The organism is Runella sp. (assembly GCF_027484545.1).
GTDB lineage: Bacteria > Bacteroidota > Bacteroidia > Cytophagales > Spirosomataceae > Runella.
The window spans coordinates 1-44,264 of the sequence record NZ_JAIXST010000136.1 but is presented as its reverse complement, the minus strand read 5'-3'; the positions used below and the strand labels follow the sequence as shown (position 1 = coordinate 44,264).

General features: G+C 39.1%; 26 protein-coding genes, 1 tRNA gene and 1 pseudogene. 18 read left to right on the top strand and 10 right to left on the bottom strand.

The features are described 5' to 3' along the window. A pseudogene (locus Q0081_RS12845) lies at positions 1-242 on the top strand (hypothetical protein); the annotation flags it as partial. Between the two features lie 39 nt (positions 243-281). Here the strand turns inward: Q0081_RS12845 and Q0081_RS12840 are convergent. The 3 genes from Q0081_RS12840 to Q0081_RS12830 all read right to left on the bottom strand — a co-directional run bounded on the left by Q0081_RS12840 (position 282) and on the right by Q0081_RS12830 (position 3,188). After that, a tRNA-Val gene (locus Q0081_RS12840) sits at positions 282-356 on the bottom strand. A 27-nt stretch (positions 357-383) separates the two neighbouring features. Further along, on the bottom strand, positions 384-1,688 hold the full coding sequence (locus Q0081_RS12835) for an MFS transporter (protein WP_298353809.1): 1,305 nt from the start codon (positions 1,686-1,688) through the stop codon (positions 384-386). A 42-nt stretch (positions 1,689-1,730) separates the two neighbouring features. Further along, positions 1,731-3,188 carry an APC family permease gene (locus Q0081_RS12830; protein ID WP_298353808.1) on the bottom strand — a complete coding sequence of 486 codons (1,458 nt, stop codon included), beginning with the start codon at positions 3,186-3,188 and terminating at the stop codon, positions 1,731-1,733. Positions 3,189-3,383: 195 nt separating this feature from the next. Between Q0081_RS12830 and Q0081_RS12825 the strand changes: the two genes are divergently transcribed. After that, positions 3,384-4,910 carry a hypothetical protein gene (locus Q0081_RS12825; protein ID WP_298353807.1) on the top strand — a complete coding sequence of 509 codons (1,527 nt, stop codon included), beginning with the start codon at positions 3,384-3,386 and terminating at the stop codon, positions 4,908-4,910. A 708-nt stretch (positions 4,911-5,618) separates the two neighbouring features. Here the strand turns inward: Q0081_RS12825 and Q0081_RS12820 are convergent. Together Q0081_RS12820 and Q0081_RS12815 are read right to left on the bottom strand one after the other, a co-directional pair. Beyond that, positions 5,619-6,707 carry a T9SS type A sorting domain-containing protein gene (locus tag Q0081_RS12820; RefSeq protein ID WP_298353805.1) on the bottom strand — a complete coding sequence of 363 codons (1,089 nt, stop codon included), beginning with the start codon at positions 6,705-6,707 and terminating at the stop codon, positions 5,619-5,621. An 84-nt stretch (positions 6,708-6,791) separates the two neighbouring features. Next, positions 6,792-7,907: a glycosyltransferase family 4 protein gene (locus Q0081_RS12815; RefSeq protein WP_298353802.1), complete on the bottom strand. Its 1,116-nt coding sequence runs from the start codon at positions 7,905-7,907 to the stop codon at positions 6,792-6,794. 449 nt (positions 7,908-8,356) lie between these two features. Between Q0081_RS12815 and Q0081_RS12810 the strand changes: the two genes are divergently transcribed. From Q0081_RS12810 to Q0081_RS12735, 16 genes are all read left to right on the top strand, one after another. Beyond that, complete coding sequence (locus Q0081_RS12810; RefSeq protein WP_298353800.1) at positions 8,357-10,732, top strand: SLBB domain-containing protein; 2,376 nt, start codon at positions 8,357-8,359, stop codon at positions 10,730-10,732. Positions 10,733-10,767: 35 nt separating this feature from the next. Then, on the top strand, positions 10,768-11,841 hold the full coding sequence (locus Q0081_RS12805; protein WP_298353798.1) for a GNVR domain-containing protein: 1,074 nt from the start codon (positions 10,768-10,770) through the stop codon (positions 11,839-11,841). Between the two features lie 12 nt (positions 11,842-11,853). After that, positions 11,854-13,344, top strand: a complete 1,491-nt coding sequence (locus Q0081_RS12800) for an oligosaccharide flippase family protein (RefSeq protein WP_298353796.1) — start codon at positions 11,854-11,856, stop codon at positions 13,342-13,344. Between the two features lie 27 nt (positions 13,345-13,371). Further along, entirely contained in the window at positions 13,372-14,124 is a 753-nt protein-coding gene (locus tag Q0081_RS12795) for an FkbM family methyltransferase (RefSeq protein WP_298353794.1), read from the top strand. 139 nt (positions 14,125-14,263) lie between these two features. Further along, a complete protein-coding gene (locus Q0081_RS12790; protein WP_298353792.1) occupies positions 14,264-15,076 on the top strand; it encodes a glycosyltransferase family 2 protein in 813 nt (270 codons plus the stop codon). Positions 15,077-15,090: 14 nt separating this feature from the next. Further along, positions 15,091-16,368, top strand: a complete 1,278-nt coding sequence (locus Q0081_RS12785) for an O-antigen ligase (RefSeq protein ID WP_298353791.1) — start codon at positions 15,091-15,093, stop codon at positions 16,366-16,368. Further along, entirely contained in the window at positions 16,368-17,447 is a 1,080-nt protein-coding gene (locus Q0081_RS12780) for a glycosyltransferase family 4 protein (RefSeq protein WP_298353789.1), read from the top strand. Before Q0081_RS12785 ends, Q0081_RS12780 begins: the two co-directional genes overlap by 1 nt. Positions 17,448-17,509: 62 nt before the next feature. Next, complete coding sequence (locus Q0081_RS12775; RefSeq protein WP_298353787.1) at positions 17,510-18,457, top strand: NAD(P)-dependent oxidoreductase; 948 nt, start codon at positions 17,510-17,512, stop codon at positions 18,455-18,457. Positions 18,458-18,469: 12 nt separating this feature from the next. Further along, on the top strand, positions 18,470-19,621 hold the full coding sequence (locus Q0081_RS12770; RefSeq protein ID WP_298353784.1) for a glycosyltransferase family 1 protein: 1,152 nt from the start codon (positions 18,470-18,472) through the stop codon (positions 19,619-19,621). A 1,448-nt stretch (positions 19,622-21,069) separates the two neighbouring features. After that, a complete protein-coding gene (locus Q0081_RS12765) occupies positions 21,070-22,470 on the top strand; it encodes a hypothetical protein (RefSeq protein ID WP_298353780.1) in 1,401 nt (466 codons plus the stop codon). Further along, on the top strand, positions 22,446-23,849 hold the full coding sequence (locus Q0081_RS12760; RefSeq protein ID WP_298353776.1) for a bifunctional class I SAM-dependent methyltransferase/glycosyltransferase family 2 protein: 1,404 nt from the start codon (positions 22,446-22,448) through the stop codon (positions 23,847-23,849). Before Q0081_RS12765 ends, Q0081_RS12760 begins: the two co-directional genes overlap by 25 nt. A 14-nt stretch (positions 23,850-23,863) precedes the next feature. Further along, positions 23,864-24,703: a class I SAM-dependent methyltransferase gene (locus Q0081_RS12755; protein WP_298353773.1), complete on the top strand. Its 840-nt coding sequence runs from the start codon at positions 23,864-23,866 to the stop codon at positions 24,701-24,703. A gap of 64 nt (positions 24,704-24,767) precedes the next feature. Beyond that, positions 24,768-26,597 carry a hypothetical protein gene (locus tag Q0081_RS12750; RefSeq protein ID WP_298353770.1) on the top strand — a complete coding sequence of 610 codons (1,830 nt, stop codon included), beginning with the start codon at positions 24,768-24,770 and terminating at the stop codon, positions 26,595-26,597. A gap of 105 nt (positions 26,598-26,702) precedes the next feature. Then, positions 26,703-27,476 (top strand): glycosyltransferase family 2 protein, encoded by a 774-nt coding sequence (locus tag Q0081_RS12745; RefSeq protein ID WP_298353767.1) that lies wholly within the window; start codon positions 26,703-26,705, stop codon positions 27,474-27,476. 8 nt (positions 27,477-27,484) lie between these two features. Continuing rightward, a complete protein-coding gene (locus Q0081_RS12740) occupies positions 27,485-28,867 on the top strand; it encodes a hypothetical protein (RefSeq protein WP_298353764.1) in 1,383 nt (460 codons plus the stop codon). A gap of 3 nt (positions 28,868-28,870) precedes the next feature. Then, positions 28,871-29,641 carry a glycosyltransferase family 2 protein gene (locus Q0081_RS12735; protein ID WP_298353762.1) on the top strand — a complete coding sequence of 257 codons (771 nt, stop codon included), beginning with the start codon at positions 28,871-28,873 and terminating at the stop codon, positions 29,639-29,641. Positions 29,642-29,718: 77 nt separating this feature from the next. On the opposite strand, the gene Q0081_RS12730 is transcribed toward Q0081_RS12735, so the two are convergent. From Q0081_RS12730 to Q0081_RS12710, 5 genes are all read right to left on the bottom strand, one after another. Next, entirely contained in the window at positions 29,719-29,886 is a 168-nt protein-coding gene (locus Q0081_RS12730; protein ID WP_298353758.1) for a hypothetical protein, read from the bottom strand. Between the two features lies 1 nt (position 29,887). Further along, positions 29,888-30,931, bottom strand: a complete 1,044-nt coding sequence (locus tag Q0081_RS12725) for a Wzz/FepE/Etk N-terminal domain-containing protein (protein WP_298353756.1) — start codon at positions 30,929-30,931, stop codon at positions 29,888-29,890. A 15-nt stretch (positions 30,932-30,946) separates the two neighbouring features. Beyond that, the gene (locus Q0081_RS12720) at positions 30,947-33,244 is read right to left on the bottom strand and encodes an SLBB domain-containing protein (RefSeq protein ID WP_298353755.1); all 2,298 of its coding nucleotides are present in this window, start codon (positions 33,242-33,244) and stop codon (positions 30,947-30,949) included. 212 nt (positions 33,245-33,456) lie between these two features. Beyond that, complete coding sequence (locus Q0081_RS12715; RefSeq protein WP_298353754.1) at positions 33,457-41,718, bottom strand: T9SS type A sorting domain-containing protein; 8,262 nt, start codon at positions 41,716-41,718, stop codon at positions 33,457-33,459. Positions 41,719-42,460: 742 nt separating this feature from the next. Next, complete coding sequence (locus tag Q0081_RS12710; protein WP_298353750.1) at positions 42,461-43,717, bottom strand: thioredoxin family protein; 1,257 nt, start codon at positions 43,715-43,717, stop codon at positions 42,461-42,463. Between the last annotated feature and the right edge of the window lie 547 nt (positions 43,718-44,264).

Sequence of the window (44,264 nt, the reverse complement as noted above, 5' to 3'; positions counted from 1 at the left end):
TGGCTTTTCAGGCTGAATACCGCAAAGGAATCCATCGTTTTATTAAAATAGCGGCGTTTGTGGGCAGCGGGATGGTCAATAAAAACGTTCGTGACTTTTCCACTAAAAACATTCACTATACATACGGGTTAGGCTTGCGAATTTTGGTCAACAAAAAGAAAAACCTCTATTCTCGCATTGATTTTGCTCGGTCCTCAGAAGGGGATAATGCTTTTTACTTTAAACTTATGGATGCTTTTTAAGCAAAAACCCCTCAAATCAGCGAAATTTGAGGGGTTTTGTAGGACCTAACGGGCTCGAACCGATGACCTCTGCCCTGTCAAGGCAGCGCTCTGAACCAACTGAGCTAAGATCCTGTTGGGGTTGCAAATATACTAACTTTACTACGCACTCAAAGGAGTACGATAAATTTTTTGTGAGGGAATTCGACGTAAAATTAACAGCCCAATCACAAAAATCAGTGCTAAAAATAACAAGCTGTTCCGCATACCTGATAGTTGAGTAATCACCCCAAAAATAATTGTCCCCAAAAACGTAGAAAACTTATCACAAGCATCATAGAAGCTAAAATAAGAAGCCGTATCTGGCGTATTTTCGGGTAAAAATTTAGCGTAGGTCGAGCGGGAAAGGGACTGTACCCCTCCCATCACAAAACCGATCCCTGCCGCCAGTCCGTAAAACTGAACCTCGGTATACACAAAATAAGCGGACACACATACGCCAATCCAGATAAACAAAATGGCAGAAATAGTTTTTGTATTCCCCCATTTTCCCGATAGCACCGCCGCGCAATAAGCACCTACAATGGCCAACAATTGCAAAAGTAATATGGTTACAATCAGGGCATTATCGGGCAGTTTTAGCTCATTACTTCCAAAAATAGTCCCGATATACATCACCGTTTGTACACCCATGTTGTAAAAAAAGAAGGCAATCAAAAAGCGCTTTGTTAGGGGTAAATGATTGAGTTCGCTTAGCACTTTTTTCAACTCTCGAAAACCATTCCAAATCCAACCTCCCTGACGGGTTTTGGTAGAAGGAGTTCCGTTTGGCAGATAATAAAACGGTATTTGCGCAAAAGCAACCCACCACACAGCAACCGTCACAAATGAGATTCGACAGGCCGTTCCTGAATCAATCCCCCCATACCATTCAGGCTTGATAAGCATTGTCAAATTAAAAATCAACAACAATACACTACCCAAATAACCCATTGTAAAACCTCGGGCTGAGAGTTTATCAAAGCGATCTTCAGTCGCGATTTCAGGTAAATAAGCATTATAAAACACAATACTTCCCGACCATCCGATGAGTGAAACCGTGAATGCCAACACACCTAATGTCAAATTTTCGCGACTGAAAAAGTAAAGCAACAGACAGGATAGAGCGCCCAAGTAGACAAAAAACTGCATAAATCGCTTCTTCTTTCCGCTAAAATCGGCGATAGCCCCCAATATAGGATTTACAATCGCGATGAATAAAAAGGCAAACGATACCGCAAACGAAAACAAAGCGGAGTTGTTGACCGTCATTCCCAAAAATTCTACATCAGGCCCAGCTTGAGCATTAACGGCCGTATTACTAAAATAGATTGGAAAAATGGCCGAAACAATCACAAGCGAATGTACCGAGTTAGCCCAATCGTACATACACCAAGCGTTCAAAACAGAGGGTTTGTTCTTTTGCATAATCAGTACTAATTGTGATTTGTACTTTGATTAACTTAATGACTACTCACTTACGGCTGCCCGTTTCTTTGTAAAATAATAGACCGGAATCCCCACTGCGGCAATAAGCAATCCCATCCCTGTATCAAAACGAGTTTTTTCGTCAATCAGCAAAATTAGACAGATGCTCAATGTCACTGCTATATATAAGGCAGGAACAACCGGAAACCCAAATGCCTTATAAGGGCGCTCTGCATTGGGTTCTTTTTTGCGTAATACAAAGATTCCGCCAATCGTCACCATATAAAAAATCAACGAGCCGAAGGTACAGTAATTGAGTAACTCTCCATAAGTTCCTGATAAACACAGCAAACTCGCCCATAAACACTGCAACCATAATGCTTTGGCAGGTACGGCATTAGCATTAAGGGTAGAAGCCTGTTTCAAAAACAATCCGTCCTGCGCCATGGCGTAGTATAAACGCGCCCCGGCCAAAATAAGACCATTGTTACATCCGAAAGTAGAAACCATAATCAAAGCAGCCATAATCCCCGCCGCCGCGTCACTAAAAATCACGGACATAGCAGCCGTTGCCACTCGGTCATAATCGGCAAATTGAATCCCCTTTGCAAGAACATCAGCTCCGTCAGGTATGCCTTTTAATGGTAAAATACTTAAATACGCGATGTTAGCCAATAAGTAAATAATGGTTACAATCAGTGTTCCAAAGAAAAGGCTTCGTGGAATATTTTTTCTGGGATTCTTGATTTCTCCCGCAATGAAGGTCACATTGTTCCAGGCATCCGATGAAAATAGGGACCCAATCATCGAAACCCCTAAAGCCATCAGCAATGCAACGCCTCCAAGGGCGGAGACGCCCCCTTGAGAGGTTGTTTTTGAAGCTGACCAGGCATCTTCAAAATTGTGAGAAAGCATTCCGCTTTTAAAACCGTAACCGATTCCTATAGCAATCAGGCCAAACAAAGCAATGAGTTTGGCAATAGTGAAAACGTTTTGAATTATTTTCCCGCTTTGGATACCGAGCGTATTAATATAGGTAAGAAGAATAATACTTGAAATTGCATACAAAGACCCCACCGATATTTTTACACTTCCCAGAGCCAATAAAACATTTTCAGGATTGAGAATGGGAAAAAACACCGCAGAATACTTGGTAAAGGCAACCGCTACTGCCGCAATCGTCCCTGTTTGGATGACCATAAAAACCGTCCAGCCATATACGAAACTCGTGAGAGGACCAAACGCTCTTTGAATATAAATGTATTGCCCTCCTGCCTTGGGCATCATTCCTGCCAATTCACCGTAACTCAATGCAGCGGCAATAGTAACAATGCCCGTGAGGAGCCAAGTAAGTAAGAGCCAACCCGGAGAGCCGACATTACGCGCCATATCGGCACTGACAATAAAAATACCCGAGCCAATCATGGCACCGGATACCAACATGGTTGCATCAAGCAAACCAAGAGATTGTTTGAATTGGGTGGATTTCGATTCAGACATGAAAAAACGAGAAGGTTAGGTTTACAGGCAAATATAAAAATTTATTCTTGATGGCTCATAAGTAATCCATTTATCGAGCAGATATTGTCAAAAAACGACCGTTAGATAATTTTCTTCCAAACGCCTTTTTATTTGTCTATTTAAGTTCTAACTTTAATCTCGAAAAGTACAATATCACCAAAAAATTCAGTAAATATGAAAAAACTTCTTACTCTTGCCTTGGCGTTAAGTTCTATGGCGGCATTGGCACAGCAAACCGGCAATGTCGGTATTGGTACCAAAAATCCAGATCCTTCTGCCCTTCTTGATCTGAGCTCAACTACGAAAGGACTTTTGTTACCTCGTATGACCCAAGCTCAACGCGATGCCATCAAAAATCCCGTAGCAGGACTAATCGTTTACCAAACAGACCAAGGCATTGGTACGTATACCTACGACGGTACAACTTGGCAGCCAAGCAACGCTAAAGTCGGCAGTGCGCTTGTAGCGGGTGCATGGGATAAACAGGGGAATGCCATTGATGGAACGGATTTTTTGGGGAGTACTAATGGAGCTTCTTTGGTCTTTAAAGTGAATAATTTAAGATCCGGTTTAATTGATTTTGGTTTTGGGAATACTCTTTTTGGTTACAGAGCAGGGATAGCATTAACTCCTTCCGGAGGCGATGGAGTTAACAATCTTGCACAAGGTAATCAAGCTTTGCAAGCAACCACAACAGGCTCCTATAACGTTGCTGTAGGTGGTGCAGCATTATACACTAATGTAAGTGGCTCAAACAATACTGCGATTGGTTTCGCATCCTTATTTACAAATAGAGGAGGTGGGAATACAGCTATCGGTGCTTCTACGTTATATTCAAATGATACCGGTGGATCCAATACAACAATGGGACAAGAATCTATGTACAGTAATACTATTGGCAGCTTCAATATGGCTTATGGTACGTTTGCATTAAAAAGTAATACTGTAGGTGACGCAAACGCTGCTTTGGGCTTTGAAGCACTAAAAGGTAATATAGGTGGTCATAGAAACGTTGCTCTTGGTAGCCAAGCATTAGTAGGCAATCAAGGAGGTAGTGAGAATATTGCAATTGGTGGACGTGCAGGTGCAGGTAATGTTTCAGGTAACCGCAATGTATTTATCGGTTTCCGTTCAGGTGAGGCTGAAACAGGCAGTAATATGCTTTATATTGCTAATAACGAAACAGTTAATCCTCTTATCAAGGGTAATTTTCATGCCACTGCTCCTTGGGTAAAATTCAATGTAAAGGTAGCTCCCGGTTCTCCTACTCCTACAACAACGGGTTATTTAGCGATTGGCGACTTTGATACCGCACCGGGTGGTGCAGGTGCAGGTGGTTTAGGTTTACCTGCTTCATTTTCAGGTGGCGCTTATCGCCTATACGTGCAGGATGGTATTATGACCGAGAAATTAAAAGTTGCACTTCGGAATTCAGCTGATTGGGCTGACTATGTATTCGCTCCGGAATATAAATTAAAACCACTAACCGAAGTTGAGACATTTATAAAGGAAAATAAGCATTTGCCCAATGTTCCTTCTGCTGATGAAATGGCTACCAATGGTATAGATGTAACTAAGACATCGGCCAAATTGATGGAAAAAATTGAAGAATTAACTTTATACATGATTGACTTAAATAAACAGGTACAAGCACTTAAAGCAGAAAATGAAACCCTGAAAAGTAAAGTAAATAAGTATTAAATTCAGGTTATCTATATTTATAAGGAAGCCTCACAGGTTTAGTCTGCGAGGCTTCCTTATTTTTTGCAAAAAATACAAGAAATACTATTTTTATATTTATAAACCGAAATCTCTAATATAACTATCCACATTAATATATTTTACTGGCTTTTAAACACTTACAATAAACCAAACATGAAAAAACTCCTTTGATTTGGGCATTTTATATAGCCTTTCAATAAGATATCATGTCATACATCAACAGAAATAATTTTAAAGAAATTGGCATTATGGCATTAATGATCAATATTTCGTATTCTTTAACAAACCTGCTTAACAACTTTATTTACAGACCAATAACAAGAAAGATTAATTCCTTTATATAAAAAAACGCTAGCTCTTTATACAATACTCCGCTACATTTTTAAAATTCATTTAATCCGCCCATTTGCATGAAATGAGGTTTTTAAATTTTAGGAGCTATTTTTATGCGTGTATGGGCAAATCCCCAGGCATTGAAACGGTTCGCCGCTGCGATAAATAAGCCATATATACAAAAGTGCGTTTCCAGCGAATTGACGGACGGTTCGCCGCAGCGATTGTTTTAAACTAAAATTCGTAGCGGACTATTGTTATAAGAACACATAAATTCTTATGAGAAGATTCCTAAGACCACACATAAAAAAAGCGCTTGGAAAAGCGCTTTTTTAAAATCTACAGAGTACTATTTTAGGGGTTAATTGATATTTTTTGGTTAAAGATCTGATTCTTATCAGCTCTTATAACCCGTAAAATATAGCTCCCACTGTTCATTTCTTTATTTAAATCATATTTTGTTTTCAAATCTTTAACTTGGCCATTTTGCTTAGTAAAGGATTTTCCATTCAAGTCCACAATGTCAAATTCAACCTTTTCTTCGGGTAAAAAGCCTTTCAAACGAACTTCAAATGAACCGTTACTTGGATTAGGAAAAATGCTTACATCCGCCTTTTCCAACAATTCGCTCTTTTGAGTACCAATCGTAAAATAAGTCACCCCGCTTAAAACTGCCTCTGATGCTATTGCATTATTTACAGTAGAACTCGGCATTATTCCCCATTGATTATTTCTTAGTTGAAGAATTTGCTGACGGTTATCTTCTGAAGGAACTGATATTTGTATAGATTTGGATTCGTTACTGCCTTTTATTGACCAATAACTTTCCGTTGAAAGTTCAGCAACCTCTAACGAGCGATTTGAAGATAACCGTATAGGGTTTTGATTTACATATCCTACTTTAATTTCATCGTAACTATTTGGTTTAGCGATACGAAAAGCCTGCAATTCACTACCACTTCCGACCGGGAATTGAAAAGCATCATCACCTAATTTACGTACATACCCTTTTACATGTGAACTATTTGAAGCACCCATTACCGTAGCATTGTCGGCTATTTCAAGAGGATTTTGCTCCGTGTTCATTAAAATACCGTCACCTAAAATAAGTTGTTGCTCAATTAACAAAGGGGCTTGCAATACTACCTTCCCCATCTGAGACATGACAAAAACTCCCGTTTTAAGAAGATTGAGACTTTGTATGGTTTGACTTCCTTCTCCATCCATCACCACTTGTCCATTTAATGACATTTGACCTTGATTTGTAAGGCCTTTGCGAAGATGCAGGTCACCCATTGATTGAAAATTACCCGTATTTGACAATTCTCCGTTTACAGTCACAGTTACCCCCGAACTGATAAAAAGGTCGGAAGAAGAAATCAACTGAGCCTCCGCCGAAATAATCGTAAAACAGCCCGCGCAGATTATAAATAGCTTTTTCATAGTATATTAATTTTTAACGAAACAACAAGTAGTCAAAGTTAGAATTTCTTTTTTAGGATGCCTATAGAATGATTGAAAAATTATCTAACGGTCACTTTTGCCCGCTAAATCTTTATACAACTGTATCGTACGTTTTATCATTAAATCAATTGTAAAATACTTTTCAAAGCGCTCTCTCGATTGTTCTCCCATTGCCAGAGCCATTTGTCTATCATAATATAAAGCCGAAATAGCAGAAGTTATGCTCTGTGCATCTTTTCTGGGAACGACAAACCCATTAACTCCATCTAAAACTTCTTCTTTTACGCCCGCCACGTCCGATGCAATAACAGGCAAGCCATAAGACATGGCTTCCAAGATTGAAATAGGTAAGCCCTCCCAGTTGGAAATCAGTAAAAAAACATCGGCTTGTTGAAGATACTCCGGCACGTTATCTACGGCTCCTTCAAAAAATATTTTATCAGACAAACCCAGCTTCTGTACTCTTTCTTTAATAAATGGAACTAATTCCCCATCTCCTAAAAAAAACAAACGCCAATTCAGGTTTTTTAATTGACTTAACGCTTTAACCAATGTTTCATGGTCTTTTTGTGCCTGAAAACGCGCTGCCATTACCATCGTTAAAGGCAAATCGGACTTATAGTTAAATGGTTTAATAACATAAGGAGGTGATTTAATTCCATGATGAATCAATTCCATCTTTTGTTTTTCTAAAACACCTAATTGTAAAGCATATTCTTTATCTGCTTCCGAAATGAGGATTACCTTACATGAAATCAAACCAATTGCTTTTTCAATAAGTTGGTACACTTTTCTTGCAAAAAATGGCCCACCTTCGGCAAATGACCAACCATGTACTGTAAAAGTATTAGGTATTTTTAACCACCACGCCGCTACCCTTACCAGAATACCTGCCTTACTAGAATGAGATGCTACTATATCAGGTTCTAATTTTTTAAGCAATTGAACCAGTTCGATTACTCCAACAAAATCATGAAAGGCATGAATGGAACGCTTGAGGTGTTTCAGTACATGTGTTTCAATTCCCAAAGTACGAGCATATTCATGCATTTTTCCAGAATTACCTAATAGTAAAATCACTTCATGACCTTCTGATTGAAGACTTAGGCAAAGGTCAATAACATGTCTTTGTGCCCCGTAAAGTTCGCTTCCTAATGTGATAACTTGTATTACTTTCATCTTAATTTTGCCAACCAAAGCATTTGAGAAATATTTCTTATGATTGCCTTAATGGAGTACAATACATCATACATCTTGAGCTTTGTAACAGATTTTTCAGCTATGAAAAATAACTGTCAAAGAGCATATAAAGCTTTGGTTCTTAATTTTGCCAAATAAAAACAATTTGATACAAAAGCCCTAATATTTCCCCGGTTGTTTGCGAAATACTTGTTAAACTGAAGATGCTTAAAATACAGGAATATATCTATTTTGAGAAGAAAAAGCAATTAGTTATAGTGTAGTCAGTAAAAAAAAAGGATTGGTTACTCTCATATTTGGTTAGTAAGACAATTAATAGACACCCGAAATAATTAAGCGATGTTTTGGCAATACAGCAATACTTGCCTAATTTTGAGCCTTTGAAGAACAAAATGGGTCTTCATCAGTATGATATAAATTGTAGCAGCATGCACCTATCGAAAGTGGTTGGGAGATTTTATTTATTCTCTTTTATTCTTCTTGTTATCGGTTTATACGCTCAAGCCCAAAGTCAAAAATCTACCCCAAATAGTGTTAATCAGTTATCTGATGAGCAGGTAATGGATTTTTTCAAACGGGCCCAAGCGAGCGGCATGTCTGAGATGCAAATAGAACAGGCCGCTTTGGCCCGAGGATATACGCTTTCTGATATCGCCCGGATGCGTCAGCGAATCTCTGAAGTGCAGAACAAGAAAAACTCCAATTCAACGGATAAGAATAATCAATCCGATACACTGTCCACCCCAAACGGTCGCAAACAAATTGGTGAACTTTCTAACCGGGAATTACTAAAAAAGAGAAAAGAAGTCGAGGATAGCCTAAAAACAAAAGTAAAGAAATTAGAAATTTATGGCAGCAAGTTATTCCAGAATCATGACCTTACCTTTGAACCTAATTTACGCATTGCAACCCCCAAAAACTACCAATTAGGTCCCGATGATGAACTGGTGATTGATATTTTTGGTAATGCATCTGATAGTTACCGTCTTGAGGTAAGCCCAGAAGGCACGGTAAAACTTCTCAATCTTTCTCCCATTTTTGTGAGTGGGCTTACCATCGAAGAAGCTAAGGACAGGATTGTTTCACGTCTTCGACAGGCATACGCCGGTCTTAATTCCGGGGGAGGCACTTACGCAGTCGTGAATCTGGGAAACATCAGAAGTATCAAAGTAAACATTATTGGGGAAGTGAAAATACCTGGTTCCTACACAGTATCTTCATTAGCCACTGCGTTTAATGCCCTCTACCTGTGTGGCGGCCCTGATAGCAATGGCACTTACCGAAATATCAGAATTTTAAGAAATAATAAACTCGTACGGACTATCGATCTATACCAATTCCTTTTGACCGGCGAACAATCAGACAATATTGTTTTACAAGACCAAGACATCATTCAGGTTCCATTTTATTCCTATCGAATAGAACTCGACGGAGAAGTCAAAAGACGGGCTATTTACGAACTGAAAGACAACGAAACTTTAGAACAGTTGATGCAATTTGCGGGCGGTTTTGCAAGTACTGCTTACAAAGCTTACTTGACAGGGCGGAGGGCCACGGACCGTGAAATTCAGGTTCTCAATATTCCACTTGAGGAACTTAAAATATTTAAACCCCAAAATGGCGACCGATTTGAAGTGGGAAAAATACTAGACCGTTACAGCAATCGCGTTCAAATCCAAGGAGCCGTTTTCCGTCCGGGAGATTATGCTTTGACGGCCGACACCCGAACATTTTTACAGGTCTTGAAAAAAGCCGACGGTTTGAAAGAAAATGCCTTCCGAAATCGAGGCATTATCTATCGGGAAAAAGAAAACGGTGAGCCTGAAATTGTCTCCATTGATATAAATAAAATACTAAAAGGAGAAAGTGCCGATATTGAATTACAACGGCAGGACAGTATTGTTGTAAAAACAATTAAAGAACTAAGAGAAGAAGCTTTTGTCACCCTGATTGGAGAAGTCAACAGCGAAGGTGACGCGCCATACGCCGAAAATATGACTGTGTCCGACCTAATTCTTATCGGTGGTGGATTTACTGAAGGAGCCATTGGGTCAAGAATTGAAATTGCGCGTCGGGTAAAGGAGTTAAATGCTGACAAAGATTATAAAGTAGAAATTATTAAGTTGGATATTGATCCTAAGCTTAATTTGTCTCCTGCCGATTCCAAATTCAAACTTCAGCCATTCGACATCGTCTACATTAGAAAAGCTCCTAATTATGAAATACAACGCAATGTTTATGTAATAGGGGAAGTAAATTATCCCGGCACTTACGCAATCAGAAACAGTTCGGAACACATTTCAGATCTTTTGGAACGAACAGGAGGAACGAAATTAACCGGCTACTTACCCGGCGCTTTATTTCAGCGCAAAGGGGAACGTATCGGTATTGATATTGCTCAAATCATGAGCAATCCTTCAGTAGAAGGAAATATCACCTTAGAAGATGGGGATACCTTAATAGTCCCGAAGCGTTCTGAAATTGTAAGTATTAATGGTGCCGTACTCAATCCGTCTTCTATCAATTTTACAAACGGTTATAATTTCCAAGCTTATCTTTCACAAGCCGGAGGATATAACGAACGGGCGCAAAAAGGGCGAGCTTTTATTACGTACGCCAACGGGTTTACCCAACGAACACGGAGATTTTTATTTTTTAAATTTTACCCTAGAGTTGAACCGGGTTCAACTATTTACGTGCCCTTTAAACCAATTGATGATAAAAAGTCAAACATTACAGGTTCGGTAATCTTGTCTTTCACCAGCACGTTGATTATTGCTCTTGCTACTATTTTACGAAATTAACAGACAGGCTATTACCTCCTTTTTGAATACAATAGATGAGCAAAAACGAACTTTCCTCCACAAAATCATCCGGCGATATTGAAATAAGTATCGTAGACATATTTCTCTTTCTTAAAACTAACCTAAAAAGTATCTTAGTTTGGGGGATACTTTCAGGCATAATCGGAGTTGTATTTGCTTTTACAGCTCAAAAAGAATTTGAATCAAAAACTCAGTTAATGCCGGAACTGCAATCAAGCAGCAGTTTAGGCAAAATGGGTGGGTTAAGTGCATTGGCAGGCTTAGCAGGTATTGATTTGAATCAAATGGGCGGAACAGATGCAGTACGTCCTGACTTATACCCAAACATTGTTCAAAGTTTACCTTTTTCTCTTTTTTTACTCAAACAACCTGTATACGTATCCGAGTATAAAAAGACAATGACTTTAGAGGAGTACTTTAAACAAAAAGATAACTCATGGCTTTCGTCAATCTTGGGAAATAATGAAAAAAAGGAACAAACTCCATTACTCGACCCTAAAAAATCAAGTAATGCGTATGAGCTCACCAAACCCCAGCAAGATTTAATAAATGAAATACAAAAGCGGGTTGTAACAACTTTTGATCGTAAAACAGGAGTAATTACGATTAATACCAAAATGCCCGACCCCGTAGTAGCAGCTACTACCGCCCAAAAAGCCGTTGAATATTTGAAAGAATACGTCACTACCTATCGCACTGATAAAGCACGTAGCCAAGTTAAGTTTTTGTTTGGTCAGATGTCAGATGCAAAATCGCGTTACCAATCAGCGGAAGCAAGGCTGGCAAGTTACCGGGATGAAAATCGTTTTTTATCACTTCAAACTGCAAAAATAGACGAACAACGTCTACAAGCCGATTACATTTTAGCTCAAAATGTGTATAATAATTTAGCCCAGCAATATGAACAGGCTAAAATAAGAGTCGAAGAAGAAACTCCTGTTTTTAAGACACTTGAACCTGCTATTATCCCCCTCAAAAGAAGTGAACCAAAACGTACACTCATTGTCATTGGTTTTGGATTGATTGGTATAATTATAGGTATAGCAATTAGCATTTTTAAAAAAAATGCTTTAAAGATTTGGGGGTAAACCAAAATACAAATGCAGAACCGGCTTTTTATTAACGCTATTTCAACAATCGGGCAGGTTATCATTTCAGGACTTACTTACTTCTTTCTCTATGGAATTTGGATACGTGAACTGGGAGCCAAACAACTCGGAGTTTGGTCTATTGTTTGGACAACCACTTATTTTGCCGCTATGGCCAATAGCGGCGTACCAGTAGGAATTGTAAAATTTATTGCTGAAGCTCACATACAGGCAGACATGGCGAAAGCAAGGTCAATCATTACCATGTCTATTGGAATTACGGCCCTGCTTAACTTTCTTATTTGTATTGTTCTCTATTTTAATGCTTCCTGGATTTTTCATTTTTTGATTTCGTCCTCAGAATCGGCAGTTGCTTTGCAGATTTTCCCTTATGCATTGGCAGCCTTCTGGCTTCTGAATATTTCTAACGTGTTTATGTTTACTTTGGATGGATTTCAAGCCAATTACCTGCGCTCCATTTTAAACATCACTGCTAGCTTTACTTTATTAATTTCCTCTTATCTTTTTCTACACAAAGGCCTATGGGGTATTGCCATTGCGCATATTATTTATACGCTCTATATTTTGCTGGGAAGCATCGCTCTTCTCATCTATTACCTTAAAACTCCCTTCATTTTAAATTTACAGGCTGACAAACGTCTATTTTCAGATTTTGTCAAGTATTCATTGAAATCGCAGGTAGGCTCCATTACTACGTTGCTGTATGACCCCATCACTAAGTTTTTCTTAGCCAAATATGGTTCCTTAGACGCGGTAGGATTCTATGAAATGGCTAATCGGTTGGTTACTCAAATACGAAGCATCATTGTAACTGCCAATCAAGTGATGGTTCCTAAAATAGTCGAGACCTCCCTGAATGCTACCAGTCATTTCCAGCGCCTTTATGCCATGATGTTTAAAATACTGGCAATCATTAGTACGCCTTTGCTATTTTTCTTTTTCTTCTTTGCGCCCCTTATTTCTTTGGTTTGGATTGGAAAAGTTGAGCCATTCTTTGTATTGAGTATTTATACATTGATTGTAGGTTGGTATATTAATACATTGAGCGTACCCGCATACATCAGTAATATGGGAATTGGACAATTAAGACAAAATATTATTCAACATATAGCTACTGCCAGCTTTAACCTTGCATTTGGAGTAATCGGTGGTTATTTTTTAGCGGGATATGGGGTAGTAAGCGCTTGGTCACTCAGTCTTATTATCAGTTCCGGAATCTTAATTTATCTTTTTCATCAGAAAAATCATCTCAGCCTATCCATTCTTCGATTTGAAGGCGATCGTAACTTTTTTATTTCATTACTTATTTTAATTGTTGCGGCCTGTTTTTCAAATTATTTTTTGGCGGAAAGCTCCACCACCTGGGTTTTGGTATTTGTTTGTTATTCACTCATATATGCCGGTTGGTTAGTATGGATTTTTAAGAATACCCCCCTTCTTTTGGAAATGAGGCTACGTTTTGCCAATTTTCTCTTTAAATAATTTTGACGCTTTTCATGATTTAGCCCTATGTCTCATTTGAATAATAGCTTCCGCAATATTGCAGTAGATGCTGCTCAAACTTTCTTTCGTTTATTCGGTCTGCACATCAGTTATTTTAACCCTTCCAATTCTGAGATAGCTTTAATTGATTTCTTGTTAAGTAAATATAGCATTAAAACCGTTGTGGATGTAGGAGCTAATGAAGGACAGTTTGCTCTTAAATTGATGAACAAAAACCAATACAAAGGCAAAATAATTTCTTTTGAGCCAGTTTCCTCTTCATTTCAACAGTTATTAAAAAACAGTCAACAATCTAATAATTGGGAAGTGGTTCAGAGTGCCGTTGGTGATAGCACAGGACAAGTTCCAATTAATATCTCACAAAATTCGGTGAGTAGCTCTCTCCGCAAAGTAAACGCACATACAATTGAAGCCGAAGCCGGAACAGCCATCGTAAATACTGAAATGGTCTCCATCAATACACTTGATAATTTACTGAAGGCGCATCCGTGGCAAAACGACTTGTGGCTTAAAGTTGATGTCCAAGGTTTTGAAAGAGAAGTGCTGCAAGGAGCCGCCAAAATTTTAAAACAAGCTAGAGTAGTTCAGATTGAACTAGCCGTCATCCCCTCCTATGAGCAAAGCCCCTATCTTGAAGAGATTATTACGACTATGAGAAATTCCGGCTTTATGTTATACTCTATTATGAATGGGTTTAGAAATTATAAAACGGGACAAATGTATGAAATGGAAGGTTTTTTTGTAAGAGACAACTCTTAAGATATAACCTTTCTGATGCTGCAAGATTCAACAAAATCATTGCTAAACTGTCAGAACACTAACATCGTTCTTCAATCTGTTAATTCTACCTGTATTTTAATTGTAGGGTCAACATTTCATTTTCCCACCTTTGTATTCAATGAAATCAGCTCCTCTTATCAGTGTCATAACGGTCTGTTATAATAGTGCAAAGACGATTGAAGAAACCATTTGTTCGGTAATTTCTCAAAACTATGCTTCCATAGAATACATCATTATCGACGGAGGGAGTACCGATGGGACATGTGATATTATAAAAAAATATGAAGCTCATATCAGTTACTGGCATAGCGAACCAGACAAAAATATGTATGACGCTCTCAATAAAGGTCTAAAAAAAGTAAACGGTGATTTATGGATAGCTTTAAATTCGGACGATTTTTTTGTTAATAAAGATGTAATGAAGGTAGTTTCGACTACCTATCTAAAATATAGAAAAAATAGATTTGGAGCCTATTTTGGCAATATTTTAAAGAAAGAAGATGAAACTTTCCGAAATATTTCCTTTTTCTCGGTTAATTATAAATTATTATTAGCATCCGAACATTGTAGTTTTATGCCGCAACCCTCTACTTTTCTTACCAGAGAAGTAATATCGAAAGTTGGTTTTTTTGATATAAGCTATCGATATGCATCAGATTATGATTATTTTTTGAGAGTAACCAAACTCTATAAGGTAAAACACATCCCTAAACCCATTACTGTATTTAGAGATCATAATGAATCCATTACGAATCGTTTAGCAGAAAGAATGAATGAAGAACGGCTCAGAATCATTGATGCTTACAAAAAAAGAGCTCCGATTAATTTTTCGTTTTTTTACAAATATCTTTCCTGGAGCTATTACTTACTTATAAACAAACGCTTTCCGGTAAGGAAAATAGTGAATGCTCTACTTATGAAAAAATCTTAGTCAATCAACGAAGGGTGAAAAAAAATTTACTATATGCCTATATCATTTCCATGCCTTTTACAAGTGCTTTTTGCATTAGTAGCAGTCTTTCATGGCCGTTGCTCTGGGGAAGTATTTCGACTGCTTTTATTTTGTTATACTTATTAACGGGCAAAAAGATTCATAGTCCTAATATAAAGTCTTTGTATTTTATAATACTTTTTTTACTCAATATTGTTTTAAGTTTTTTCATAAATGATATTTTAAACCCTCCTGATTCACTCGTTTTTGGAAAAACTGTTAATCACCTTTTTGCTTATTTTGCTTCATTCATTAATTTCTATGTGACTACTTTTTTACTTTTCAATCTCAACAGTGAAGCAGTCTCTCCTTATCAAATCACCAAAATCATTACTTTGGTATTATTTTTCTCCTGTGTTTTTGCCATCATAGAATTTATTGCCAAAAATATATTTTCAATTGATTTTGACCAAATTGTGCCGCACCCCGCAGTAGAGAAAATGAATGCATTAGCGTTAGGGGATATTTTTAGATCTATCCGGGCCCGTGGTCTTGCTGAAGAACCCGGGCATTTTGCATTTATGATTAATTTATTTTTACCCTTATCCATTTACTACCTTTTTTTCTCTGAGCTGTGTCGTTTCCCCAAATGGGCTAAAACAACAATTGTATCTACTTTTATTATTGCTCTCATTTTAACTTTCAGTACCGCAGCCTTCGTTGTGTTACCAATTTCACTTTTCTTATCATTTATTTTCTTTCGAAAGTATTTAATTAAGCACTTAGTTAAAATTTTAATCGGAGCAAGTTTACTAATACTATTTGCGTTGGTATTGGATACGTATGTACCTATCATTACCCAATTAGCCTTAGATATTGATCAAAAAACCAGTAATAGCGGTTCAATGGATGACAGAACAACCCGTGCTGAACTTTTTCAAACGTACTTTAAGAATGCCCCAATACTAAATAAATTTATTGGTTACGGTCCCTCAGGTTATTTAAAGGCAGGCTTAGAAGCAGACACTGATAGTTTTCTGGTCCTTTATCAAACATTCTTATTTGAAACAGGCATATTTGGTATGCTCATTTATATAGCCTTTCTATTCTTTTTACTATTGCAGATTAAAAAGATTATTTTTCCTCTAAATTTCTTTTTGCTCTTTTCATTCATAATGGGTATTCTTCATTACTTTTTTATAAGCAATTATTGGTATCCATGGTACTGGTTTGTCTGCGCATTTATTGCTCATATAAGTACTTTGTCACAATTTTTATCGGTTAAAGCCTAATGAAGCAACGAGTTATCCATATAATACATAATTTAGAAATAGGAGGCGTAGAGACCGCCGTACTGTCTTCACTTAATGAATTAAACGATAACTTTGATTTTACTCTTATTTGTATTGGATCAATCAATAAAAAGCTATTAGAAACATTAAAACCCCATATTGTATCTAATATAAAGCAGGTTAACAGTTTTCCAAATTTGGCAAAAACAGTTCAATTTTTAAGAAAGTATCCCAATCAAATTATCATATCTTCTCTATGGAAATCTCATATTTTCCACTTTTTTATCAAGATAATATGTCAAATTAAAACCTCAGTCTTATTCTTACACAGTAGCCGTTTTGCCCATTTAATTGACAAATACGGTATACTATTAGGTATTAAAATAGCCGACGAGATTTGGGCAGACTCGCAATCTTCAATTAATTTTATACAGCCATACAATAAATCTAATCTGCCAGCTTATAAAATCAATTTTCTTTTACAGCACTTTAAGCCAAAAGCGGTTAAACGAACTTCAACCGCATTATTCAAATTCATTTTTTTAGGTAGATTAACGCCAGTCAAACGACTGGATTTGATTGTTCAATTTGTTTACGAACTTAAACAAAACGGGATTGCATTAATAATGGACATATACGGTCCCGATGACCATACGTTAAAAGGTATTGAAAACAAAGCGTCTGAGTTGGGGTTGTCCTCCCTCATAACCTATAAAGGAATTTGTAGCATTGAAGATATAGAGACTGTTTTACACCAATATGATTGTTATGTGATGATGAGTGATTATGAAGGTATGTCTATTTCTACTGTTCAGGCAATGGAAAGCGGCCTGATTTGTTTTTTGCGAAAGGTAGGCGAAATACGCAATTATGGGCAAGATATGGTGAATTCGGTCATCTTAAAGTCTATTGATTCAAGAGATTGGAATGAGTTTATTCATAATAGTGTGCAAGTTTTGAAGAATGAAGCCTTACAAGACAAGCTTTTATCCAATTCAACCACTAAATTTGCAAATCAATTAACCTACACTCAGGATATTCGTCAAAATTTAGAGAGATTAATGAGTAGTCAGGTCTAAAAATTGGTATGAGTAGGTAGAGCCCAAGTAAAAAAGCGTATTTAAATTTTTAATTTCTTTTGATGAAGCACACTATTTTGGTTACTGGAGGGGCAGGATTTATAGGAAGTCGGTTAGTGAAGAAATTGTCTGATAATGATTATCAGGTAATTGTAATTGATAACCTGACTAGTAACTTGCCTTTCGTACAGCTACCCAATGTCATTAACTGCAATGTTGATGTGAGAGATTTTGCGGCCTTAGATGAAATAATTAATGAATATACACCCTACTGTATTGTACATTTGGCAGCCATTCACCACGTTCCTACTTGTGAAATTGAACGTAACTATGCACTTGAGGTAAATATCATTGGTACGGAGAATCTTCTCTTATCAATGGAAAAAAATAAGGTAAAAAAACTCGTTTTCGCTTCAACCGGAGCCGTTTATTCACCTGATTACCCTATCCTGAATGAGGATGAAACTCCGGTTGATCCCTTTGATAACTACTCTCTGTCAAAATTTACAAATGAAAAGCAAATTCGTTTTTTTACTCAACGAACTGCTGCGGATGTATGCATTGCCCGCCTTTTCAATACGATAGGAGCCAATGACCCCAACGGGCATTTAATTCCTGATATATTGCGCCAAATAGACCCGGAAGAAGAAACCTCTACGATAAGACTGGGGAACATCCACAGTCGCAGAGATTATATCCACGTAGATGACACGGCCAATCTTCTAATGCTGATGGCAACCTCCAAAAATAATACAGGACTACACACTTATAACGTGTGTTCATCGTCAGAATACAGTGTAGAAGATATTGTACATAAAATTTCAGTTTTACTAAGAAAGCCGATCACTATTGAGATTGACCCTGAAAGAGTAAGAAAGTATGACCGAATCAGTCAGAAAGGAAATAATCAAAAGGCATTGACTGAATTTGATACCAAAATTTTCTTTACGATAGAAGATGCGCTGAAAGACATTCTGAATAAAATGTATGACTTCCAAGTATGGCTATAGAAAAACCTTAGAATGGATTCATCAAACCGAAAATGCATAGGAATTTTATTTACTTACTTTGCCGCAGATTGGCTGGGAGGTCATTATTATCTAATTAACATCATCAATTCATTGAGTAGCTTACCCGAGGGAAAGCAACCTAACATCATTGTCTTTTACGACCATAAGGCCGAAAATTTGCTTCACCACATCACTTACCCGTATACCACTTACGTTCATCACCAAACCCCTACCAATAATTACCTCAATTACCTGCGGTCGTGGTTTACACGTAAAAATCATTTTCTGGGCACTATTATTGAAAAATATCAACTGAACGGCATTTATCCTTTGATGGATTTTCCACTTGGGAAACCCTCGCCTGAATGCAAAGTTATATCTTGGTTTCCTGATTTTCAGCACCGGTTTTATCCTGAATACTTTTCTAAATTTAATATATTTTTCCGAGAACTTCGGGTAAGACGTATGCTTACTCGCACGCACGCTTTAGTGCTGTCAAGCCAAAATGCCTACGACCATTTGCAGCGGTTTTATTCAGTACCTAAAGCGCTTCCCGTACATATCTTACGTTTTGTATCCCAAATCGAAAAACCAGCGGAGCTTGACTATGACACAATAGCTGCTACCTATCAGGTTGATAAGCCGTACTTTATTGTTTCCAACCAATTTTACATTCATAAAAATCATTGGATTGTTCTGAAAGCTATTTTAGAGTTAAAAAAAGAACGCGATGATTTTTTAGTGGTTTTTACGGGAAAAGAAGAAGATTACAAAGTGACCAATTTTGTAGCAGGGCTTAAAGATTTTGTAAGCGAACATCACTTGTCTGACTACATTCGCTTTTTGGGAGTAATTCCCCGCGACCATCAAATCTTATTGATGAGTCACTCATTGGCGGTCATTCAACCGAGTAAATTTGAAGGCTGGAGTACGGTAGTAGAAGATGCCAAAAGTCTTCAGGCACAACTGATTCTCTCCAATATCCCTGTTCATCAGGAACAAATGGAAGACAAAGGTTTTTATTTCTCCCCCGATAATGTGGAAGAGTTAACGGGGTTTATGCGTAAATTTTTAGACTGTACCATTACTCCTAAACCTACATTTGACAATATAGAGCAACGAATATCAACATTTGCTCATAACTTTGTAAAGATTTTTGATTAACTCCTACAGAAGTTTAGAACTTATATAAATTCAATAGTAGCTGAATCCTAAAAGTTTGTAATATAAAATGGACAAGGAATTTTAGGTACAAATAAAATAATAGCCAACATACCACCTCCTCTACTAAATAAATTATAAATTTAGTATGAAAAACATGAGTAAAAATACCAGTAATAAGGGGATTCCACAATACAAGAAGCAATAGAAAAAAGTGAAAAAGCGAATATTTTCGCAAATCTGGTATGTGAACCCAATGTATTAATTGTGGGAATGTAAATACTAAGAAAATAAGTCGATAATCATAGTTATTACCAAGAATAAACGTTCCGACAAAAATAAAACTCCCCATAAGATAGCTGTTAAAAAAAAATGCCTCAGCCTTATATAGTTCTTTATTTTTACTGGTTTTTTTCCTAAATAAGACCAAAAAACTAACAACTATGACTAAAAAAATACTTGCTATTACTTTCAGCGTTTTTAGGTCAAGTAAAGAGGTAGTCTTAAAAATATAAATAGGAAGTGTAAACAAACCATAACTCAAAAAATACATTTTAGGATGAATTTCATAAATAGCGATTAGTTGTTTTTGAATTAGCAACAGATAACATATAAATATCACTACAGTTACGAAAATTATCCAAAATAGTTTTTTCTTAGACTTTACCACTTCCAACAAAGAAATGAATCCAAAAATAGGAAATAACTTCAAAAAGGAACTAAAAAAAAGAAGAAGATAGTAGGCTCTGTGAAAGTTTTTGGACAAAAAAACTAAGCTAATCAGTAGAAATAAAAAGATAATTATATCACAGTTTCCTCTCTCCACAGCCAACATGACTGAGGGAGAAAGCAGCAGTCCACCGTATATTAACGCAACTCTAAAGGTAATTTTTCCAAAAAAAAATAAGATACTCGAAAAAAAAAGAATCAGTAAAAAAATACCAATTTGAATAAAATAGGTAGTACTAAAATAAGGTATATATGCAAAGAGACACCAAAGAAGAGGATAATTGTAGGTACATTTAATCCACATGTATGGATTGTGGCCATCTAAATATTCCTCAATACCACACAAAAGAACCTTGAGATCAATAAATGACCGAACAGAGTTAACTCCAAACAATTTCCATATTTTATCATAGGTGCCAAAAAACAATTCGGCAACAACGAGAACGGAAAAATACATAAAGAGTAGCGTAAGAAGTAACCATCTGCCATCTCGGAATCCACCTTGGTTGTTATAAATCATAAAATTAATAGAACATTGCTTCTATTGGTTACCTTTTATTTAAAGCAAATTAATCATTTTTTGGAAACAAAATTTAAAATAGATGCCTCAATTCACGAAAAATAAGATTCTCTATTGGATTCTCATTGGGCTTCCGTTTATTATTTTACTTGTTTGGTTTTATTTAAAGGTATTCCAGTTTCAATATTTAAACGAAAACTTTGTGGATGCCATCATTGCTTTGCAGCTCAGCCGTGGCTGGTTGGAAGGTAGACCTTTGTTGTTTGATACCTATTATGGTTATCATTGGTTACATCATAATTATTACTTTATATTACTTACAGGCCTTTTTACTAAATTCATGAGTATATATGGCTTGTTTATCGTCTATTTAGGCTTATTAGGCTTGCTTTTAGGGCAATGGATACGCTGGTGGCGCAAACTTCAAAAGAACCGATGGCTTAATGAATGGTACATTATTATCTTCTTTACTATTGGTCCCATTGCATATCATATATTTTTGGATGTTTATGGCTGGCATCCTGAACAGTATTTCATGCCCTTGTTAGGTTTATTTACCTTGAGTATGGCCAAACGCCAGTGGATTTGGAGTGTATTTTGGGGTCTACTTACACTATCCGTGAAAGAAACATCTATTGTGCTAATTTGCGGGACACTACTATTTACTACAATTGTTTCATTAATATTAAAAAGTCCTCACGAAAAATGGACACGTTATTATTTCAATCGTAACACTTTTAGCATTGTGGCTGTCTCCTGCCTAATTTTTGTCGTCGGCCTTTGGTGGCTTTCTCACCTCAACGGCTCTCAACCCAGCAGACTTGACCAAGCTATATCAATCCTTCATAAAAAAGGCACTATTGCTATGCTTTTTTATTACACTATTTTTTTTCTATTTTTCTCAAGTTTTCCACTCATTGCCGCATCTATCTTGCTTGCCCCTTGGCTATTAGCCATTCCTAGACCTTGGGTGATTTATAGTGCTTTTTTGGGAGGTTGTGTTACGTTACTTTGTGTTTTTTACACCGAAGGTCTTTTTTACTTCCCTGAGCCCAATATGGGCATCCGATATCCTGCACGTGTTGGCAGCCTATGGGCATTTATGATGAGTTGCTACATTTTTTTAAGTATTCGGCTTTCAGAAGCTAATTTTAAACCTCATCCCCACCAACGCGAGTGGTTGCTTTGGGGTGGGCTCTTTCAGTTTTTTATTAGCCCTATGGCCGTCACAAATGCTTCTTCTATACACGGTCAGATGTTTAATATCAAAAAAAACTTTATCTTCATTCACGACAACCATTTAGGTATAAAACCTTATTCTGATACTCTATCAAAATCTTTATACCAATTATCCCAACGTCTTCCCGCTGGTAGCGAAGTGGTTTGCCCCAGCGAATACGTTAGCGTCTTTCAAAATGTATATACCAATGAATGGAGCGATGATTTGCGCATCTTAATGAGGCCACATCTGTACATTTACGACAAGAAACTAATCAAAACAAATAAGAACTATATTTTCCCTAAAGGTGGGTATAAAACCATCCCCAATTCTCAATTATTGATTTTAGCAGATTCTGTATGGTACAATCAAGTTTCCAATTAGGTGGCGAAGAACGTGAAAAGTGGATTCGTCGAAATCGCTACTACTATAAGTGCCTTACTCAGTATTTAAAGTTCATTGTCCCTCAAGGTTCTTCTGTCTTGGAAATAGGCTGCGGTACAGGTTTTCTCCTGGAACAGCTTAAGCCAAGTCGTGGTTTAGGGATTGACACTTCTGTTTCTTTAGTTGACTATGCACGACAGTACCGAGGTCAGTTTGACTACATTGTGATGGACGCTGAACATATTTCATTAACCGAAACCTTCGATTTTGTCATCATTAGCGACACCATTGGCTATTTTAACGACGTACAGAAGGTATTTTTAGAGGTTCAAAAAGTATGTTCTCCTCAAACGAGAATTGTCATCAGTTACACTAATTTCTTGTGGCTGCCTTTGCTTCACCTTGCCGAAAAAATTGGCTTGAAAATGCCTCAAAAGCGTCAAAACTGGCTTGACATCAGTGACATAGCTAACCTGCTTACCTTAGCGGATTTTGATGTGGTACGGAAAGCTAAAAAAATAATAGTACCCCGATACATCCCTGTCCTTTCTTGGCTCTTAAATAAATACGTTGGCAACCTCCCCATTTTTAATTATTTCGGACTTCTGACGTTTTTGGTTGCCAGAAGTACTCGTCAAACTCTCAAACCCGCCGAAGAAATGACGGTGAGTGTGGTGATTCCCGCACGAAATGAAAAAGGAAACATTGAGTCGTTGGTGCTTCGGACTCCGCAAATGGGTAAGAAAACGGAAATAATTTTTGTGGAAGGTAACTCTGTAGATGATACGTGGCTTGAAATAAAACGGGTTTATGAATTGTACAAAGACCAAGTCTCGATTAAGTGTATTCAACAGGAAGGAAAAGGGAAAGGGGATGCCGTACGGAAAGGGTATAGCATAGCTACGGGCGACATCTTAATGATTTTAGATGCGGATATGACCGTTTCCCCCCAAGATTTACCTAAGTTTTTTGAGGCCATTGCATCTGGAAAGGGGGAATATATAAACGGTACGCGTTTGGTCTATCCCATGGAAAAAGAAGCGATGCGTACGCTTAATCTGTTTGGTAATAAATTCTTCAGTGTTGTTTTTTCCTGGTTGTTGGGCCAACGTCTAAAAGATACGTTATGCGGTACCAAAGTTATGACTCGCGAAAATTACCTGAAATTGGCTGCCAATCGCAGTTATTTTGGAGACTTTGACCCCTTTGGCGATTTTGACCTCATATTTGGCTCTGCAAAACTTAATTTAAAATTTATCGAAGTCCCAATTCGTTACCGGGCACGTACCTACGGAGAAACCAACATTTCCCGATTTAAACATGGGTGGTTGCTATTGAAAATGACCTTTTTTGCCCTCAATAAAATCAAGTTTATGTAAAAAAAATCTCCGAAATGACTTGGCACGAAACCATCGAATACATTCAAAGTACTCCTTCATTCGCTGAAATTGTAGAAAATACCTACATTTTACCCAATTTACAGGCCAATGTGGAGCGTTTTCGAAAAAGTGCTGAATTTCGGGAAACGTTACGGCTAATAAAATTCTATTGTCCTTCTCCACAGCCTTTATTGTTAGATATAGGGGCAGGTAATGGAATTGCCAGTCTTGCGTTTGCATTGGAAGGGTTTCGAGTGGTTTCATTGGAGCCCGACCCCAGCCCCATGGTGGGAAGCGGAGCTATTCGTCAATTAATGAAAACCTATACCATTTCTTCCATTGAAATCATTGAGGCCTTTGGAGAGAATTTACCTTTTGAGGCCAATCATTTTGACATTGTTTACGGACGTCAAGTGATGCATCACGCCCACAACTTACCCCAATTTGTAGCGGAAGCGGCAAGAGTTCTCAAAAAAGGAGGGATTCTTTTTACCACCCGAGACCATGTCATAAAGGATGAAAACGATAAACAGATTTTTTTGCAAAGACACTCCTTGCATAAATTCTATTGCGGAGAAAATGCTTTTCGATTAGCGGAATATCGGTTGGCTTTTCAAAATGCTTCTCTAAAAATTGTCTCTGAATTAAGCCCTTCGGCTTCCGTTATAAATTATGACCCTTGGACTAAAGAACGTTTATCTCAGGTTATTTCCCGTAAATTCGGCTCTATCTTGGGCAATCAACATTGGGTGGTAGATTTAGCCTGGCAATTACTGATGTTTCGGCAGGAACATTTACCAGGAAAATTGTATAGCTTTATTACCCTTAAAATAAGTGTAGAGGAGAAAGTGTAGCGTGTAAAGTGAAAAAATTATGTACAAATGGCAAAAATAGATTGCCGGCAAAGACTACATAGATATGATTTCTTTTCAAGCCTTAGACCATTTTTCATTTTTTACCAATTTTTTAGTTGGCTTGCTTTTCTTTATGGCGGTTTTCAGCGTCGGAGATTTAATTATTCGGAGTTTACGTATCCAACTTCTCTCTCCTCTTCGACAAATCTCAAAAACAATTCTGGGTTTTTTGCTACTGAGTTTGATCATTCAGCTTCTATCCTTTGGATTTTGGATAAATACGTATAGCTTGTTGGGTATAAATATACTGTTAGTTTTTTCCTTACTATTCTACCTTTACCGTTATCTGTCGCTCCCTGCTCCTACTCTACCAGAAGCCATTAAAAAACTGTGGAAAGAAGATAAAATCAGTGTTGTCGGCGTTGGTATTTCATTTTTCCCATTGCTTGTATACGCCATTTTACCCTCTACCAAAATAGATGAATTGTTTTATCATCAATTGGTAGCTCAACGAATTGTAATGGATGGTGGGTTGATTTTTTATCGCCAACCTTGGGAAGCAGCTATCCCACCGCATCTGATTTACAATTTCACTCACGCCCCCTTGTTGGCATTGGGATTTCCGGATGCGCCTAACGTAGTAAGCTTAGGTATTTATACCTTGTTTTTAGGCTCTGTTTATGTATTATTAAAGAAAGCACACGTATCGGCTGTATGGATTGCGATAGCCCTCTGCTTGTCTTGCTTAGGGATGTATCGTCTTGTGTTTACAACTGCGGGCAGTCATCATTTTGGAGATTTAACAGCATTTACAGCTATGTATTGCACACTCCATGTTTTATCCTTAAAAAAAGACAAATCTGCTCAAAGCATCGTAGCAGTTCAGGGTATCATGCTTCCTGCGCTTTTGGGGGCAAAGATATCGTTAGCCCCGTTCGCGGCGTTAATAGGCTTAGTTATGCTCTACGAATTATATCAACGAAAAGAATTAAATTTCAAAACGTTAGTATTCCTTCTTCTTCCAACTTTCATTTTCTATTTACCCATCGTTATTTGGACTTATTCTCAAACTCATTCTCCTTTTGGACTGATTTTATCTCAATACTTCGATACTCAAATTATTGACCGTCATTTATTAGCATCTACATTACAAGCCGAGATTGTAACAGCAACACCTTTTTGGGTACACCTAAAAGCCGCACTTTTGCATTTTCCTTATATGGTATTAGGTTCATTCGCTTTATTTTTTTTCAGTGACCATCCAATTATAGCAAAAATCAAAATATATGGCATTTGTCTTCTGTATCTTTTTATTCTGTATAAATTCCATTTATTATACAATCCTCGTTTCTGGGCAAACATTCCATTGAGTCTTTTCCTATTCAGCCTATTGTCTCCCCCCCCTTCACTTATAAAAACTGGAGCTTTTCTCAATAATAAGGTCTCAATGGCTCTATTTGCAATAGCTACAATTACACCTTACCTGGCAATATCCTATTTCTATTTATACAATCTACAGCCTTTCCCTTACAACGCTGCTACCCGTGAAGCTTACTATAGGAAATACATTCCTCTTTATGAAGATTACTGGGCATTAGACAAATTGTTACCTAAAGACGCCTGTCTATATACCAAAAGCAGAATTAGTTTGGTACATTCGCCCCGTCGAATATTCAGAGACAGCCTTGATATTTGTCGTTGCAGTTCGATTTATACGTTGCAATTTGATAAAGACTTTTTGCCCTCTCCACTGAGAATACAACATTCGAACTATATAATTTCGAAATTAATCTACCAAAACAAGCGTGCTACTTTACAAATTTATCGCACTCCTAACAAATATCCCAAAATGAGTACCCTCTCTGTTTATGAGTTAAGCAAAACAATACCCTAAGCCAATCTTAGATTGGACAGGAAATATGTTTTACTTTTGTACTTTGCCTCAAAAATTATTGGCATCGTTACAAATACTCTTAGTTATTTCTCTTGGCAACGCGTTATGGTAAAAGTTAAATACAATGATGCCGGTACTCTTCCTTTGATTAGCATTATTACGGTCTGTCTTAATGCTGAACTCTTTTTGGAAGCTACCATGCAAAGTGTTTTTTCCCAAACCTATCCCCATATTGAATATATTCTTATTGATGGGGGTTCGAAAGACGGAACGCACTCCATCATTAAAAAGTACCGGACCCAACTTGCCACCTGGGTCAGTGAAAAAGACAATGGAATATATGATGCTATGAATAAAGGAATCGGGATGGCCTCCGGCGAATCAATTCTAATGCTCAATGCCGGGGATTGGCTAGAGCCTGATGCAATTCAAAAAATGGTTGAAAAGGCCAATTATGAAGTGAAAGATAAATTTATTTGCTGTGATTGGGTGGTATTTTATAACAGTTCCAATCGAAAAATCTACCGGCAAGCCACTTTTGATTTTAACAAAAGAAACGGCATTTGCCATCAGGGATCACTGATAGGAAGTACTATTTATCGCACTTTTGGAAATTATGACACTTCACTGCGCTTTGTCAGTGACTTTGATTTTTACATTCGTGTTTGGAAAACATCGCCTTCTGCTTTTTTGCGGGTCCCGGCCTACCTTGCCCATTTTATGTACGAAGGAATCACGACAACAAGAATACGACAAAGCACTATAGAACGTTGGCAAGTACTCAATCGACACTTTTTATGGACAGAATCCATCCATATCCGACTGGTAACCCTTGTAGCTATCACTTATCGAACTACTAAAACCTATTTGCGCAAGTAATATTCATTATGAGAGAACTCATCTTTCAGATAAATTATTTAAAAACACAACTCACCCAATTAGAAAAACTCTTTGTCTGGGCCATTATTGTTGTGTCCATAGATGGATTTCCTTACTTACCTCTCAACAATGAAAATCGCCCGATTTCCATCATTGTTTTGATGATTTATTGGGCAATTCAAAAAGTCAAATCTCGTTCTGTTCCTTTATTTGAAATAAGAATGTGGCTAGGATTAACAGTACTCATTTTCTTTACTTTAATTAAATCTACTTTTGAGTACCATGATTACAGGGGGCTTTTAAAATTTATGATTACAGGTACCCTCTCCGTCATTACCATAGTTACCTGTCGGCATTTCATAAAAGGACTTCTGGAGCGTTTTTCATCTGAAGAGGTCATCAAAATAATTTCTTACAGCCTTATCCTGTCTTCTATCATTCCGCTTTTTATCGGTATACTTCAATTTTTATCTTTACAAGGACTTATACCGACTATCGTTTCCGATATTCCAACCAATTTTTTCAGTTATCGCCCCGTAATCAACAGGCCACAACTCGTATCAAGTGAGGCTGCCCACGCCGCTACCTACATTTTATTTGTTCTTTTTTGGACCTATTCTTTTTACCACGAAAATGCGCGATTCAGAAGGTATTTTTTAGCCTTTCTTTTTCTTATGTTTTTATTCATAAGTTCAGCCATGGCCTATTTTGCGTTTGTTACTACTGTTATTGTCTATTGGATCACCTGCCATATAACTAATTTCAGCCGTATATTCTCCAATCTCTGGATCATTGCATTAGCAATGGGCATTATATATCCCTTACAAGAATTTTTTATTATTGATTATACCCTGTATAGACTTAATATCATCGTTGAACTCCTGAGTAATATCAATATGGAAACAGTCACCTTTTGGCTGCAGGCTGATTATTCATTTTTAGATCGCTTCGGTACTCCTGTTTTAGGTTTTTTATCGTTGAAAGATTCACTATTTTTAGGCGCGGGGGGAGAAAGCTTTTACTACGTAATGCCTCAATTGATTGATAATTATTTTCCAGGAATGCTTGCCAATGACATCTTAGCAGCTCGATTAGTAAAGGGGGATCACCTTACCGTGAAATTTTTGCCCGCAAAAATCGCTTCCGAGTTTGGTCTTTGGGGTTTTTCACTATTTGCATGGTATATCGTGAGTACTTTTCGTAAAATAAACAGTATCCAACTCAAAACAGGAAATACCCTATACAGAGGTTTATGTCTTTGCTTTATCTTCTCTATTATCAGCACTTATATGTGCAGCTACTTTAACTTTAGTGTAATTCTGGTCTTCGTTATTACTACCTATATCTACGATGCCAGTACGGTACAAAACGACAACCCAACCTTAGCTTAACAAATGATTTCAATCATAACAGCAGCCTACAACTGTGAAAAATACATCAGCCAAGCCATTGAATCGGTATTAGCTCAGACATTTGATGATTGGGAGATGATCATTGTTGATGATATTTCCACAGATAAAACCGCTGAAATTGCTGAAGTATATTCTCAAAAAGACGCTCGTATCCAGTTAATTAAGTCAGAAAAGAAATTATATTCGGCAGGTGCGCGCAATTTAGCTACGGATTTGGCCCAAGGGAGATTTATTACCTTTTTGGATGCCGACGACTGTTGGTCACCTTTAAAACTGAGCGTACAATATAATTTTATGTTGAACAATGATTATGCACTCAGCTTTACCTCCTATCAGACTATTGACAATCAAGGCTTTATCCATCCACACATCATTCAAGCCTCTTCTAAAGTAACTTATAAAAACCTTAAGTTCTTTAATCCAATCGGATGTTTGACCGTCATGTACGATCAAACTAAAGTCGGGAAGTTAAAATTCCCTACCGGTTATATTTTCCAGGAAGATTATGTATTGTGGGCAAATACCCTGCGCGACTCACCTTACGTTTTTTATGGTATATCGGCTCCTTTGGCCTTCTATCGACTCCATCCCAACAATCGCTCGGGCAATAAGTGGAAAGTGGCGTTATACCATTGGAAAGTAGTTTACAAAGAGTGTTTTCATTGGAATTTTTTCCAGAAGATCTATTTTTTCTCTTTCTATATTTTTGCAAGTTTAAACAAATACTATAAACTAAGAACACTAAACGACTAACTTAGCGTTCTAAAGCCTTCATGTCTTAATCTTACAAGGCTTTCAGTACCTTTCATTAATTTTGAAGCTGTATTTACTCATAAATACAGCCCGTTAAATTGACGAGTCATATCTATCTCCTTCTGATGCCTAACGGTCCCCCATTTTATAATCTTACTCAACACGGCACGTCCCGAAATATCCACCCAATCCAATTTTACTTCTTGTCCATTATTCAGATTGTCTAATTTTGGAGAATAGTCCAATTTATTTCGTAAAAACCAGTTTATACTGCTTTTTACGTATCAAAGCTATCAATACGCCTAAAAAACCTCCTATCAATCCCGATAAAGCTACAATGACACTCCTTCTAGGCTCGGATTTCCGAGTAGGGGCGGTTGGTGGCTCCAATACTTTAATAACCGGAGTTTCTTGATGTAATTTGATTTTAGCCTCTTCGTACTTAGTGAGCAATGAATTGTAAAAAGTCGATGATGTACTGTATTCGGCCTGGATTCGTTCTCGCTGAATATCAGCTGATTGAAGCCGAATGGTAGGTGCCTGAAATTGATCGTCATACTGTGCTTTTTTTGTTTGGTTGGAGTAATATTTACCCCGGGCCAAATCAAGCCGTTCTTTTAAAAAATCTACTTCACGCTTATTTTTTTGGGTACGATACTCAATCACATACTCCGTCAAATAATCCATTGAAAACTTCGCAATGGTAGCTGCCACTACGGGATCGGGCAATTTTACACTAATCGTAATTACCCCCGCTTTACGATCATACGTACTGAATATCCGAGTTTTAAGATCTTTAATACGGTTTTCGTTGAGGCGATTAAGTACATAAAACCCTTTTCCGTCCACTTTATATTTCTTGATAAGCATCGTATCAACCTCCTCATTTTCTTCAACAACTTGATGGTAGAAATCCGCAAATTTTAATGAATGATTTAGTCTTGTCTTGACGGGTTGCTCCATTAAAGCTAAAAAGTAGGGAGTGCTTTTTAATACTTCCGGGTATAAGTCTGGACGAATTGCCTCGGTGCTGTTTTTCAAGTCAATCCCGCTTATTCCCAGTACTCCTGCCAAGCTACCAAAAGAACCGCCGGCAGTAGGTTGAATTTCAGGTAAAATTTTCCCTTGGGACTCAAATTCTTCTTGAGCTGTAAAAGCATAAAATCCCCCCCCCCCTATTGTTAAAAAAGCAATAAGAATAATAATCCATTTTTCTTTCCAAATTATTCTACTAAGTGCACCAAAATTTATTGACTCAATTTGCGGCTCTTCTTCGTATGTTTCTTCCATTGCCTTTAAATAAATTTACTGAAATGTTCTAATCAGGGTAATTAATAAAACAGAAGCCGAAGTTAAGCCTGTAAACAAAGACAATCGCTCTGCCGAAGTAATTCGATTGCGGAAAGGGCGGGTTGGAACTATCAATCGCATTCCTCGTTGGATAGGCGGATAGAATTTCATTCCAAGAATTTTCTTTGTTCGTGCAGTAAAACCATTGACATAAACAGCGTAAATTTTTGACACGTCTGCACTATCTGTAAATCCCCCCGCTTGATTCACATACTCTTTAAAACTAAATCGTGGGTTAAAAGCAATCACGTTCGGATTAAATACCTGTCCACTCACAACAATCGTCTCCTGAATTTTAGGAACAATCAATTCATCTCCCGCCAATAAAACAAGATTATTTGGATGATTCGGGTTTTGAAGAATCTCAGTTAAATCCATCGCTACTAACCTGCCATTTCTAATGAATTGAATTCCCGGCACATAAGCCTCCGGGCGAAGTCCACCCGCACGTTCTAACAGCTGGCTGATTCGCTCATTCCGATTAGAAATTACGTAAGAACCTGGGTAATTTACCTCTCCTTTCACACTTACCAATTGCTGTGCTTGGTAATTAGGTAAACTACGAACGATAATCTCATCAAATGGCCTAAGAACAATTTTTGAAATTTCATTCAAATCTTTTTGTATATCGTATTTTTTTACCTCAACCGTTTCCGCCTGAGTTTCATCATTATATAGGCGGCGCGACAATTCTATTCCTTTATTGGTAGCCCCATCCGTAAACCCACCTGCCAACAACACAAGATCCTGCAAAGTCATACTTTCTGCATAATCAAAAACACCACCGTTATTGACGGCCCCTTGAATAACTACCGTTTGTAATTGGCGCGTTTCAGCAATGGATTTAATGACCAATACGTCTTCGCGCTTGAGCGGAATATCCTCTGTACCTTTAAACAATTGATCTAAATTAACAGGAATCAATTCCGGATCTAAGTTCTCCCTTTTTCTTTTCAGAAAAGCGCGGTTACGAAAAGCATCTTCTCGTAGCCCATCTGCCTTCTGAATGAGTTGCTTTACGGTTTGCAGTTGAGGACTCAAGGCAAATTCTCCCGGCCTAAAAACAGCACCGATGACCTCTACTTTATTTTCAAACCGGTTCAAAATGGTACCTACAATATAGCGATCTCCATTTTGCATTGAAAAACGTGCCTCTTGAATAGGATCAAATGTTAACAATTGACGCTCTTTCGCCGTATTTCGATATACATTTACCGTAGCCTGGTACGCCTGTTCTGTATAACCGCCCGCATATCTCAACAAATCCTGATAGGTCTCCTCTGGCCCTACTTCAAAAATACCGTTACGTTTTGTCTCTCCTTCAATTTCAATTTTTTTAGGGGCAATCGGAATTAAAATAACATCATTATCCCGCAAGCTAACGTCATCGGTCATGGTACCGTTGAGCATAAAATTATATAAGTCGATGCGTTGCAACAGTTTATTATTTCGCAGTACCTGAATATTTCGCAACGTCCCGTTTCCATTGGGACCTCCGCATATATAAAGCGCATGAAAGGCCGTGGCTAAAGAAGAGATGGTGTAAGTACCCGGATTTGCCGCTTCACCGATAATCGTCACTCGGATACTCCGTACATTTCCTAACGTCACATCAGCACTCAGACCGCCGGTCCGAAGGCCAGCATACAGCATTTTCAGCCGCTCCACTATTTTTGACTTGGCTTGCTCAACAGTCAATCCATTCACATAAATAGGACTCAAGCTCTCCACTTTGACGGTTCCCTCTGGTGACACCCGGGCATCATAGTGCTGGTACGCATAGCCAGTAATATCAATCCGGAGTTCATCATCTACGCCCAAGATATAATCTTTCGGAGTAGGTAATCGTAGATTAGGCTCAAACGTAAGTGTTTTACTTGAAAAAAGCTGACTGCCGAAAACGTCTCTTTTTTTTCCTACTTCCAGCTCATTACTGACCAGAGTCGGCGTTTTTTCGGACACCTGCCCCTGTTGCTGTCGTACTGTACTGCTCAAGTTGATGGGAGTGGCTTTGTCCGTTTTTGTTTTAAGGGTATTGATTCGCACTCTTATCTTTGCAATATCGGCTTCAGTATATCCCTTAGCCACTGCACCAGCCTCTACGTCTGCTTGTGATAACCCTTTACTTTGTGCCACTTTTATAAATTCTTCCAGTTGCGCGTCAGTCACTTCATTGGCCGGGGGGAGTTGTGAAAAGGCAAAATGGAATCCAAAAACCAAAATGATTGAGCAACAATACTTATTAAAATACATGGTAATTTTTTAAAATTATACTTGCTATTTACTAAAATAGCCACAAAGATACGGGATTTTCAGCCAATTAGCCAAAAAATATAACCCCCAATCCCTGTGTCTAACAAAAAAATCCCTCCCTTGCAGGGGAGGGATTGGGATTGGGGGTATTGGGACTAAAAAAAGCCCCGCCGATTGGCGGGGCTTTCTATTCAAAGCTATCGATTTAACGATTAGTCTTGCGACACTTTCAGTACTTTCAAGTTAGCACGTTTTGTAGAAGTGCTGATGTTCATGAAGTACATACCAGTGTTCTGACTTGTCATGTCGATTTCTTCACGGTGAGTATTAGTTTCAGGAGTTACCGTTGAAGTTTTGATGACACGGCCTGCCGCATCTACTAAATTCATTTTCACTTCCTGACCTTTAGCACCGCTGATTGATACAGTAAGAGTACGAGTAACAGGGTTTGGAGCTACGGTTGCAAACTCAACTTCAGAAGTTTCGTTTATACCTTCACGAGCCGCACCTATACCGATACCAGACTGTGATTGAATACGGAACCAGTATTCACCATAAGCCTTTTGACTACCACTTGTGGTACGAACGGCAGGGAATAAACCTGTTCCTTTTTGATCCCAGTAACGAATACTTAACTTGTAAAGACCTTTTGGCAAACCAGATAAGTATTTAGGGTCACTGGTAAATCCGAAAGATCCGTGGTTGTGTGAATACAAGGTTTCGTATCCATTGCTGTTGGCATACATCAAATAAGGAGCATTGTTCTCAACAGTATTGAATGAGTACTGACCGCCCGTTTCTGGTATACACAACATATCGTAAGAAATAGAACCACTCAATGGCAATCCACAAGCTTCAACAGCAATTGTCCAATAACGGTTACCTCCTTTATTTGGCATCTCTGTGAAGTAAATTGAAGGATTAGACTGTGTACTATTTTGGAATGCTGATCCTGCATCAGGGGTTACAAAGTTTGACGACCAATTCAATATACTGGTAGCACCAGGTCTGGTACCTGAAAGTGGCTGACCAATATTGATAATCGTGACATCAAATGTATTGCTCCAAGTAGCCGATACCGAAGTACTAACTGGGCTATCGCAACTTGCACCTTGTGTACATTTTACAGTTACCGACTGTGTTCCAGCACCTGATTGTGTTACTACAAGCGTAGCACCATTTGATCCATTGCTCCACAATGGAGTTGAACCTACTGGACAGTTTTGTGAGAACGTTACTGACGTACCAGCACATACTGTAGCGGTAGCAGAACTAGTAACCGTTGGCTGAGCCAGTACTGGCAATACAGTATAAGATACTGTATTACTTGCGTCGCTTAAACAATCTCCTTGGCCTTTACATTTTGCATAGAAAGAGTAAGTACCCGGAGTTGTTGAGGTTATTGTAGGGAGTGATGCCAACTGATTATTAGCACTAAACCATACTGTTCCGTTGATACCACAAGTTGCATTACTTGTAATCACTTGAGGTACTCCACCTCCACAAAATGTATTAGCAGATTGACCATTAACTAACAATGAAGCTACAGGTACACCAGGGATTGGATTAATTTTAATAATCATTGCTCCTGATTCAGGACTTAGACATGCCGTCGAACCAGAACCTGCCTGACAACGAACACGGTAAGTGTGATTTGAACCATCTACAATTTGAGTCATTGAAGAAGTAGTATAATTACCACCATCTACCGACATCAACAGTGTTTCACCAGCAGCACAAGCAGAAGAGAACGTAATTGCATCACCTGCAATGTTACAAACTTGAGCAGCACTTCCACCTGCAGCTACAACTACTCCATCAACTGTTATTGAAGCATTTGTAGGTGCCCCACCAACTGGATTAACTGTAAATGTTGCAACTGTACGTACAAGACTCTCACAACCGCTTGTTTGGTTACGACATGCTACATAATAAGTAATTGTACTTATTGGTGTAACGTTAGGTGTACTAACTATGTTTCCAGCTGTTGCTTTATCATACCATACAAGCACTTCTCCACTTGCTGCACATTTCAAGCTATTATTCAACACGATTGAGGGACTCAAGGCGCAAATTGAACTTGGGATAAATGGCTCAGTACCAGTAAAGGTTGGAGATTTAGGTGCATCTGTTACAGTCAATACTACTGCCGATGATGCCGTTCCTAAACAAATTCCGTTAAAACATTTTACTGTGTAACTGTTTGTGTTTGATCCAGCAGTTGCTCCAGTTGGAGTGTAGTCAAAGCTCATTGGAGAAGTTTTGACAATCTGTGAAGACACTAAAGTAGATCCATTATATAATTTTAATGTATCCGTAACAGCACATGTATGCGTAGCTGTAAAAGTAGCAACTGTACCTAAACAAAAAGCAGCGGTACCAACAGCTAAAGTTGGAGCGCTAGGAACAGCAACAACTTTATAGGTAACCTTTGTACGTACTGTACTTTCGCAACTGCTTCCTTGATCACAAACTACCCATAGGTCATATGTACCCGCACTAGGAGTAGAAGTCGGCATTAATGTTGTACCTGCTCCAGTGCTTGAAGTGTAATACTTAGCAGTAGTTCCAGCAGGACATGTTGTAGATGCAACAGTGACGCTAGTACCTACACAAACTGTTGACTGTGTGAAAGTAACCGTTCCTGCAGCAACATCTGCTCCTACTGTAAACGTACCTGCCAATACCCGGCCACTTGGACAAACAGCCCCAGCAGATGTACACTGTACATAAAGAGGAGTAGTTACAGTAGGCACTGATGTAATAGACACGGTAGTTGGACCACCCGCCGATGCGGCAGCTATGTTAAGTGCTGTACCACCAGTGGCGACTTTATATACTTCCATTGTTTCGCCTACACCTGAACACGTAGCAGTAACACTCAATGAACCTAAGTTTGAAGGACATGGTGCGCTGCTTTTGCTCAATGACAGACCAAAAGGATCAATCGGAGTAGGATTAACAGTTACCGTAGTTCCAGCAGCTCCTGAACTGATGTTACAGCTTGTTACTACAGTATTCTTACAGAAAGAAAAATAAGAAGTAGTAACCGATGGTGCGGCAAAAGAAGCACCCGCCAAACCTAATTCAGGTACACCACTCGCCGATGTTGAAACAAATGGTACCTCACTTACCGAACAGTTGTGCGCAGTAATGGTAAGCGTCGTTGATGGTACCTGAGCAGCACACACGGCAGTCTTACTCAAAGTGTGAGCTGCTGGTGTAGTTGGAAGTACTCCAACTGTATAACTTACTTTTGTACGAGTAGTGGTTTCGCAACCACCTGCTGCATCACACACAGCATAAACGTCAATTGTACCTGTAGTAGTTGTCGGCAGAGCACTTGTAGCTGTGCCTGTAGGTGCAGAATAGAGTTTCAAAGTTGTCCCTGCTGGACAAGCAGTCGAAACCGCAGTAATTGACGCATTTTGACATACCGTTGTGGCCGACAATATCGGTGCACTTGGTGCAGCAATTTCAGCTCCTACTGTAAACGTACCTGCCACTACCCGGCCACTTGCACAAACAGGTGAAGCAGATGTACACTGTACATAATAAGTAGTAGTTCCAGATGTAGGCACTGATGTAATAGAAACGGTAGTTGGACCACCCGTCGCTGCGGCAGCTATGTTAACTGCTGTACCACCAGTAGCGGCTTTGTATACTTCCATTGTTTCGCCTATACCTGAACAAGTAGCAGTAATACTCAATGTACCTACGTTTGTAGGACATGGTGCACTGTTTTTACTCATTGACAGACCAAAAGGAGCAATCGGGGTAGGATTAACCGTTACCGTAGGTCCAGAAGTGCCTGCACTGTTACAACCTGTTATTGTATTCTTACAGAAAGAACGATAAGTAGTAGTGCCTATTGCCGTTGGTGCGGCAAAAGGAGCACCCGCCAAACCTAATTCAGGTACACCACTCGCAGATGTTGAAACAAATGGTTGCTCACCTACCAAACAGTTATGCGCAGTAATGGTAAGCGTCGTTGATGGTGCCTGAGCAAAACACACGTTAGTCGCACTCAAAGTAAAAGGTGCTGGAGCACTTGGACGTGCTACAACTGTGTAACTTACTTTTGTACGAGTAGAGGTTTCGCAACCGCTTCCTGCATCACACACAGCATAAACGTCAATTGTACCTACAGTAGTTGTCGGCAGAACACTTGTAGCTGTGCCTGTAGGTGCAGAATAGAGTTTCAAAGTTGTCCCTGCTGCACAAGGAGCCGAAACCGGAGATATTGACGCACCTTCACATACCGTTGTGGCCGACAATATCGATACACTTGGTGCAGCAATAGCAGCTCCTACTGTAAACGTACCTGCCGGTACACGGCTACTTGCACAAACAGCCCCAGCAGATGTACACTGTACATAAAGAGGAGTAGTTACAGTAGGCACTGATGTAATAGACAAGGCAGTTGGACCACCCGCCGATGCGGCAGCTATGTTAACTGCTGTACCACCAGTAGCGACTGTGTATACTTCCATTGTTTCGCCTATACCTGAACAAGTAGCAGTAACACTCAATGTACCTAAGTTTGTAGGACATGGTGCGCTGCTTTTACTCAATGACACCCCAAAAGGAGCAATCGGAGTAGGATTAACCGTTAACAGAGTTACAGAAGCACTGTTTGCACTATTACAACCTGTTCCTGTATTCTTACAGAAAGAATAATACTCAGTAGTAACCGTTGGTGCGGCAAAAGAAGCACCCGCCAAACCTAATGCAGGTACACCACTCGCAGATGTTGAAACAAATGGTTGCTCACTTACTGCACAGGCATGGGCAGTAATGGTAAGCGCCGTTGAGGCTACCTGAGCAGCACACACGTTAGTCGCACTCAAAGTAAAAGGACTTGGAGCTACTGGACGTGCTACAACTGTGTAACTTACTTTTGTACGAGTAGAGGTTTCGCAACCGCTTCCTGCATCACACACAGCATAAACGTCAATTGTACCTACAGTATTTGTCGGCAGAGCACTTGTAGCTGTGCCTGTAGGTGCAGAATAGAGTTTCAAAGTTGTCCCTGCTGGACAAGCAGCCGAAACCGGAGATATTGACGCACCTTCACATACCGATGTGGCAGACAAGATCGGTGCACCTGGTGCAGCAATATCAGCTCCTACTGTAAACGTACCTACCAATACACGGCTACTTGGACAAACAGCCCCAGCAGATGTACACTGTACATAATAAGTAGTAGTTACAGAAGGCACTGATGTAATAGACACGGTAGTTGGACCACCCGTCGCTGCGGCAGCTATGTTAACTGCTGTACCACCAGTAGCGGCTTTGTATACTTCCATTGTTTCGCCTACACCTGAACACGTAGCAGTAACACTCAATGTACCTAAGTTTGAAGGACATGGTGCGCTGCTTTTGCTCAATGACACCCCAAAAGGAGCAATCGGGGTAGGATTAACCGTTACCACAGTTCCAGTTGTACCTAAACTGTTGATACAACTTGATGCAATATTCTTACAGAAAGAATAATACTCAGTAGTAACCGTTGGTGCGGCAAAAGAAGCACCCGCCAAACCTAATTCAGGTACACCACTCGCAGATGTTGAAACAAACGGTTGCTCACTTACCGTACAGTTGTGCGCAGTAATGGTAAGCGTCGTTGCTCCTGTCTGAGCAGCACACAAGGCAGTCGCACTCAAAGTATGAGCTGCTGGAGCTACTGGACGTGCTCCAACTGTGTAACTTACTTTTGTACGAGTTGAGGTTTCGCAACCACCTGTTGCAACACACACAGCATAAACGTCAATTGTACCTACAGTAGTTGTCGGCAGAGCACTTGTAGCTGTGCCTGTAGGTGCAGAATAGAGTTTCAAAGTTGTCCCTGTACAAGCAGCCGAAACCGGAGTAATTGACAGACCTTGACATACCGTTGTGGCCGACAATATCGATCCACTTGGTGCAGCAATATCAGGTCCTACTGTAAACGTACCTACCAATACACGGCTACTTGCACAAACAGGTGAAGCAGATGTACACTGTACATAATAAGTAGTAGTTACAGAAGGCACTGGCGTAATAGACACGGTAGTTGGACCAGCTGTCGATGCTGCAGCTATGTTAACTGGTGAATCACCAGTGGCAACTGTGTATATTTCCATTGTTTCGCCTATACCTGAACACGTAGCAGTAGCACTCAATGTACCCAAGTTTGAAGGACATGGTGCGCTGCTTTTACTCAATGACACGCCAAAAGGAGTAATCGGGGTAGGATTAACCGTTACAGTGGTTTGACCACCTGGTGCACTGATACAACCTGTTATTGTATTCTTACAGAAAGCAACATAAATAGTAGCGCCTATTGCCGTTGGTGCAGCAAAAGGAGCACCCGCCAAACCTAATTCAGGTGATTTAGTAATAATATCTACTGCAACAAATGGCACCTCACTTACTGCACAGTTGTGCGAAGTAATGGTAAGCGTCGTTGATGGTGCCTGAGCAAAACACACGTTAGTCGCACTCAAAGTAAAAGCTGCTGGAGTAGCTGGACGTGCTATAACTGTATAATTTACTCTTGTACGATTAGAGATAGAGGTTTCGCAACCGTCTCCTTTATCACACGCAGCAAAAATGACAAAGTCACCTGGAGTAGCCGTCGACGACAGACGAACGATACCTGGAGTAGTCGTCGGTACGCTAGCAAGTGCACCAGTTGCATCATAGAATCTCAAAGTTGTCCCTGTTGGACAAGCAGCAGAAACCCCAGTTACAACTGAATTTTGACATACCGTTGTGGCCGACAATATCGATCCACTTGGTGCAGCAACATCAGGTCCTACTGTAAACGTAATCGGTACACGGCTACTTACGCAAACAGGTGTAGGAGATGAACACAGTACATAATAAGTAGTAGTTGCAGTACGCGCCGCTCCTACAGGCACTGTAGTTGCAGCACCCGCTGGTGCTGCCGCATAGACAATTGGTGTACCACCAGTAGCGACATCATATACTTCCATTGTTTCGCCTACACCTGAACAGGTAGCAGTAAGACTCAATGGTGCACCTACGTTTGTAGGACACGGTGCACTACTTCTATCCAATGATACTCTAAAAGGAGCAATCGGAGTAGGATTAACATTTACAGCGATTGTACCACCACGTAAACTGATACAACCTGTTGCTGAAGTCTTCTTACAGAAAGAAAAATAATTAGTAGTACCTATTGTCGTTGGTGCGGCAAAAGAAGTACCCGCCAAACCTAATTCAGTTGCACCAGTCGAATCTGTTGAAACAAATGGTTGCTCACTTACCAAACAGCTATGCGCAGTAATGTTGAGCATCGTTGATGGTGCCTGAGCATAACACACGTTAGTCGCACTCAAAGTAAAAGCTCCTGGAGTAGCTGGATAGCTTACAACTACATAAGTTACTTTTGTACGAGTAGAGGTTTCACAACCAGGTGCTGCCGTTTGTACACACACAGCATAAAGGTTATTTATATCTCCAGATGAACCAATAACCGTTATCGGCAGAGTAACTTGAACTCCACCAGTAGGTGCAGAATAGAGTTTCAATGTAGTTCCTGCTGGGCAGGTTGAAGCATTTGCGGTGATGGTAGAAAGTAAACATGCTTCTTGGGTAGACAATATTGGCCCGCTTGGTGCTGCAATATCAGGTAATACTGTAAACGTACCTGCCAATACACGGGCACTTGAACAATTTGCTGGCGATGCTGATCTACACTGTACATAATAAGTAGTAGTTCCAGATGTATTAGGCACTGATGGAATATTCAGTGAAGTTGAAGCACTCGCCGCTGCTAAACCATAAGCAATTTTAGTTGTATCAGTGGCGGATGTATATACTTCCATTGTTTCGCCAATTCCTGAACAGGTACCAATAACACTCAATGTACCTACGGACGAAAGACATGCACTGGTTTTACTCAACGATACCGAAAAAGGAGCAATCGGGTTAGGAGTAACCACTATACTAACTGTTGTTGCAGCTTTGCTTGAAATACAACTTTCTATTGCCGTATTCTTACAGAAACTATAGTATATAGTAGTATCTTTTGTCGCTGCTGGAAAAGGAACACCCGCCAAACCTAAAACAGTTGCACCAGTCGAATCTGTTGAAACAAATGGTTGCTGACCTACTCCACAGTTGTGCGCAAGAATAGTAATCGTCGTTGATGCTACCTCGCTAGCACACAATCTAGTCTTACTCAAAGTAAAAGCTGTTGGAGTAGCAGGAGGTGCTACAACTGTGTAAGTTAATTTTACACGTGTTGGAGTTTCACAAATACCTGGTGCATTTTGTGCACACGCAGCATAAACGGTAAATGTACCTACAGATGCCGTTACTATACCTGTAGTTGTCGTTGCCGGCAGAACTAATGCTGAACCACCAGTAAGTGCAGAATAGAGTTTCAATGTAGTTCCTGCTGGGCAGGTTGAAGCTGCTGCTGTGATTTGAGTACCATTACATACATTTGTGGCAGACAATACCTGGCCACTTGGAGCTGCAACCGATGATCCTACGCTGAAGCCAGGACCTGCGCTTAAAATAGAGTAAGAGCAACCACCCGAAGCCGCTGCTGAACGATAGCGAATAAACAGATTGCTACCAGGGCTCGCTGGGTAATACAATGCCGCAGTAGGTGCAGCGGGAGCGCCCAAGCTACCTGCCGTTACACTTGTTATACCTGCAGTGTCAGTTGTACTAACAACGTTTCCGCTTAGGTCAACAAGATCCGCAAAAATAGCAACTGTGGCACAGCCTGCGGCAAAGCCCGTAAGAGTATCAGGCGTAATGGTGCCGACCGCTACGCGGCCTCCTCCACACTGTACCCCGCTAGGATTGACAGGGGGTTTTAAGGCTCCCTGTCCCCAAACGCTTACTGTTACCAATACAGCCGCAAAAAGCGAAAGTAAAAATTTTATTGGTTTCATTTGAATTTGTTTTCGGCCTTCTTCCCCAATAGAAGACGTTGTTTGTGAATTGTATTCATCCTTCGGGGAGGATGTGTTTCTTAACTTGGCTTATCGAGCACTCCCGCTCGTTTCAGCATTACCGAGTCATAAAAGACTTCCTGTATTTATAGGCTTCTAATAGTTAGTTTGTTTAACATAAATTGAGGTTTGGGAAGTTGCGTAATAATACGACTCACAAAAATACGATAAGTCTCTACTAAAACAAAAAAAAACGAATATCTATTTTAAGTTTTTTTTAATGATACAGAAAGCCCTATTTGTTGATGCGTGCTAATTCATCTATATACGGCTTTACCTCTATTTTTGCAGCTTTTGCGGTAGTAAGTGCTATCTGTGCTGCTTTCTTAGCCTCCTCTTTTTTACCTATCCTCATTAGAGCCTTAGACTGTTCCACATATAGCTCGGCTACTTCTTTCGAGTTTCGCTCAGTAGGTTTTGCCAGTTTGAGCCCATCATTCACCCAGGTCAGTAGTGAGGGTATATATGAATTGTCAGTTGCCTTCTCATTAAAATATCTCACTAAGTAAGCATAATCTGTGATAACCATGGGTGCACTACGACGATACTCATTCAAGCGTGCTGTTGCCTTCGCTGTGGCTTTGGCTCTAAAATAGGCCTCTAATTCTTTTAAAATAGTACGGCTTCCGGCAATTTCAGGAGTAACGCCCAATTTTATAAATGCCTTACGTACTTCAACTATTTCAGGCGCTGTAATTTCGTTGGCTCTTTTTCCGTACATTGTATAATACAATATACTCTCTCCGGCTTCTTTGATATCTTTTGCAGGAAACTTTGCACGATATTTAGGTAGATTATTAAAAAAATACGCTGCTATCGGATTACTAAAATCATTGATTAAGCGTTGAATGATATAAAAACAGACTGGGCTTTGTAAGTCGCTCGGCAAAACAATTAGTTTACCCATCTCCTGATTGATGAGCCATAGTTTATCATTATCTTTTGTAGCCTTTGCATATTTACCATAGTTAATCAAAAAACCTAAATCTCTATCTCCCTTTGCAAAACGAGCTGCATAGGCACTTGTACGCTGGCTAGGGTCGGCAGCATCCCTTCCGTGCTTAATTACTTCTTCAATAGCCTCAGCTCGATTGGGTTTTTCACTTGGTGCCGCTTGATGAATTAGTTGCCCGGAGTTAGGGTCGAAGAAGAAAAAGAGGGGAAACTCCACGTAGGTAATACCTTTTTGTTGTTGTAACAATTTAGAATCAACCGAATTGGCTTCAACCTTATAGCTAACAAAATGAGTATTAAAATAATCGCCGACTTTTTTGTCTTCCAATATAGGAGCCAAAGCAGCGCAATGAGGGCAACCTGTCAAATAAACTTCGACAAATAATGTTTTATTAGCTCTCTTGGCAGCGTCAGCTACAGAATTAAATCCTCCTTCCAAAAAGTTAATGCCCTGCCCAAAACCAGTTCTGAGCATCATAGTACAGATGAAGCCTAAAAATAGACCTCGTTTTAAAAAAGTTTTACTAAAAGGTATCATTGGTCAAAAAATGTGTTAAAATTGACAGTGTTATGCTACGATATTAATTGATTATACATATTATAGGTACTAATATGCTACGATATTAATTGATTATACATATATAGGTACTAAATTGTGTTCTACCTCGACGTTGCGAAACATTGAAAGGGTAACCAAGTCGCGAATGCAATATTGAGCAAAATGTCTTGTTTACGCAAATAGTCATCAAGAATTTTTTCATGTTGAACTAAAACTTGTGCCAGGACATAGTAGCTTTGGTTAATTTTAATCATACTACCAATGCGCGCGCATTAGCCCAAGTGGGATTAGATGGCACCGCCCACGCGGCAGAATCTGAAAATTTGGGACCCGCTTTTTTTGCCTCAACTAAAGCCTTTTCGTACAGGTCTGGGTTGATGCGGATTTGTTTGGGATTTGGTCTTTCAGGTACTGGAACACTAAGTTATGGCAATCATTAAAGGTCTCATCATGAGCACTTCTTCGAGCGAATAGATACGTTTTGTCAAGCCTTGTTTCATAGCAGGCGATATTTTTTTGTATTTAG

Excerpts from the sequence above, each read along its gene's own strand:
- Q0081_RS12800 (WP_298353796.1), top strand. The coding sequence starts at position 11,854 with ATGCAGAACCGGCTTTTTATTAACGCTATTTCAACAATCGGGCAGGTT.
- Q0081_RS12835 (WP_298353809.1), bottom strand. The coding sequence starts at position 1,688 with ATGCAAAAGAACAAACCCTCTGTTTTGAACGCTTGGTGTATGTACGAT.
- Q0081_RS12740 (WP_298353764.1), top strand. The coding sequence starts at position 27,485 with ATGAGAGAACTCATCTTTCAGATAAATTATTTAAAAACACAACTCACC.
- Q0081_RS12775 (WP_298353787.1), top strand. The coding sequence starts at position 17,510 with ATGAAGCACACTATTTTGGTTACTGGAGGGGCAGGATTTATAGGAAGT.
- Q0081_RS12825 (WP_298353807.1), top strand. The coding sequence starts at position 3,384 with ATGAAAAAACTTCTTACTCTTGCCTTGGCGTTAAGTTCTATGGCGGCA.
- Q0081_RS12745 (WP_298353767.1), top strand. The coding sequence starts at position 26,703 with ATGGTAAAAGTTAAATACAATGATGCCGGTACTCTTCCTTTGATTAGC.
- Q0081_RS12755 (WP_298353773.1), top strand. The coding sequence starts at position 23,864 with ATGACTTGGCACGAAACCATCGAATACATTCAAAGTACTCCTTCATTC.
- Q0081_RS12720 (WP_298353755.1), bottom strand. The coding sequence starts at position 33,244 with ATGTATTTTAATAAGTATTGTTGCTCAATCATTTTGGTTTTTGGATTC.
- Q0081_RS12805 (WP_298353798.1), top strand. The coding sequence starts at position 10,768 with ATGAGCAAAAACGAACTTTCCTCCACAAAATCATCCGGCGATATTGAA.
- Q0081_RS12795 (WP_298353794.1), top strand. The coding sequence starts at position 13,372 with ATGTCTCATTTGAATAATAGCTTCCGCAATATTGCAGTAGATGCTGCT.
- Q0081_RS12780 (WP_298353789.1), top strand. The coding sequence starts at position 16,368 with ATGAAGCAACGAGTTATCCATATAATACATAATTTAGAAATAGGAGGC.
- Q0081_RS12830 (WP_298353808.1), bottom strand. The coding sequence starts at position 3,188 with ATGTCTGAATCGAAATCCACCCAATTCAAACAATCTCTTGGTTTGCTT.
- Q0081_RS12725 (WP_298353756.1), bottom strand. The coding sequence starts at position 30,931 with ATGGAAGAAACATACGAAGAAGAGCCGCAAATTGAGTCAATAAATTTT.
- Q0081_RS12750 (WP_298353770.1), top strand. The coding sequence starts at position 24,768 with ATGATTTCTTTTCAAGCCTTAGACCATTTTTCATTTTTTACCAATTTT.
- Q0081_RS12710 (WP_298353750.1), bottom strand. The coding sequence starts at position 43,717 with ATGATACCTTTTAGTAAAACTTTTTTAAAACGAGGTCTATTTTTAGGC.
- Q0081_RS12790 (WP_298353792.1), top strand. The coding sequence starts at position 14,264 with ATGAAATCAGCTCCTCTTATCAGTGTCATAACGGTCTGTTATAATAGT.
- Q0081_RS12810 (WP_298353800.1), top strand. The coding sequence starts at position 8,357 with ATGCACCTATCGAAAGTGGTTGGGAGATTTTATTTATTCTCTTTTATT.
- Q0081_RS12770 (WP_298353784.1), top strand. The coding sequence starts at position 18,470 with ATGGATTCATCAAACCGAAAATGCATAGGAATTTTATTTACTTACTTT.
- Q0081_RS12735 (WP_298353762.1), top strand. The coding sequence starts at position 28,871 with ATGATTTCAATCATAACAGCAGCCTACAACTGTGAAAAATACATCAGC.
- Q0081_RS12820 (WP_298353805.1), bottom strand. The coding sequence starts at position 6,707 with ATGAAAAAGCTATTTATAATCTGCGCGGGCTGTTTTACGATTATTTCG.
- Q0081_RS12760 (WP_298353776.1), top strand. The coding sequence starts at position 22,446 with ATGGTACAATCAAGTTTCCAATTAGGTGGCGAAGAACGTGAAAAGTGG.
- Q0081_RS12815 (WP_298353802.1), bottom strand. The coding sequence starts at position 7,907 with ATGAAAGTAATACAAGTTATCACATTAGGAAGCGAACTTTACGGGGCA.